The organism is Streptomyces sp. RPT161 (assembly GCF_027533845.1).
Lineage (GTDB): Bacteria > Actinomycetota > Actinomycetes > Streptomycetales > Streptomycetaceae > Streptantibioticus_A > Streptantibioticus_A silvisoli_A.
In genome coordinates this window covers 113,611-154,475 of the sequence record NZ_JAPZVN010000015.1, presented here as the reverse complement: position 1 = coordinate 154,475, position 40,865 = coordinate 113,611, and the positions used below count along the sequence as shown (strand labels likewise).

Sequence of the window (40,865 nt, the reverse complement as noted above, 5' to 3'; positions counted from 1 at the left end):
GGCCCAGATGACACACGTTCTGGACGCGCTGGAGGCCAAGTTCCCCAAAGCCGCAGCCCACTTGGACGCCGCCCAGCATGACCTGCTGGCATTCACCGCCTTCCCGCGCGAGATCTGGCGGCAGATCTGGTCGAACAATCCGCAGGAGCGACTGAACAAGGAGATCCGCCGCCGCACTGACGTGGTCGGCATCTTCCCCGACCGCACCGCCGTGATCCGGCTCGTTGGCGCGGTCCTAGCCGAGCAGAACGACGAGTGGACCGAGGCCCGCCGCTACATGGGCCGGGAACTCCTCGCCAAAGCCTGTCTCCACCCGATCGAGTCAGAAACCGACGACACCGTCCTGCCCACCGAACTCACCGCATAGCCTCAAAACGAGATCGCCGAGTGGCCGTCGATACACCACTCCAGCGGACGTGACCGCAGGTCAAGCCGTGATGCGTGAATCGAAGCCGGTGCTGAGACAGCCCACCTCGGCTGCGCTAGCACCCACAGTGCGGTCTGAGTAGCAGTGCCAGAACCATGTCAGATGGGACGGAAAACCACGGCCAACGATGAACCGGTTGGGATCCCCAGCAGCCCGGAGCCGCAGGCATCCGTGCAGGTCAGAAGGGGCTCTGGCAGACTGGGGAGCCCGTGATTTCCAAGCTCAGAGCGCGAGTTCGATTCTCGTTTCCCGCTACAGGTAACGCCCAAGACAAGTTGATGTAGACCGTCCCGGGGGCGGCGCATGGCCTCCGCGTGCCCTAACTCGGGCCAGGGCTTCGAAGCTATTGGGCGCTTGTTGCCCGCGTTGCCGGTGGCATGGGTCACCATGGACAACGCAACGAGACAATCCGTGGGGGACTGCATGACCACCGAAGAGCCGCGTTCCGGGCTTCCCATCGAATTCCTCCGTACGATCGCCGCAGAGGCGGGCCCGGACTCTCCACCGATTCGCATGGCAGTGGAGAGAACACGGGAGCTGCCGGAAGGACACGCCCGCGACGACCTCCTGCTGTCTCTCCTCCTTGGCGCACTCAGCGGCTCGGCACCGGATTGGATGCTCAAGAACGCAGTGGACAGCGATCTGGGCAAGGGGACCCAGCCGCACCCGGGATCGTCCATGACTCTGGCTGCCGCGGCACTCGCGCACCCCTCGTGCCCGGATGCCTTGCGCGAGGAAGCACTGCGGCGCTGCTCCGTGACACAGCTCGGTGTCCTCGGCCGCGAACGCTGCGGCGAACCCCTGGCCCAGGCGATCGTGGCAGAGCTGAAGCGCCGTGGACCGCACCGGCAGCCCATGACCCCGGAACTTCTGGAGCGGCCCAGCGCCGCGCTGTTGATCCTGCGCGAGCCCGACTTGCATGACGCCGTGTTCTCCGCTGCCCTCGACCTCCTTCCGGAGTTTCCTCGGCTGAACCGCGCTGATGAGTCCGGGGAAGAGGATGTTCTGGCGCGATACGACCGGCATAGGGCGGCGAGAAAAGCCTGGGAGACCATGTGGGAGCACGTCGTGACTCTGCACACCAGTCGCCACCGGCAACTGGTCGAGTGGGCGCAGGATGGCCACACAACGTCCGTCATCCGTAAGCATCTTCTCGGCACCATTCCCTGGGACGTGGAGCCGTCCTTGCTGGAAGAGATTGCCACCGATGACCTGGGCGCGTTCGCTGTCAGCGACTTGATCACACGTCTGTGCCGATTGCTGAGGGACGGAGTGTCCGAGGAGGAGGCACGCGACCGACTAGCTGACGAATTCGAGGTGCTGGAGCCAGGCGTCCGCCAACGCATCGAGGATTTCTTCGATGACTCCATCGACGTCCGGAAGTACGGTCTTCAGGCCGCGGTCTCCTGGGCGGAATCCGCAGCGGACGGCTCCTGGCGCTACATCCTCACCCCGGCCGAGGCGAAGACACGCTACGGCGAGCCGCATACATGGCGCGCCTCGGAAGAGCTTCTCGCCGCGCTCGGCCAACGCTTCGCGGCCACTGCGGTCAATGCCCTGCGCCTATGGGAGCCCGACCCGGACCCCGGCCGCCCAGGCCCCCGAGATCTGCGCTGGATACACGCCATGCTGCTGCACCTTCCGTACGTGACAGAAGAGGTGAAGGAGAAGGCACGCGCCGTGATCCGGCACGTCCATCCGCGCTCCCGCAGCCCATGGGAACACATCGGCTACACCGCGCAGCAGGACGACCGGCGGCTGGCTGAGCTTCGCACAGCCATCGAGGGAATCCTGGGCGATCCCGCCACGGCGTCCCGCGGCTCAGCGCTCGGAGAACCCAGGCAGGTCACTGTAGGAAAGTTGGCCGACGCCTCTGACGAGGTCCTGCACGACTACCTGGCTCGGCATACCGGCGACGACGACCTCATTGAGAAGCTGCTGCTCTCCTTCGCCTCGCGCTCGTACCGGTCGAAACTCTCCTTCACAGACGTCCTGGCACGCCATTCCGCCCCTGAATCGGCGCTGCTCCGAATCACCGCGGACCTTCGGAGGCGTCTGGGCGGCGGCCCCAACTTGAGGGAGGCATGGGCTCGGCAGGTGCTGGCGCTGTCGGATTGTGCGCCGGAACTCATCCTGGCCCTGCCAGCGTGGACAGCCCTCACCGTCGGCGGCGCCCGGTACGGTACCGCGCACAAGATTGTCACCTCAGTCGTGCTGAACGCACTCGGCAACGACGACGAGGCATGGTCCCGTTTTGCCACCAGCCCGGCCTCCTACGCCGGACCGACCGCCTGGTTGCGGCTCGGCGACATCCTCGATGCCGCATCAAAGGGCACAGCGTGGCCGAAACCTCCGAATGCCAAATGAGGTCGCACTCGCGTGAACTTGATCATGCAACATGGCGCCTGGCGAGAGCCCCCACCCCGCTGGTCCACCGCCTGGGAGAAGATCTTTTCCCAGAGTCTCTCCGGGCCCCAGAGCAACCGAGACCAACACTCCTTATCGAGCGCCCGCGTTCGCTCCATCGGCGTGCCGTTGTCCTCCACGGTTCGTTCCACCCTGCGTGGTGCCGAAGCATGTTGAAAATCGATGGCTGCGGGGCTGTGCGTGCAGTCAGAACTGGTCGGTAGTGACCGGATTCCGAGCCAACACGGTCAATCTCATTTCAAAACCGCATGCCGCAACCAGGTTGACGGTGACTGTCGGAGGATGACGTTGCCGTCCTGTGCGACGGAATTACCCACCAGCGGAAGGCTCCATGGCCAAACTTACCGAGGCGCAACGTCAGCAGCGCGCCGCCGCGCGAGCCCGGCGAGAGGCGCTCGAAGCTGAGGAGAGGGACCGGCGGGACACCGAGCGCCGAGAGATGTGGCAGCGCGAAGGGATGTATCTCAGTTGGGAGGAGTACCAAGCTGGGGAGCCGTGCCGGGGCTGCGGGGAGCCCATGCGCGATGATCTCGGGGACTGGCCGCCGCTTCTGCGGCTCACCGAGGAAGAGAAGCGAGAGTACGAGGTTGCAGAGGAACGCTTCCGGGAGCGCCACTCAGACTGCAAAAGCAGCCGTTGGAGCATCAGCGGATCGCGTGTGACGCATTGCTTCGGCTGTTGCCCACCACCTCCGATGGGTCCCCAGCAGATCAAGAAACTCAGCGAACTCTTCGCTTCCTGGCCCTCAGCGGAGGAGCGTAAGAAAGATCAGGATGCCTGGAAGCTGACGCTCACCTGCGACCATGTCGTCCGCTATACCCAGCACCGGGAGAACAGCTACGTTTCGACCTCTGTCGTCGACTGTCCGGAGTGCCCTGGTCGTCGTGGCGTCGTGCACAGTGAGCGCATCGGACCGGCGTACAGCGACGAGGCAATCCTCGCCGACCGTGGGGCGGCTGACCGAGAACGCCTCGCTAAGGAGCTGGCGGCAGCGAAGGCGAAGCTCCAGCGCCAGCAGAAGAACGCCGCTGCCACGCAACGCCGCATCGAGGAGATCGAGAAGCAGTTGAAGCCGGTCCCTGACGCCAGCGAGTAGAGCGGGTATGCGTGAGCACTGCGTGAGCGGACGCCGCAGCACACGCTGGACTGAACGTCACACGCGTGAGATCAACAAGCCTCTGACCAGGCAAGACGGGATTCGACGCCATCACGCGGCACCACCCGTCACGATCTTGCAGGCCCTCGTAATGCGTAGGTCAAGGGTTCGATTCCCTTAGGCGGCTCAGAGAGAAGCCCAGCTCAGACTCTGTCTGGGCTGGGCTCTTTTCCTTTCGTGACGTGCCCTGCCGGTGTCGCGCACCACCCGCGGGCGGTTCGCCGACGTCGCTGGTGGCCGCGCTCGCTGCGCGCGCCACGGCCCTGCGCACTGAGTGCGTCCGGGCTGGGAGCGACCGCTCAGCGGGCGTCCGCATGCGGGCCGCCTTACGCGGTGATCATCGACGCCAGAGGGTCGTCCGGGCCATAGGCGCTCAGGCGAAGGGTGCGGGCTTCGCCACCGGCCAGGGCAGTCGCGTTGGCCAGCAGCAGGTCGAGATCATCCGCGCCGACGTGGAGGAAGCGGCCGGCGAGCGGGTCGAGTTCGCCGGCCGCCAGTCGGACCAGCGCGGTGGTGATGAGGTCCATCGCCGTCCAGTCTGTTCGGCCAGCACACAGTGCCATGCCGAGCGTCATGTCGGTACGAACCATGCCGGGGCTGATGTCGAACACCAGGACCCCGTGCCTTCGCAAAGGTTCCGCGAGCATGCCGGACAGGCCGAGCAGCGCCATCTTCGAGGCGCTGTAAGCGGAGTAGTGCGGCTCGTGCCGCAGGGCGAGGATGGAGTTGATGTTGACCACTCGCCCGCTGGCTCTGGCGATCATTCCCGGCAGCACGGCACGGCAGAGGTTCACGGTGCCGCGCACGTTGGTCTCATAGGTACGCCACCACTGGTCGCCGTCGGCCTCCCAGAGCGGCACCTCGTGCCGGTCGACCGTACCCGCGTTGTTCACCAGCAGATCGACGGGGCCGGCCGTGTCCACCGCGGTGCGCACCTGGGCGGGATCGGTGACATCGGCGCGTAGTTCGACGACGGGCACGCCGAACCGGGCGCAGGCGTGGGCGGTTCTGGCCAGTGGCTCCGGGCGGCGACCCAACAGGGCGACCGACAGGCCGGCTTCGGCCAGCGCGACGGCGATCGCGCTGCCGATGCCGCCGCCCGCACCCGTGATCAGCGCAAGCCCACGCGTCATGCCGCACCAACCGGCTGGACGATGCCCGCGTCGCGGGATTCCCGGAGGATAGCCTCCCGGTCCCGCCAGTGCGCCCAGAACGCTCCGGTGTAGCCGAGCACGGTCAGGCTGGTCAGGAACGGGTTGTCCGCGTAGTTGTTGTCGTGCTCGCTCGATCCGGACACCGTCGGCAGCATCACCCGGTAGTGGTCGGCGGGATCGACGAGGCTCCACAGCAGATCGACTGAGCGGTACCACCGCCCGGTCGGATCGGTGACGGTACCGGCGTCCTCGGTGAGCTCCGGCGAGAAGTAACACACCAGCCTGAAGTCGCCTCGCTCGTCGAACATGAACTGCCGTTCGTACTCGACCGGGCCGTCACACATGGACAGTGGCTTGAGCACGATCGGACCGGTAGCCGTGTTCGACTGCAGGCCCGGCAGGGTCCGTATCCCGGCACACTCCTCAGCCATCGAAATCCCCATCGGTGTGTAGGGGAACAGCCGCAGGCCGAGAGAAAAGGCGGTGACCGTCGCGTCGAGGGCCATGAACGCGTCGACGCATTCGCGGAGGGTCTCCTCGTTTTCGCCGGGCATGCCGAGCAGCGATTCGACCATGGTCAGCATGCCGTTGGCGTGGCACAGCCGGACCAGGTTCTCGGTGTCGGCGAAGGTGTAGTAACTGGTGCCCTTCTCAGTGGTCTTCCAGCCCTGCAGCAGGTCCGAGCGGACGTGGTCGGTGCCGACGTTGACGCCGGCGCAGCCGGCTTCGGCGAGTAGGCCGGCGAGTTCGGCGTCGAACGGCGCCGGCTGGCAGTACACCCACAGCCGGAGTTGGTGCAGCGGGCTGAACCGGCTCGCGTGCTTGCGGCGCACTATCTCGCGCAGCACGTTCTTGCTGTGTCCGATCGCGAGGTTGAACTCGCTGTCGGTGGTGTGCTGGTCGAAGATGCCGTATGCGGCAAGTGACTGCATCTCGTCGACGACGGCGGCCGCGTCACGGCGGGCGAACCGTACGCCCTTGGCGTCTGGTTCGACGCAGTGCGAGCATCGGTAGGCACAGCCGTTCTTGGTGAGGATGCCGGCCATGCCACCCCGCCGGTAGTACTCCAGATTGTCCACCTTGAACGGTGTGCCGGTGCGCCGGATGTAGGTGCCTGCCCGGTCCACCTGCCAGACTCGGGCCTCGTTGTGGCCGGTGTCCGGCAGCGTCTGCGTGCGGGGCCGGGAGGTGAGCGCCAGGGGCGGAACGCGGGTGACACCGCTCGGGGTGCTGCGGATCAGCCCGGCGACCGTGTTCGTCGGACGGCCGGTGACGAGCGCGTCGGCGAGGTCACAGATGATCTCTTCGCCGGGGCCCTTGACGCCGTAGTCGATACCGAAGTAGTCGACAAGGGCGAAGGGCATGGTCGAGAACCCGATGCCGCCGCCGATGATCGGCGCGTCCGTCAACTGCCGTATCGCGGTGATGATCTCCTTGTGCTCGCCGATGAACGGGCGCTGTTCGAACGCGTAGACGGTGTCAGTGTTGCGGACGGTCACGCCGACGAGCGTCGGTGTCCTGGCCGAGAAGTAGCTGTTCAGGTAGGACTGCCAGTCGTCCCGGTGAAAGGTCAGGTCGAGCACCTCCACCGCGAAGCCGGCCCGCTCCAGTGCGGTGGTGAGCACGTCGAGCGCGTACGGCGCGATCGGTGGGTGCACCTTGTTCGGGTTGACCAGCGTGATCAGGCCTCTGCTCATCCGCGCTCCTCGCGCTGCTCGGTCGCGGCGCCCACGATCACCGCCGCGAGTGCCTGTTCCGGTACCCGGCCCGACCGCCCGAGCAACAGGAAGTACCTGCCCAGCTCGTGCAGTTGCCCGATACCCGTCAATCCCCGGTCCCAGCAGGCGGTCTCCAGGTCGGAGCACCGCCAGCGCTGCGTGAAGAACTCCTCCACCAGGTCGGTCCGCACGTGCTCCACCCGGAATTCCGGATGCCGCTGTCGGCGGGCCGCGTTCAACGCTCCCGCGGCGGCGGCGCAGCTTCGCGCCAGCCGTAGCAGCGGCTGGGCCGAAGAGACAAGCTCCGGCAGCGCGTGGCCGGTTCGTACGCCGGGCGCGGTGCGGAAGGACCGGACGAGAGCGGTGAGCGCCAGCTCCCCGCCCGTTCCGGTGGCCAGTTCGTCGTCGGTGAGCCATTCGCGCATACCTGGGCCGGGTTCGTTCCCGGCACCGAGAAGACCTGCCGCCCGCGCCGCGGCGAGTGCGCCCGCCGCGTCACCACCGATCTGCGTGATCGCCGTGTGCCGGTTGATCCGCGGATACGCCGGTAGGAACAGCTGGAGGAAGCCAAGGGCGTGGTAGTCGCTGACCTGCCAGTCGCCGCCCGGTGCGGGAGTGTTCTCCCAACGCCAGTCCGCCAGGTAGACCGTGTTCAGCGTGGCCGGGCGAGCGCCGTGCGACGGGAGGGCGTCCGCCGGCACGGGATTGTCGAGCATCCAGCGCAGGGCGAATTCGGCGTCGAGGAGTTTCACGTCCGCGTTCTGCGGGTGCTCGGCGAGATAGCCGCGGGCCCGGGCAGCGGCATCGGAGAGCGGGGTGGCTTCGGTGATCCGCCACAGTGTCCGCCAACTGCGGCGGGCGAAGGGCAGCTCCGCCGCTCGGGCGAACAACGCGTCGCGTTCCGCGGCGCTGATCGCGACGTCGACGGCGCACTCAAGGCCGTATCGCACCGAGACCAGCGGGTCGGACATCTGGCGGTAGCCGTCCTCGTCGCTCAGATGCGACACCGCGACCTCGTCGTCGGCGGTCACCGTGCCGTCGGCGTACCAGCGGAACACCTGGCCGATGCCGATCATGCCGAACCGGTGCAGCTCGGCCGCCCGCAACGCGCCCATGCTGCTCGTCCCGGCCACCCGGACCCCGGAATGGATCAGGTGAAGGATCTCCTTGTGCCGCACAGCGGGGGCCTGCTGGAAAAGCCCGTCGATGATCAGCACGCTGTCCCCGCCGGACACCGGCAACTGCAGCAGGTCACCGTGCTGTACCGGCGGATGCACCTCGGCCTGCGGCAACAGGTCGGTGATCCGTTCCGGAGTGATGGTCGGCCCGGCGAAAACGTGCACGGTCATGGGAGTTCATCTCCTGATCGGCTGGACCGGTCGGGGGCATTCGTCACCGGCGCCGAACCGGAGACCGGGGGCGACGACGCGTACGACGGCCAGCGGTTCATCCGAAGCGGACAGCCGAACAGCCATCACCGGTTGCCCGGTCCGGCCGCTGACCAACCGGGCGCACCGGGTCAGCTCCTCGTCCACCGTGGCGCACCCGACCGGTTCGACGCGCCGGACCGCCTGCGCCCAGCTGCTGATCCGGTCGGAGGGTGTGCTGGGCTGTTCGGTGTCCCAGCGGTGCGAGCGGTACAGCGCACCGCGTATGTCGTCGCGGGTGCCGTTGATGACCGTGAGTCTGCTCTGCGCAGCCTCGGTGATCGCCCGGGACAACGCGATGGCCGGGTCGGTGTGACAGCCGGAGCCGGAGTAGATGGACGGGTCCTCGGGGGACCACAGGTAGGCGACGTAACAGGGGAAGTGCGGGTCGCGGGTGTTGTCCACCAGCTCCAGCCACGCGCCGGCGCTCTCGATGCGTGCGATCAGCTCGGCGCAGCCAGGGTCGTCGACGGTGGCCGGTGCGATGTGGTCGCGGTGGTCGACCGGGCGGTGGAGCAGGTCGGCGGTGCTGTCCCGCTCGACGAGCTCGAACAAGGCGTGCAGTGCCGCTTCTTCGACGCAGTTGCCGCTGGCGAGACCGTTGCTGGAGACCCGAAGCAGCGGCGGCGACCAGGCCGTCGAGGCCAGCGAGGAGATCGAGACGCAGGATCGCGGCACCCAGGTGGTCAGCCGGTCGCCGACGATTTCGGCCCGTAGCCAGGACAACGGTGTGTGCTCGGTCAGCAGGCTGCGAGCGGCTCGTTGCAGGCCGGTGAATTCGTAGGGCAGCGCCAGTTCGGCCGCGGTGGCGACGATCGGCTCCTCGTCGACGGCGGGCAGGTTCTCCGCGTACCAGAGTTCGATCGCTTCCATGGACGCGGAGACCTTCGCCGCAGTATGGGTCGCGCCCTTGCCCTGGCTGACGCTCAGTGTGCTGGCCAGCGGTCGAACCGCGACCCAGGTCGGGATGCCCAGGATGTCGAGGCCGGTGACGTCGGCGACCCTGCTGATGCCGCACCGGTCGAACAGGCGGGTCGCCAGTCGCCAGGTCTCCTCCGGTTCGCGGGTGCGGTGGGTGCCGGTGAAGAACCGTTTGACGACCTCATGTTGTGCGGCCGTCATCGCGGCGACACCTTGTCGTCGGCCGCCTCCATGGCCTCCTTCTTTTCCCGCACGTTCCGCACATCGCCGGTGTCCTCCGCGCCGTGATCCGACACCTCGGACGAAAGGTCGGGCATGCCGACGGATTCGGCGAGTACCGGCTGGCCGTCGGCGTCGAAGGTGAACCGCTGCGAGCGGAACATGTCGTCCGAGCGCCAGTGCCGCACCACCTCCGCTCGTACCGCGCAGACGGTCATCCCGGACTGCCGTGCGGTGACGAGGTCGTAGGTGTTCGCCACACCCGAGGCGTACTTCATGTCGAACAGCGCGCCGATCTCGGCGAGTTCGGCAGGGTCGATGATCTCCGTCGCGGTTCCGTCCACGATCACCACCTCCTGCGCGCTGCCCAGATGCACGGTCGCCTTCGCGTTACCGCGCAGGTTCTTCGACTTCACGCTGGACCCGACGGTGGAGAACACCACGCCGTCGCGCCACCACACGCCCCAGACGGGAACGGTGTGGGGCCGCCCGTCCGAACGCACGGTGCAGACCCAGTAGTCGGCTGCTTCGGCCAACGCGGTCCGGATCGGCGTCCAGGCTGCTTCGGCGGTCATGAGGTCCTCCTACAGTGGAGCGGTTGATATGTCTCAATCACGTACTCGACGACGTAGTCGTCGGCGGTGGCCAGCGGGTCGGGCAGCGGTTCGGTGAAGGTCAGCGTCTCGCCGTGCACGGCCCCCTCGTGCGGTCTGCCCAGCGGCTGCGCGAGGTCGACGTAGGCCGGTTTGCGCACCGCGGCCCCGGTTCGGGAACGTGCCTGGTGCACGCGGTGGTCGGAGGCCCGGCCGCGCAACACGTCCCACGGGTCGGGCAGTGTGGTTTCGCGCAGGAACGACCGGCGTGGCACACCCGTGCGTTCGGACCAGCGCAGCCAGGTGAGCACGTCGGTCCCCGCAGGCAGCTCCCCGCCGGGCACCTTCCACGTTCGCCGGCACAGCACGAGGTCACCGAGGGTCAGCCGGGGATAGTGGCGTACGCCGCCCTGGTCGGCGGTGGAGTCGACGAGGTCCCACAGTGCGAGCGTGCTGCCCTGCGACGGCCCCAGCCTGCTCAACCAGCGGAACAGCGGCGGCGCGATGCTCGGCAGGGTCGCGTTGTGCGGTACCGGAAGCAGCGTCCGGCCGGGGAAGACGGTGCTTCCGGCGACCAGCCTGCCATGCTCGACGCGCACCGTGACGGTGGAGAGGTCGACCCGCGCGGCGGGTTCACATTCCAGGGCGCTGCCCGGGTAGGCCAGCGCGATCGGCAACAGCAGGGGGTGCTCGTTCGCGGTCGCACCGAACCGGGCCGCGATGTCCGCGGGCACGACGCCCGGCGGCACGGTCCTCGCGACTTCCGCGCGCAACCGGGCGAGGTCGGCTTCGGCGAGAGTGCCGGCGACCCTGGCCGGGAAGCGGCCGAAGCCGACGCTGACTCCGTTCAGCACGAGTTGGTCATCGGCCCACTGCACCGGCCATGCCGTGTTCGTCCACGGAGCCACCTCGGCGGGCAGGGCGTCGGCGAGTTCGCTCAGCCAACCGCCGTCACAGGCGACGGTGTGCAGACCGGGTGCTTCGGCGGCGAGCTTGGCCAGCCCGTCGGCCAGTTCGCCGCGCAGGCGGAGCACTTCGGCCAGCACCGGTTCGACGGACTCCGCGATCAGTTCGTCCGCCGCCTGCCGACCGGTCTCCACGAACCAGCGGAACGCCGTCAGCAACGGCACCGCGGCGTCACCGAACCGGGCTCGGAAGCAGACCGCGGCAGCGAGTTGGAAGGGCAGCTCGGCGCCGAGCAGTGGCGCGATCCGCTGAACCCGGCCGAGGTCGGCGAGCATCCGCGCGGTCGGCAACGGACCGTCGGCCGCCGCAACGGCAACGAGGTCCTCGGTGACCAGTAACCGGTCGTCGCCCTCGTCTCGCTGCCCGCAGGCCTCGGCGAGTCGGCGAATGCCGGCGCGGGCCAGGTCGGCCCGCTCTCGTGCGCGCGACGCGGACGACGGCTCGGACGGGGGCGAGGACTCGATCGTGTGCAGGGCGCGCAACGCGTCATGGACCGCCCGCGCACTCTCGTCGCCGGTGCCGACCGCCTCGGCGGCGACCGCGAGCGTGTTGCGGCCCCACCCGGGCAGGTACGGGCCGGCCTCGATCAGCCCGTTGCGGATCAACTGGCGCAGGGCCTGCGGAACGGCCCCGGAGGGGCACAGGTCGGCAAGTCGCGCCGGAGTACGTAGCCGGGCCAGCAGCGCGGCCAGCTGCTCGGTGCAACGCGCGCTGCGCAGACCTTCGCCCGCCAGCCAGCTCACCCGGCCATCGGCGACAGTCGCGCTGGGATTCGTGGTCAGCAGCACCCGCCCGGTCGGCACTACGGTCAGCCCCGATGTGCGAACCCAGTCACGCACCCAGTCCACCGCGCGCCGATCGACCCGTACGTGACTGCTCGGCGGACGATGCGTGGCTCCGGGCAGCAGCACGGTGGAGTCGGTGAACCGGGCGAAGGGGCTGGGCTTGGTCGCGGCTCGCTGTACCAACCGCAGCAGGGTCAGCGCACGTCGCCGGGCACGCGCCGACACGCTGCCCGGATCGTCGGCCCGCACGGCCGACACCAGGCCGGGTACCGACATCTCCACCGACGCGGCGAAACCGGGATCGGCCAGCGCCGCACGCAGGGTCTCCTGCGTCGACGCGGCCAGTTCGTCGGTGTACCGGCCAAGCGCCTCGGCGCATCGGTCGCGGTCGGCGATGGCCAACTGGTAGGCCCGGGCACCCTCGACCGGTGGTACGGCGGTGAGCGGGCGGACGTTGAACGCGTCACGCCTGGCGCGCAGCAGCTGCCGTCGCTGGTCCTGGTCCGCCAGCGGAACCAACGGGGCGATGCGGTCCGCTATCGCGCCGCCGATGAGCCGGCAGCGTTCTGTGACGTCCGCCAGTTCCTTCGCCGTGCGCCATACCTCGTCGCTGCCCAGGCCGCGCAGGACGTCGACGGCGACGCGGCAGCGCCGCCGGACCAGCACCGGACTGAGTTGGGTCTCCTCGGGCTCGGTCAATCGCGCCACGTCGCCTTCAGAGGCAGGCCGTCCAGCCCACGGTGCAGGAAGTGCGGGGTCCACTGCGGATCTCCCGCGAGGGCCAGCGCCGACCAGCGCCGCGCCGCGGCGGAGAGCACCGCGGTGCCCTCCAGCCTGGCCAGGTGCGCACCGAGGCAGACGTGCCGACCCTCGCCGAAGCTCACCCCGGCGAGCTGGCCGGGGGAGCGGCCGGTGGCCAGCAGTTCGTGGTTGGCCGCGCCGAGCATGATCTGGACCGGATCGCCTTTGGCGATCAACTCGCCCTCGACCAGCACGTCTTCCAGTGCCACGCGTGCGGTGAAGGTCAGCGGCGACTCGCCGAGCAGCACCTGGTCGACCACGTCCCCGGCGGCCGCGCGGTCCTCGGCGAGCCGAGCCAGCAGGCCGTCCTGGGTAGCCAGCTTCAGCAGTAGCGCACTGAGCATGTTTCGCGAGGTGTCATGGCCGGCGAGGTACAGGCTGAACACAGTGGCGACGGTCTCGACCCTGCTCAGCAGGCTGCCGTCGGCCGTTGCCGCCAGCACCGAGCCCGCCGACAGCCGCTCCGGCGCGGCCAGCCAGTCACCGACGAGTTCGGTGAGTTCATCGAGCGCGGTGATCGCGGTGTCCACCGCGGCCTGTTCGGCCGCACCGGTACTGAGCCCGCCGCCGGTGCTGATCGCCCGGCAGAGCCGCGAAACCCGCGGGCGGTCCTCGGGTGGTACGCCGACCAGGTCGCCGACCACCGCCACCGGCAGCCGGGAACTGACGGCGGCGACCCCGTCGAACTCCCTTGCCGGACCGATGTCGTCGAGCAGGCCGTGCACGGCCGACGTGATCCGGTTCTCGCGTGCCCGGATCGCCCGTGGTGTGAACGCCGGGGACAGGATCCTGCGCAACCGGTCGTGGTGGGCGCCCTCGGCTTCCAGGAGCAGGCTGCGCACGAACTCACCGTGCTTGCTGCCCTCACCCCAGTTGGCGTCGGCACCCGGGCCCGGCATCCGGAACCTGGTGTCACGCAGCACCATCCGGGCCGCGGCGTAGCCGACGACCAGCCACGTCCGTCCTGGCTCGCTCCACTGCACCGGCCCGCGTTTGCGCAACTTCTCATACAGCGCGGCCGGGTTGCGCAGCAGCGTCGCGGTCACCCTTTCCCGTGCCGCCGCGTCGGTGCTCACAGCAGCACCTTCCCGCGCTCGTTGTACGCGGCGGCCTCACCAGCCGTGATCACTACGCGTTGCGGTACAACGGGTTGCGGCAGTGCGCCGCAGGCCTCGCGGACGCGGTGCTCGGTGGTCTCACCGATGACCGTCACGACGATCCGGTCGACAGGGCCGCCGCGATCGACCGAGACAGCGGCGTCGAGTACCCCGGGCAGGGCGCGCACCGCCGCGGCGACCGCGGTGGGATACACGCTGACGCCGTCCACCTTGATCAGGTCGTCGCTGCGGCCGTCGAGGAAGTACCCGGTGCCCGCCGCGTCGAGGTGGGCGAGGTCGCCGGTACTGACTGCGCCGTCGGCGTCCCGCAGCAGACTGCCGTCACTGGCAGCGAACCGGGTGTCCGGGCCCTTCGTCCACAGGGTGCCCACGCCGTCCGCTCCGACATCGGCCAGCCACACCGGTTTGCCCGGTAGCGGACTGCCGATGTGCCCGTCCTCACGCACCTCGCGACCCACGGTCAGCAGGCCGGTCTCGGTGGAGCCGAGCATGGTCAGGAAGGAGCAGCCGGTGAACCCGGCGCTGATCCGTTCGGCTCGCGCCGCGGTCAGTCCGCCGCCCGCGGGCACGAGCGACAAACCGCGGTAGTCGCCACTGGAAGCGGCGCGTCCGCCGAGCGCGGCCAGCACCGGCGCGGCGAGGCAGACTCCCTTTCGGCCGTCGAGTTCGCGCACCGCCACGTCCCAGCGGTGGGGCGCGAACAGCACCAGATCGCGAGCGCGCAGGATGGCTGGGACGACGGTCATGTAGAAGGCGGCGGCGAAGTCGAGCGCCGAGCAGGCCGCGAAGACCTCGGCGTCGGCGTATTCGGGCATCCCGTCGGCGTACAGCCGTACCGCGTCGGGCAGCGCGGCCGGATCGCCGAACAGCAGCCTTGGCTGGCCCGTCGTACCGGAGGTCGCGGTGGCGTAACTGACGCCGGGTACGGAACCCGGTGGCGAGCAGGACGCCCCGGCCTGCCACAGCGCTTCACCGACCGCTTCGCCCGTGCTCCACCGTCCTGGATCGCCGAGCACCCAGCTAGGTGCCGGATCGGCGAGGCCGACCGCGAGCAGGCCGATCACCGAGCGCACCGAGCCGTCCGACGGAACCACCCAGCCGTACGGGGAGGTTGGCAGGTCAGCGGCCAACGCACCGGCCTGCGCCACCAGTTCCGCCCAGCTGTAGCGGCCGTGCTCGGTGACCAGTCCGGTTCGCGCGGTCGTCAGCGTGTCGACGGCGGCGCTCAGCCATGGTCGAGAATCGCCCATGTCACCCACTCCCGAATGGTTTGCGGTGGATCGGTCAGGTCGGGCCGCTGGTGACCTCGCTCTTGCAGCACCGTCGCGGCCACCACGCGCTCGACGGAACTCAGCGGCCGGTCGAGGTCGTGCTCGGCAAGGGCTTCGGTGAGCGCTTCGGTGAGTGCGTCGGTGGGCGAGGCGGCGGGTGCGGTCCAGCCCACCAGCAGTCTGCGCGGCATGTCGAAGCGGATGTGCCGCACCCGTTCGACCTCTGGATCGGCGAGCGCGCAGCCGGGCACGATCCGGTGCAGCGCACCGAACAGTTCCTGTGCCTGATGCCGCGCCAGCCGGGCGCCGAGACAGCGGTAGGCGCCCCAGCCGAAGGACAGCACCGCCCGCCCGGCGACGGCGATCTCCCCGTCCTCCGGCCGGGTGTCGAGCCGGTTGGCATCGGCGATCCGGACCGAGATCACCTGGCCCGCCTCGAACCGGAACCCGTCCAGGTCGATCGGCTCGCGGACCATCCGTTCCAGGGTCTTCAGAGGGGGCTCGGCGCGCAGCGCCTCGTCGATCAGAGCGTCGCGCAGCTCTCCACCGGCCAGGGCACCGGGCGTGGTGAGCAGCCGGGCGGCCGCGTTCCCGAGCATGCCGGCCACGGTCTCCAGGGAGGCCTGGATGAGCATGACCGTGTTGGCCTCGAAGTCCACATCGGCCAGATCGCCGATCTCCCCGCTGTTCCACACGCCGAGAACCGTCCCGTCGGGCGCGTCGGCCCGGGCTGTCGCGATCGCCTCGCGAATGGCCACGAGCGCCGCGTGCCCGTCCCTTACCGCCTGGGCCGGATCGGTCACCCTGGACGCGTAGGCGACAAGGGCGAGCCGCTGGCTGAGCTTGTGCAATCGGCTGAACTCGGCCGGTCGCAGTCCGAGCAGGTGAGCGCCGACGTCGATGGCGTAGCGGAAGGCGACCTCCGTCATGAACTCGCAGCCGCCCTTACCGGCCAGGCCGGTGATGATCCGCTCGGCGATCTGCCGCATCGTCGGCACCAGCGCGGCAACGGCGTCCGCTGTGAAGAAGCGACCGAAGGCCTTGCGCAGTGCGGCATGTCGCTGTGGCGCGGCCTGCAGCATGATCCGTTCGGCGAACTGGGCCAGTTCGGCGGCGAGCGGGCGCACCTCGACGGGCAGACGAGCGGTCAGGACCGCCATCACCGGCGCGGACTCCACGACGCCGAGCCGGTCGTCGCCCAGCAGCCGGACGGCGACGGACCGGTCGGTGACCGTCCAGCCGAGGCCGCCTGGCAGTGCGCTCACACCCGGCGGGGGCGCTTCAAGGAAATGGGTGGGGCTCATGGCAGACCTCCCTCATCGATGCCCGCGCCGGGTCGATCCCGTTGCGCAGCCGGAAAGCCCGGACCGTCGGGGCACTGGGCAATCTGCGGTGCAGATGGCCGAAGGTCATGGGTGCGGTGCCGGGCACGACCGCCTTGACGCAGCGCAAGCCGAGCCTGTGCAGCTCGACGGTGGTGTGGTCGGCGACGATCACCTCGCGGCCCGCGCGCTCACCGAACGTCAGCATGGCTGCCAGATCGGCCGCGATGTCCCCCTGCGGGGAGAGCAGGCCGGGAACAGGCGACTCGACTGTCGACATCGGCCCGTTCGGCTGCTCAAGTAGGAAGGCGAACCTCTCGCGGGCCCGTGGCAGCGCGGCGACCAGCGCGTGGTCGGTCATGTGACGGACCCGTTCCGGCTGCTCGAATGCTCTGATCAGCTCGTCCTGAGGGCGAGCCCGGTAGTTGACCGAGATGGCCGGTGCGGCGGCGGCCATCTCCTGTACCGCGCCCAGCAGCGCCGAGGAGACGGTGAGCGCGCAGCCTGCGGTGCTCAGCGTCGCGGGCTCGGCCGGATCGTCCGACGTGGACACCAAGATGACCACCGGCACGCCGAACTCACCGACCGCGCGGAAGGCCCGGATCTCCCGGCCGGTGTGATGACGCAGCATGCGCAGCGCGGCGGCCACCCGCTCGTCGACCGGATCGGTGAGATCGAGTTCGGGCAGCGGCGTGCGGGAGTACCACATGCAAAGGAACGCGTCCCGTTCGGCGATCTCCAGCAAGCTGGCGAGCAGTGCCTCCTCGACGCCCGAGCCGAGTGCGCAGCCGTTGGAGTTCTCGTACACGAAGGCGGGACCGGTGTCGGTGCGCTGGGTCGCGCCGTAGTAGGCGATGTGGAAGGGCAGGAGCGTTTCCCGCCCGGTGTGTACCGAGTACGCGCGTGCCCAGCCCGTTGGTATCTGCGGCGTGAACTCGGTGTACTCGAAACCGGCGGTGCGATAGGCATCGTCCTCGTGCAGGCCGAGGTCCCGGGGGTCGACGGCGTTGTCGAGATCGGCGAAGGCGGCCATCCGCACCGGGTCGCGGCCGCCGCAGTGCCAGCCGGCGTACCGTTCCAGCCCTTCCAGCACCGCGCTGGTGCGGGCGGTCGCGTAGTCGTCCGCCCGGCCGATGGCGATCTCGGCGAACCCCCACGCGGTCGGCACGTCCGCCTGTACCGAGGGCAGTGCGGCATTGCCGGCCAGCGCGGGTGCGGTTGCCAGCCCGGACCAGGGATCCAGGTACTCGTCCTCCAGCCGCTCGCTGAACCACGTCGCCTTGAACCGGCGCGTCTGCCCGACACCCAACGCGGGGATCGGCCGGTGCAGTTCCGGCAGCGGTGGTGGGATCGGGGTGCTCGCCGCCACGCAGTGCGCCGACCGGCACAGCGTGTGGGGAAGCACCGGATGCCAGTCACCGTCAGTCCCGCCGACATCCACCACGTAGGCTGCGCCGCTGCTGCGCGGCCGTTCGCCGGCGGCCAGCCGGTCGAGTTCGTCGGCCAGCACCGCGGCCAGCAGGTTCGGTGCGGCCGGTGGCCACCAGTACTCGCCTGCTCGCCCCGCCAGCGGGCGCAGTTCGGCGTCGGCCCGCGCCCCGGGCGGCCGGTCGATAGCGCGCACCCGCAACGCGAGGCAGCGGGGGCATCCCATGACGCCGGGCTCGGTGATCGGGCCGAGCACCAGCCTGCCCCGCACGCCGTGGATCGGCAGGATCGGGACGTCGGCCGCCGGGAGATCCGCGAGGTCGGCGTCCCAGCCCAGGTCGACCAGGACGCCGAGCCGGTCCGCAGGCAGGTGGTCCGCGTCGTCGGTCACCGTCGCGCCCGCACCGGCGGCGCGGCGCAGCAGGCGCAGCACGTAGGCGTCCGGCACCATCACCGCCGTCACAGCGACACTCCGACCAGGTGCCCTGACACCAGCGGCGGCAGGCCGACCGGTCGCACGGTGCGCCCGAGCGCCGAGCGGATCCGGTCCATGTCCGCCGCGGCCGGGCGTCGGGGCTTGGCAGCCGGGATCGGAGCATCTGTCTCGCCGGGCAGCTGCGCGGCACCGAGCGCGGCCAGCAGGGCTCGCTGCTGCGCGTGCTCGGCGTCGAGCCCCGTCAGCGGTCGCCGCCCGGCGACCGCCGCGCGCCACAGACCGCAGGTGTGCGTCTCCAGAACGACTGGCGGCAGGTCCCCGGCGAGGTCGGCCAACCGGGCTCTGTCCTGGGCACCCGAACCGGGCTCGGCCGGCGTCCAGCCGTCGTCGAGATGTGCGTCGGCCCACCGCAGCAACGCTCGCCCCAGTGCCTCGCCCTGGTCGGTGCCGACGTCGAGCTGCTCGCCGGTGCTCCCGGCGACGGCGTCCCGCACGGCCAACAGCACGGCTTCGTGGCGGGCGTCAGCCATCGTCTCGGCCACGATGAGCGGACCGTCACCGTGTGCCACCGGCGCGTCCCGGCCCGCCGGATTGGTCTCCAGCCGGACGACTGCCAAGGGCAGTTGCCGGTACTGCCCGGGCGAGCAGCTCACCAGTGGTCCGAAGCAACGCGCGCCGAACACCACATCCGGGTAGCGGCCCTCGCGGGCAACCGGAGCGGGGTCGTCGGCATGTACGTCCGCGGCCGGGCAACCCGGGTCCGGGTCGACCGCCGTCCGCCAGATACTCAGCCGCGTCAGGTCGACGACAACACCCTCGGCGAGCCGATCGACCTCGCGCGTCGCGACGTGCTGGAGCAGTTCCTGGCCGAGTACGGCGGCGGCGAGGGCGACCTGGGTGTGGCCGAGCCCGTCGGATGCCGGCAACGCGACGGAGGAGTGCACCAGCCTGCGCCACGCGCAGCGCAGGCAGGCGGTACCCGAGCCGGGCAACTGCCCCTTCAGCAGCATCGCCTGGCCTCGCACGACCCCGAGCCATGCGCCGACCCCGGCGCTGGCGGAACGATCGGCAAGGGCGAACGCCTCGTCGGTTTCGTCGGCGCCGAAGACGCCCACCACTATTCGGCCGTCCAGATCGGACGAGGCGCTCAGCCGCAGCGGCCTTCCACGCTCCGCGTACTCCTCGGCCAGTTCGCGCAGCTCCGCGTCAGGTTCCCCGTCGACGACGGCGATGTCGGCGAAGCCGGTCTCGGCCAGCGCGGCGGCGAGCACGGTGGCCCGTCGGGTGTCACCGACCACGGCGACGGGGGCGCTGCGGACCCGTCGCAGCGCGGCCTGCGCGTCCGGGGTCATGTGCCGCAGGAATTCCATCTGCTGGGGGAAAGCCTCAGCCAACCCCGGATCCTCGGTATCCGGCTCACGGCGGAGCACCTGCCGGGCCTCCAGCGCGCCGATCAACTTGCGGACGTAGCCGACCTGTTCGGGGCGCAGCGACGCGTAGAGCTGTTCGGGCCGCACGCCCGCGTCCAGGAGCGGAGCCAACTGCTGCACCCAGGTGGCGGCGTTCGGGCCGCGCAGGGTGAACGAGCCGGCGGTGGTGCGGATCCAGATGCCGTCCGGCACCGGCATGTAATACGCGTCGGCGCGAAGCCGCAGCAGTGTCTCGGTCATGTCCTGCCCCCAGTCACACCGGTCGCCGGGTTCATTCCGCTCTCCAGGTAGAGCCCGCGCCGGTACCGCCCGACCCCGATCACCAGCAGGGAGGTGAGGCCGCGCCGGGCGAGGCCGAGCGGCTCGTCGAGGTCCTTGCTGACGAATCCGAGTACCGGGTGCGCGGAGTAGCCGTCGCGGCTCGCGGCGACGGCCAGCCGTTGCGCCAGCAGCCCCGCGAGCAGGTGCTGCCCCCGGTAGGCGACCGGGCCGTTGACCCCGTGCTGCGGGTCGGCCGCACCGACCAGTACCGCGATCAGCGGTACCTGGCGGAAGTTCATGTAGGAGCCGAACAGGCTCGCCTGCACTACTTCGCTGAACGTACCGGTGGCCAGCTCGGCAAGCTCCCCGTGCGGTAGCGGTAGATAGGCGCCCGGTGCCGCGCCGGTGACCGCGCGTGCCAGCAGCAGACACCGCGGATGGGCGATGCCGCTGCCCGCGCCGGGGACGTCGCAGTCCAGCGGTGCGGCCACCTGCGCCATCCAGCGGGCGACCTCGTGGGGGCCGACCGGTTCGCCGCGGAACTGCTCGCCCAGCGCGGTACGCGCGAGCGCGTCGGCGACCGTGACCGGCTCGTCGACGACGCTCGGCAGCGTGGCCTGTGGGCTGACCGGCAGCTCGTCGACGGGGATCGCCGGAAGATCCAGCGGCGCACCCGGCCGACTGGCAAGCAGGCAGGCCGCGTGCATTCGGCGCGCACCCGCCGCCGGATCCACCTGCCTGCCTCCCCTCCAGCGCAGCACGCCGACCGCCTTCGACGCCCTTTCCACCGGTGCCGCGTCCGTGTCTTCCGCACCCGAGCCGATGTCCACCACCACGGGCGCGGCCTCGTCCGCGCAGTCGAGACCGAGCTGAGCGAGCACGAGTTGTTCGTCGACGCCGAACGACACCCGGCAGCCACGTCCCCACTGCCGCGCCACCAGCGCGAACTGGCCGACTACGGCGCCGGTGTCCATCGCGGCCAGCCGGTAGGAGAAGTCGCCGTACTTGAAGTGGTTCTTCCACAGCGGCACGGTCAGCACGATGCGTACCCCGCCGTCGGACCGCCCGATGCCCAGCGGTGGCCGGCCCGTCGCCAGTGGCACCAGCGCATGCCGGGTCGCGTCGTAGTGGTAAACGCCGGCCGCAAGCCCGGCGTCGCCGGTGCCGACGGTGACGTAGCACTCGGCGGGAAAGGTCACTCCTCCTGAGGGGACCGCGCGCCGCAACTGGTAGTGCGGGTCGCGATGCACCGGTGTCGGCTCTTCGGGACTGCTCTTGGCGATGCCCTCCGGGTACCAGCGCACCCCGGTCAGTCCGTACCCGGCGTGCAGCAGTGCTCCGAGCCAGGCCAGCAGGCCACGAGCGGCGACCGTGTCCGCCGCGGTCGCGTCACCGCGGACCAGCTGACGGGGCAGCGGGGGCAGGTCGATCCTGGGCAGGCCGTCGTACCAGCGGAACGGGCTCGGCACGTTCCGCCAGTCGATCTGCCAGTTCGCCGGATAGATCTCCGCGAAGGTGCCACGCAACCGGCGGACGAAAGCGTCGACACCGTCCGTGTCCAGTGGTGCGGGGCCGGACACCGCCGCGCTGGCGGGGTGTGTCGTGGTCATCCGGCGACCTCGGCCTCCGGCCGCACTGAGCGGATCAGCTCGGCCGCGTCGAGATCGAACTCCTCTTCGAAGGATCGCGCCACCAGGTAGAACAGCGTGTAACGGTCGGCCAGCTGGAAGCCGAGCCGGAACAGGTGCCAGTTGACGTAGGCCTGCGCCAGCCGGGAGGCCAGGAACCGGCGGTCCTCGCGGATCATGCCTTGGTAGTACTGGTTGTCGGCGATGGCCCGGTGGATGCCGGCGACCGGCGGCTCGGGCAGGTCGGCCAGCCACGGAACCTTCGGCCGGCGGTACAGCCCGTCCGGTGAGGCGGTGAGCTTGGCGACCTCGTTGCTCTTCGGCGTCGCGTAGAGGAAGAACCGGCCTTCGTCGAAGCCCTGTTGGATAGCAGGCAGGTAGCTGCGAAGCGTCGTGACCCACCGCGCGGCCAGCGGCGGCAGGTCGGCGAGGTCGCCGTCCGGGTCGTGCATGCCCTCGACCAGGCCGCGCAGCCGCGGCCGGAGCTTGTCCCGGTTCGCCTCGTAACGTTGCGCGTGCCGGGCCCTGGTGCCCTCCGGGTCCCGGATGAGCAGCATGTAGCCCTCGAAGGTGGCGAGGTAGGACAGGTAGCCGGCCTTGAAGCCGTGCTTGCCGATGCTGGGTGGCAGCCTGCTGGCGAGCAGTGCACCACTGCACACCAGGAGATCGAAGGTCAGCGCCATCCGCAGGGCCCGGTCGCCTCGCGTTGCGCGAAGTGCTTCCAGTGCGAGGGGAGTGGTCTCGGACCAGAACGACTCCGCGAGCCCGACCCCGGCCGGGCCGCCGAGCCAGTCGTGTTCCCGGTTGTAGGGCCGGTATTCGAACAGGTTCTCCCGCACGGCCGGACCGACACTCTCGCTGATCCGGGCGGACAGCCGCCGTGCCACGGACGGGCTGTCGGTGTCGAAGCGCAGCCGCAGGTACGGCCTGCCGTCGAAACTCTCCCGAAGGTAGAACCAGCTCCGGCTCTCGCCGATCTCGACCGAATGGTCGAGGGTCGGCGCCGCGACGTCGAGCAGGACCTCCTCCTGCACCGACCACGGCACGTTGACGGTGAGATCTCCATGGCTGCCGGTCGACATCGCGTCAGTCCTTCCTCGCCGCGTCCGCCAGGGCATGGGGACGGGACACGCTCTCGGTGACCGCACGGTGGGCGAGATAAGCGACGAAGCACTCGCCCTGCGGACGGACGTTCATCCTGTTGTTGGTGGTGTGCAGGTACTGGCAGAGCAGCGCGGCGATCGCGACGAACGGCGGCGCCGAACGGTCCACATCGGACGGCCAAACGCTGCCGTCGGCGACCAGCGGGCGCAGTTGTGCCACCGCTGCGTCCATCGTGTGTTCCCAGTGCTCGCCGAGTCCCTTGCCGATGGGCCTCCCCTCGACGAGGTCGGCGACCAGCGACTCGTACTGGGTTCGCTGGTGGTCGTACTGCCGTGCCCAGGCGGCGAACATCTTCGGCGCGTCCGGCAGGTAGCCCTGCCAGCGCTCCTGATAGGACCTCAGGAAGACGATCCTGGCGGCCTCGTCGAGACCCAGCGACCGGCTGGTGATCAACAGCAGCTGCAGGGCGATGCCCAGTCGGGCGTTGTCACTGCCGACCTGGCGCAGGACCTGTCCGGCGAGCATGCTGCTCACGTCGAACACGTCCTCGGCGATCGCGACGCCGGCCGGGCCACCGTACTTGGCCAGTTCGGGGACGTAGTCGATCCAGCGCAGGGTGTTCGCCGGCTCCGCGGTGTGCAGCTCGGGATCGGCATCGGAACCGTGCTCGAGCAGGCTCAGCTTGCGCAGTGAGGCCAGCAGCCGCTCGGGATCGACCTCGGCTGGGCCCGGGTGTTCGGTGAGGTAGCCGGTGATCCGGTCCTGCACCCACGAGCGCACCCACTCGGCGCGCTCGCCCTCGACCTGCAGCCGGACCCGCAAGTGCGGGCCGCGTTCCCAGTGGCGCAGGAAGAACCTCCTGCGCAGCAGGCCCTGCGACAGCAACTCGTCGAACATCGGTAGCACTGCTTCGGTGACCAGCTGATCGGCGTTGCCGTGGTAGAAGACGTGGGCGGAAAGCCAGGTCAGGTCGGTTCCGGTCATCGCGCAGGTCCTGAGGTCTCGATGGTGAACTCACGGGTGGGAGGCGGGTCGAGCTCTCCGGCGGCACCGCCGTCCGGCACCGCCACGTCGGCGCTCTCCTCGCCGGGTGCGGGCAGACATTCCTGCACGGTCAGCTCATCCCCGGCCCGCCGCATGGCGCGTTGCCAGGTGCGCACGCTGGTCACACTGGTGAAGTCGAGGAAGGCCGGCTTACGTTCGGCCGCGCTGGGGAAGCTCACCAGCGTCCGGGTCAGCCGCTCCCGTTCTTCTTCGGACACCGCGACCAGCGGGTCGGGGATGGTGAAGGACCGCCAGAAGACCTGCTCCGGCAGGCCGAGCGAGCGTCGCCAGGCCCGCACCGTGCGAAACGCCGCCGCATTGTCCACATGGGTCAGGTCGGGCAGTTCGGCCCGCGGGATCTTCCAGGTCCTGCGGGCCAGTACGACGTTGTCCAGGCACAGTCTCGGGTAGGCCCGTACCTCCGTGCCGCGCCCCGCGCGCTGGTCGACCCGGTCCCACCAGGCGAGGTTGCCCAGGCTGCCGATGCCGAAGAAGTTCAGGAACCGGTACAGCTGCGGCGCCAGATCGTTGAGCAGGAAGTTCAGCGTCACCAGCCGCAGCGGTGGACCCTGTTTCCCGTTGCGCAGCAGCAGCCGTCCGGTCGCTGGATCGACCTCGGCCCAGCAGTCCTCGAGCGAGATCCCGGCGCCGCCCCAGTCGTTCGGCGTGCCGCACGGGTAGCGCAGGTGCGTGCCCAGCAACGGCGGGTGAACGTTGGCGTTGATGCCCAGCACAGCGGAAAGGTCGGTGAGCGGGGCGGCCGGGTCGTCGTCGGCCGCGATGTCGGCGCGGACGGCCTCGGTGAAGCCGGTCGCGGGCCGCGACGCGATCGCGTAGGCCGTGCAGAACCGGGAGATCGCCCGCCCGTAGCCGGTGGCGCCGCCGTTGACGACCAGCCGCTCACCCCGCTCGGCCGAGTAGCGCTGTACCTGCCAGTGCACCCGGGGCCAGTGGGACATCCACTGTGGCTTGCGCTCCGCGATCTCGGCCAGTCGTGCACCGTCGAGTGCGGCCTCCACCCGGGATGGACCGGTCTCGGGTTGTTGCAGGATCTCGTCCTGGATACGGCGCAGCTCGGTGGGTACCGGTGCGGTCACGTCCACCAGCCGCGCGGTCAGCAGGCCGCGCAGTTTCGGTGTGGACATCGCCGAGTACAGCGTCAGCAGGCGATGCGGCCCCGGGCCGAAGGCCTCAAGAACCACCTGCCCGGCGATCGCCCGTACGTGGGCGTCATCGTCGAACAGGGGGATCAGTCGGTGCATCGTGGCCAGTGCGGGCAGGTGCCGCTCCCAGCGGTCGCGGGGTTCACGCTGCGCGGTGGTGACCACCGAGTCCTCGTAGATGAGGGTCCGCGCCGCGTCCAGCGGCGGCAGCGGTACCTCGCAGAGTCCGGCCAGCTCGGCGACGGCAGCACGGGCACTTTCGAGCAGTTCGCTGCGACCGTCGGTGTCCTCGACTCCGAAGCGTGCCTCCACCTCGGCCAACCTGCGGACGCAGGCACGAAGGCCTTCGTCGGCATCGCGCAGGCACTCCGCGATCCGCGACAGCGGATCAGGTTCCTGTTCGCCGATGTTCAGGTCCCGCGCCAGCACACCCTGGTTGATCAGGCCGTCCAGTTCGCCGTCCGCACCGGGCAGTTCGGCGCACTGCCTCCGCAACTCCTGTTCGAGGATCGGTTCGTCGGCCGGTAGCGCGAGCACGGCGTCGAGCACCGGCGACGGTTGGACCCGCACGACCCGTTCCACCGCGGCGGCGGTGTGTGTGCCGTCCCGGCCCCTGACGATGAACACGACACCCTTGGCCGACGCCGCCGCGTAGGGCGCCCGGCGGAGCACGACGGTGCCGGCGAGCGTGGGGTGTCCGGCCAGGCTGCGCTCCACCCAGCTCACCAGCTGACGCGGCAACCGGCAGACCGACTGCCGCTCATCGGCCCTGAGGGTCCGTGCGGCCGGCTCGTCGTCGATCAACAGTGGCCGGGTGTGCACGAGTTGCCCGAACGGTGACGGTTTCAGCGCGCTCCGACTGACCAGGTTCACCAGAGTCGCTTCGGTGGTGCGGGCTCGCTTGCCGCGCGAGTCGCCTCCCGTCACGTCCGCAGCGAACCTGTCGAGGTTGTGCAACATGCCGGCCGAGGTGAGCTGCGCGGTGGTGCGCAACTCACTCCGGGCGGCGACCTTGGCCAGTACTCCTTGCTCGGTCGTCCAGGCCTGGTCGTAGCCGGTCACGAGACGCTCGGCGAGTTCGGCGCGGGCCGCGGCGAGTGCGACGAGTTCGGTGAGCCCGGGTATCTGTGCCGCTTCGGGCAGCCCGGTGATCGGCCGAAGACCGGCTTCGGTCAGTTCGCCGGCCTTGTGCAGGATGCGGCGCAGGGACAGCACCTCGCTGCGCTGCCTGCGGTCGGCCAGCGTCGGTACCACATCGGTGAGCGCGTCGGCGACAGCGGGGGCGCGCATCCTCCAGGTCTGCTCCACCCGGTTCAGCTCGTCGGCGAGCTCGCTGACCTTCCCCGAGCTGAGCTCGCCGAGTACGGAGACCGGGATGCCGCACACGCGGACCACTCCGTGCGGCACGAGACGGGCGCCCTCCTCCGGTCGGCCGGTCACGCCGCATCTCCGTGCGCCGCGGCCACCGGCTCGTCCTGTCCGGCCGGTTCTGCCGGCGACTTGGCCTTGTGCCCGGCAGCACGGGCGGTGGCGCGCCTGCGCTCATGGAAGGTGGTGCGCTGCTCGGTGATCCGCGCGGAGAACTCCTCGACCGCGGCGACGAAGGTTCGCGGGCTGTCCGGTGGCACAAGGTGTCCCGCGCCGGCGACCACCGCGACGTCGGCGCCCGCCTTGGCAGCCGGCTGCACCGCGAGCCGCTCGTTCTCCAGCAGTGCGCCGTTGATCAGCAGTACGGGCAGGTTGAGCCGCTCGATGTCCTCGACCTGAGGCAGGACCAGGCACCCGTCGCTCAGCTCCGTCGTCGTGGCGGTGAGCAGTCGTTCCCATCCGGGCCCGTGCACTCGCGCGAAGTGCGCCCGGGTGCGCTGCTGGTCGGCGGCCATGTCGGTGAACGCGGTCAGCCAGCGACCGAGCGTGCCCGGCCCCACGATCAGCGAGTATCCGGAGAGGACGACACCGTGCACCGCGCCGCTGCCTTCGGCCTCCGAGGCGCGCAGCGCGACGGCGGCGCCGAGGTAGGAGAGCCCGACCACCAGCGGAGGCTGTGGCTGAGCCCTGACCGCGGCTCTGACCCGGTCGATGGCGACCGCGGCCGGATGGCTCGGCAACTCCGCGTCCGCCCCGTGGCCGGGCAGGTCGACCGTGACCACCGGATGGGTCCACAACTCCTGGCATGGTCCGTAGTGCGTGTTCACGGTGCCCATCAGGCCGTGCACGAGAATCACTGGTCGCAAGTGCCGAGTCCTCTCTGTGTCGCCGCACCCGAGTGCCGACGTCGTTGTGGACCGCCGGGGGCGAGGACCGCCCCCGCCCTGTGCCAGCGACGGGAGCGGTCCCCGATGGTGCGAGCTACCTGGCTCAGGAGCTGCAGCTGCAGGTGCAGATGCAGGTGGTGCACGAGGCCGAGCTGGCCATGGTCACGGTCAGGTCGTGCTCGTCGAGCAGCGTCTCGTCCAGGTAGTCGCTGATCTCAAGGGTGTCGGTGTCGAGCCCGGTCAGGCCCGTGACGCCGAGGTTCGTCTGGATTTCGGTGGGAGCGCTCATTTAATCGACCTCTCCATCACTGATCTTTACAGACGGCGAATAGCCGCTGTATTTGGGTGCCTCCAGGATCTCGGCGACGCACTCAAGAATTACTCGGCTATCGCACTGATCGCCAAGCTGAGGCTCATTCGATGAGAGCACGCAGCCATTGATCTGTCTACCGCCGATTCGAATTCGCAAGCGTCATTCCGTGTAGCCGTACCAATGGTGGACATATGTCGATTTGGGCAATCGTCGCTCATGCCCTTGACAGGCTCGCGGCCGTCGGTTTAGCTAGCCGTCAGTTGTACGGATCGTGGCTGTTGTTGAGCTGGCGGGCCGTCGTCACTGGCACCGGCGCCTTCGCGCGCCGACTGATTCGCCGTGATCGATCGGCTTTACGAGTTTGACTTGGGGGAACAGCTCTGTACTCGCATATTGCATTTCGGTGGCATACCGCGGTGGCGACTCGAGCCATCGCGGTGATCCTTCTCCTGTTCGGCTGCCTGGCCGCTACCTCGGCCGGGGCCTCCGCCAGCGCCGCCTCATGGCGGCCGTCGGTCCCCGCGGGCACTTCCTGCAGCCGAGTCCGTTTCCCCGTCACCCTGGCCGGTACAGCGTCGGCGCAGGTCAGCGGGCTTCTGTGTCTACCTGCAGGTGGCCTGGGCGGACGTCCTCTGCAGATCCTGCTGGCCGGTGCGACCTATGACAAGTGGTACTGGCTACTGCCCTCGGCGCCCGGTCGGCCGTCCTGGGTGAGCTGGATGGCCGCGCGGGGGCAGCCGACCTTGGCCATCGACCGTCCGGGTACCGGTGACAGCGGCCGGCCCCCCGCTGACCTGCTCACGATGGCCAGCGAAGCCGACGCCGTCCATCAGGTCGTCGACCAGCTGCGCTCCGGAGCCCACCATGGCATCCGCTTCCACCGAGTCGTGCTGGTCGGGCACTCCGTGGGCACCAGTGTCGCCTTGGTGGAGGCTGCCACCTATCACGATGTCAACGGCATCGTGGCCAGCGGTTTCCTGCACTCCTACGGCCCCAAGCTGGGTCCCTTGTTCTCCGACATGCACCCCGCGGCCCAGGATCCCCGATTCGCCGGACAGGCCGAGCCGGACGGCTACCTGACCACGCTGCCGGGCACCAGGGCGAGCTACTTCTACGACTCGGCTGATTCGTCGCACGCCATCGCCGCTCTGGACGAGCTGACCAAATCGACCATGACCACGGGCGAGGAGAACACCATCCCGTCCGCGGCTGATCCGGCAATCTCGCGAGCGGTTGACGTGCCCGTTTTCCTCGCGGTCGGTGAAAACGATCAGCTTTTCTGCGGTGGTGCGTTTTCATTTCCTTGCGCAAGTGCCTCGGCGATTATCGAGCATGAGCAGCCCTATTATTCGCCGAGTGCGAAGGTCGAAGCATACGTATTGCCCGGGTCCGGGCACGTGATGAATCTGCAGAACAACTCGACGCAGTGGTTCGCCGCGGCAACCGATTGGCTGTACCGGCAGTTTCCCGCCTGATCGACCGTCACCGTCAAATTCGCCCTGCCAGGGAGTGATCACATGCTGTTCCGAGAGTGCGCCGTGCCCGAAGGTACCCGGCTCGCCGCGTTCCGGGACGAGGCCTCGTACCTGAATGCGGCGGCTGTCGAGGTCGATCTGCCCGCTGGCCCAGTGACCGCGCCGGAGCTGGCCAGGGCCGCGCTCGCCCGGCCCAACTTCGTTCCGGAGCGGCTCCAGCCGGTCGCCGACGTGCTGACCCGTATTCAGGGGGCGCTGTTCAAGCCGTTCGGGCTTGAGCCGAACACCAACCACCGCAAGCGGGCCCAGCCCGAGCTCGCGGTCGGCAACCGGTTCGGCCCCTGGCAGGTCTACAGCATCCAGGACGAAGAGGTCCTGCTGGGTGACACCGACCCGCTGTGGGACTACCGGGTCTCGTTCCTGGTGGCCAGGCAGCTCGCGTGCCTGGGGGTGGTGCTGCGCGCGCGTAACAAGCCGGGCGAGATCTACTACAAGATGATGCGCCGGATGCAGCAGCGAATGCTGCGCGATTCCCTGCAACGTGGACTGGAGACACTGGCCGCTGGCGCGCCGCGCGTCGCGAACCACCTGCACGCCGCTGGCGCTGACGAGGCACGGTGACCGCCGGGGTCAGCAGTACTGCCGAGTGGATCGCGCACGCCCGGGCCGCGGAGACGGTCCGAGCGGACCGGTTGTTCGCCGATCCTCTCGCGGTCACCTTCACCGAGCTCACCAACGCGCCGTTGCTCGCTGAGTTTCGCGACGCGCCGACACCGCGGTTCGACGTCTTGGCAGTTCGCACCCGGTTCTTCGACGACTATCTGCTCGCCGCGGCCGGACCGGGCGCGCTGCGCCAGATTGTGTTGCTCGCCGCCGGCCTGGACAGCAGGGCCTACCGCCTGGACTGGCCTGCCGGAACCAGGATCTTCGAGCTCGACCTTCCGGAGCTGTTCGCGGCGAAGGAGGACCTGCTGCGGAAGGCCGGCCTGCCGGCCCCGTCGTGCGAGCGGCGGATCGTGCCGGCAGACCTCAGACAGGACTGGTCCGCCGAGCTGCGAGCGGCTGGCTTCGATCCCGGTACGCCGACGGTCTGGCTCGTCGAGGGGCTGTTGTACTACCTGACCGAGGCGCAGTCCGACGCGGTGGTGCGCGAGCTGAGTGCTCTGTCCGCGCCGTGCAGCGTCCTCGGCCTCGAGCAGGTCAACACGGACACCTACCGGGCCCCGTGGATGCAGGACTGGCTGGCCGAGATGCGTGCCGCGGGGCGGCCCTGGCAGTCCGGCGTCGCCGAGCCGGAACAGTGGCTGGCCGGGCACCGCTGGGACGCCACCGTCGTCGAACCGTCCGATGTGGACGGTGCGGTGGGCAGACGGGTACCGCGAACCCCGGCGCGGGACGTGCGGGGAGTGGCACGAACGTGGCTGATCACGGCAAAGCTCGTCAGTACATCCGAAAACCAAGGTAAGGCGAGGCGACGCGGATGAAGATCAACCTCGCGCTGCGCGGCAGCCGGTTCGTGGCGCTCGCCGAAGAGCTGGCCGACCGGTTCCGAGACCGGGCAGCCGGTTTCGACGAGCGCGGCGAGTTCCCCCACCGCAACATCGACGAACTGCGCGAGAGCGGCTACCTCGCTCTCACCGTGCCGGAGGAACTGGGCGGTCTCGGCGGCGACCTCACCGACATGGTCGTCACGCAGGAGCGGCTCGCGGCTGGCTGCGGTTCCACCGCACTCGTGGTCAACATGCACCTGTCCATGGCCGGGCAGCTCGCCAGGGCCTGGCGGGGCACTGGCAACGAACGCGCCGAGGAACTGCTGCGTGGCGCGGCCGACGGCACCGTCTTCCTCGCCGGCGCGACCGCCGAACCCGGCCACGCGCTCGTGCGGTCCACCGGCAGCAAGGCGGTGAGGGTCGACGGCGGTTACCTGGTGAGCGGAAAGAAGACCTTCGGTACCGGGACTGCAGTGGCGACCCATCTCACCTCGATGGCCGTGTACGAGGACCACCCCGACGGCCCGCAGGTGCTGGTCTTCCGGATACCCGCCGACGCTCCCGGCCTGACGGTCATGACGGGTACCTGGCACACCTCCGGTATGCGCGCGACGTGCAGCGACAACGTCGAACTGCACGACGTCGAGGTGCCCGACGACGCGGTGTCGCTCCAGTTTCCCGAAGGCCATCTCGACGGCACGCTGCTGCAGACGTTGTGGGGCTGGGCGATGCCTTCCTTCGGGGCCGTTTACCTGGGGATCGCGGTCGGCGCTTTGGAGGAGTGCGTTCGCGACGCACAGCGGCGCGGCTGGCAGCACCGGGCGTTCGCGCAGACCACGATCGCCGAGTGCGAGGTGCTGGTGGAGGCCGCGCGCGCGGTGATCGCGCGGACCGCCGAGGAGGTCATGGGCAACAGCCTGTGGACCGCTCTCGGTGTCCAGGAGGGCATGGCCCGGGTGATGACGGCCAAGCTGGTCGGCACCAACAACGCGGTGAGCATCGTCGACCGGGTGGTGCAGCTCGTCGGCTCCCCGGCGCTCAAGGCCGGTTCGCTGTACGACCGCGCGCAACGCGACGTACGGGCCGGCACGATGCACCCCTACAGCAACGCCGACGCACAGGAACTCATCTCCTCGACAGCGCTGGGCCTGCCGGTCGCGCCGATCAACCCGCCGATAACGACCGAACTGGCCACCGCTGCGGACATCGTGCCGCGTGCCGCGAACTGAGCGGGGCCCCGAGAACTCGAAGCGGACCGGAATCCTGGTCGGTCCGACAACCGAAAGTGGGAGAGCATGGACCGCGCGACTGCCCAGCGGCTCGTCGACGACTTCGTCAACGCCTACAACACCGGCAACGCCGACCTGCTCGACCGCTGCATGGCCGCCGACTACCGCCATCCCAATCCCGCCGTCCCGGACCGCGCCGCGTTCAAGGCCGTGGTCGGCCGGTGGTGTGACGCTGTCGACGACCTCGAACTCGTCGTGCGGGATCTGGTCGTGGAGGGCGACAAGATCGTGGCGCGGATGACCTTCAGCGGCCGGCAGGTGGGTGAGGTGCTGGGCATCGCACCCACCAACCGCACGTTCTCGGTTGGCCTGATCGACATCTTCCTGGTGGAGAACGGTCTGCTTGCGCAACATTGGGACGAGATGGACCTCCTCGGCCTGCACCGGCAACTGGGCGCACTGCCGGAAGCGGCCGCACCCTCGGCTCGGAGCTGACGCCATGTCATCCGCGACTCCATCGATCCGGCTCGACCGCAACGAGCTACCGTTCCTCCCTGATTCGCTCATGCTCGGACAACTCGGCGACATACTCAGGCAGGCGAACCGGTACCCCTCCGAGGCGTGGCAGACCCGGGCTGTCGAATTGATCGCCGCGGACAACGGCTGCCGACCTGACGAGGTCCTCCTCGGCGCGGGCAGTTCCCGGCTGCTGGACCTGATCTGGCGGGCGACGGTGACGCCTGGCGCCACCGTCGCCTACGCGTCGCCGGGTTTCGAGATGTACCCGGTCTACACCCGCCAGCAGCGCGGTGTGCCCATCGAGGCCCCCCTGACCGCGGGACTGGGGACAGACCTCGATCGACTGGCCGAGATCGGCAACTCCGAACGACCGGCACTGATCGCCGTCATCAATCCGCACAGCCCGAGCGGGGTCCGCGTCCACGCCGCCGACATCGCGGACTTCGTCGCCCGGGTGCCGCGCGAGGTCGTCGTCGTGCTCGATGAGGCGTACCGAGAGTTCGACGAGGACGCCGACCCGCGGGCTTCGGCCGACTTGGCCACCTCCGTCCCCAACGTGGTGGTGACCCGAACGTTCTCCAAGGCCTACGGCCTGGCTGGACTGCGGATCGGTTACGCCATCGCGAGCCCTCAACTGATTGCCAGGATCAACGACTTCTCGATGCCGTTCACTGTGTCCGACCTGGCCTGTGCGGCCGCGGTGGAGGTGCTCCGCCACCCCGCGCAGCACCTCGCGCGCATGGTCGAGCTGCGGGCCGAACGCGCACGCCTGACCGCCGAACTACGTGACTGCGGTTTCGACGCAGTCGACAGCGCCACGAACTTCGTGCTCGTCCCGGGCCGTCCCGGCTTCGCCGAGCACCTTCGTGCCCTGGGCATCGCGGTGAGCACCTCGGCCCTCGGCACTCGCCTGACGGTCGGCGACCGCCACGACCGCGCAACGGTGATCGCTGCCGCGCGGCAGTACGGCAGTCGGCTCGGATCCACCACGCTGCCGGCCTGACCTCCGCCGGACTGGCGCAGCCGTACGCGTCGTGGCGCGCGCCGGCCGAGACGTGGCCGCTCGTGAGCGGGTGCGTGGAGGGGGCCGGGCGGGTGACGCACGGTAAAATTCGGTCATGACCAGCCTTGACGTTATTACCGAGAGATCCGATCCCGCGGTTCAAAGGATCATCGACGTCACCAAGCACTCAAGGTCCGTTGTCCGGACGGCGTTGATCGAGGACACGGAGCCTCTCGTGCAGTGCGTTCGCGCGGGGCTGGACTTCATCGAGGTCTACGGGCTGGAGAGCCACCCCGTGCCGAGCCAGTTGCTCGCCGCCTGCCAGGAGCGGAACATTCCGGTCCGGCTGATGGGGCCCTCGATCGTCAATCAGGTGTTCAAGGGCGACAAGAAGCCCAAGACGTTCGGTATCGCCCGGGTACCCAAGCCGTGCCGTCTGGAGGACCTGGCCGGCACGACCGGCGACCTCATCGTCCTCGACGGGGTGAAGATCGTCGGCAACATCGGTGCCATCGTGCGGACGGCCTTCGCGCTCGGAGCCGGGGGCATCGTGCTGGTGGACAGCGATCTGGTGAGCATCGCGGACCGGCGCCTGGTCCGGGCGAGCCGAGGGTACGTGTTCTCGCTCCCGGTCGTCCTCGCGTCGCGGGAGGAGGCGATCGGCTACTTCCGGGACAGCGGTACGCGTCTGATGGCCTTCGGCGCCGACGGGGAACTCGGCGTCGGTGATCTGCGTGGCATCGATGAGCGGCTGGCGCTTCTGTTCGGCAGTGAGAAGACCGGTGCGTCGAGCGAGTTCGAGGGCCTCTCGGTCAACACGGTGTCCATTTCCATGAACCCCGCGGCCGAGTCGCTCAACGTCTCCGTCTCCGCCGGGATCGCGCTGCACGAGCGGGCCCGCTGGAACCTCTCCGGCCGCTGAGGAGCCGCACGGCGGCTGGGCGTGGTCGCCTCCCGCCGGGGGCGTGGACGGCCGGGGATGGTCACCGCGAGCCCGCTCGGCGGGGCGTCCGGCGCGTCGCGCCGTGACGACCTAGGGTGCGCGAGCCACGGTGGTCAGCGACGGTGAGGTGATCATGGCGCAGCGGGGTGGACGTCGAAAGGTGCGGCGTTCCAACGACCGGCACCAGCGGGAGAAGGACCGCGCACGCGCGTCCCGGGAGGAGCGGCGGGCCACCGGGTCCACCGAGTACGAGACCGGGCTGAGCGCCTGCGATCTCGTCTTCCATGCCGCGTACCGCGCGGTGGAGGCCGACGAGGAGCTTGCCGGTGTGTTCGGGGTGCCGGTCGGGGCCCGGCTGCTGGAGCGGAGCTACCGGACCCGCTACCGCGAGGAGGACGCGCCGTTCAACATCGTGCGTTCCTACCTCCCGCACGACCTCGTGGCGGCCAACCCGGACCTGCTGGACGAGACGAAGGAGCCCTGGCCGGGCGGTACGCAAAGCCAGCTGTACACCGTCGGCATCGAGATCGACCAGGTCGTGGAGCACGTCACCGCGCGCCCGGCGACCGCCGACGAGGCGGCGGAGCTCGGCCTTCCGGACGGTGGTCCGGTGATGGCGCTGCGAAAGGTGTCCACGGACGTAACCGGGCGGGTGGTGGACGTCTCCGAGGTCGTACTGCCCGGTGACCGCACAGAGTTGGTGTTCACCACCCGCCTGCCAAGGTGGTGACCGCGGCCAAGTTCGTCTCCTTCTTCACGGCGGTGCACGCCCCGGCGCGCACCATGGCGCTGTCCCGCGCCGGGGGCGGTACGCGAAGGTGTCGCCCGTACACCCCGGCGCGCTGTTCGTCCGGCGTGAGCTGCTGTCGCCCAGGACGGCTGGCGGTACGGCGCATAAACGCCTCCAGAAGCTGACGTAGCGTCAGAGCACTCTTTCGTTCCGACGGCCCGTCAGGTAAAGGATGTTGGTGACGTCCCCGGCCCCGTGCGGAGGAGAGCGCTCATGGAATCGGCAGTGCGGATGGCGTCCGTGCCTCCCGGAGAGCCGCGGTATGTCGCGGCGTTCCACCAGCCGGACTCGGGCTGGCGGATCGCCGCGGAATCGCCCGCCCGGGGGCCGGTGGACTACGCGGTCGCCGCGATGATCCAGACCGTACGGGCGCGCGGCCAGGCGCCCGTTGTGGAGATCTGGGGTCCGGCCGAGGACGGTCGGAACTGGCGGCGCCTGGACACCGTTCGCGTACGCTCCGGGACGGCGGGCGCCCAAGTGGCGCCCGCCGCACCGCAGTCGCAGCGCACGCGAGGAGCGGCTACGTGACCGGCGGCACCAGGTGCTGATGGCCGCCCTCGGCGCGGCCGGTCTGACGGACCTGGGGCCGGAGGACTCCTCCGCGATGGCCCAGATCGTCGACGCCCTGGACGAGGGCGCCGTGCGCGCGATCGCGCACCGGCTGGCGACGGCCAACGGGCAGGCGTGAAAAGGAAAAGGCCCGAGCGCTGGCGACGGGGGATGCACCAACGTTCGGGCTCTACGTGACGGTAACAAGGGTTGGGCCCGTGCGGGAGGCCGCCTGCCAGTCAGAACGGCCAGGTGTGATGGAAATCACGAACTGTCATTCAGTTCCCGCACGGTGGCTCGTACGGCAGACCTGGCAGGTACTTCTGCCAGGTCTCCCTCGTCAGCAGACCCCGGGTGATCGAACAGACGCGACGTGCGGCCTGGTCGACGTCCAGGCTCCACAGTCGCACGGTGTCGGAGCCGCTCGACACTCCGAGCAGACCGCCCTTGGGGCTGAACGACAGGAAGTGACCGGTCTTGGCGTTGGGACTGATCGATTCGCCGATGGCGGTGGCCGCGGCCGGACGCGACACGTTCCAGAACCGGACCTCGTTGTCGTCACCGCCGCTGGCCAACGTGTGGCCGTCCGGGCTGAACGACAGCGACGCGACCGATTCGGTGTGACCGGTGAGCGGCCTGCCCAGCTGGGTCACCCGGAGCAGATTGGTGACGTTCCACAGCCGGACCGTGCTGTCGTCGCTGGCGCTGGCCAGTGTGCGCCCGTCCGGACTGAACGCGAGCGCGTTGATCGGGCCCAGGTGGCCGGTGAGCGGCGCGCCGAGCGGCGTCGGGTGCCGTGGGCCGGTCACGTTCCACAGCCGTACGTCGTCGTCCGCGCTGCCGCAGGCGAGAGTATGGCCGTCCGGGCTGAAGGCCAGTGCGTTGACGTACCCCGCGGGACCGGTGAGCGGCGCGCCGAGCGGTATGGGGTGGGCCGGGTCGGCGATGTCCCACAGCTGCACGCTGTCGTCGTCGTACGCGGTCGCCAGAACACGGCCGTTCGGGCTGAAGGCCATCGCGTTCGCGCCCGCGTAGCGGGTCCGCAGTTCCAGTGGCGGGCCGTAGGGGACCGGACGGGTGGGGTCGGCGACGTTCCACAGCCGGACCGTGTCGCTTCCTGACCGGAACACGAGCGTTCGGCCGTCGGGGGTGAATATCGCCGGCCATTCCCGCTCCCAAATGAGCCCCGGCGTGAACGGTTTGCTGAGCGGTACGGGCCGGGTCGGCTTGGTCACGTCCCACAGCCGGGCGGTGTTGTCGGCCGCCGCGGTTACCAGGATGCGGCCGTCCGGGCTGAACGCGCCGGTCTGGCCGAGCAGATCCGATGTCGGGATCGACCACAACCGGACCTTGCTGTCCCCCGTCCCGGTGGCCAGCGTGCGCCCGTCCGGACTGAAGCCGACGGTGTACATCCCGCTGCTGCTGCCCGCCAGGGGCTCTCCGACCTGGGACGGGTACGCCGGGTCGCTGACGTTCCACAGGCTGGCTGTGCTGTCCGAGCTGCCCGCGGCCAGCATGGTGCCGTCCGGGCTGAACGCCACCGACCACACGGGTCCGGTGTGACCGGTGAGCGGTGCGCCGAGGGGTGCCGCGTGGGCCGGGTCGGCCACGTTCCACAGCCGGATGGTGTCATCGGTGCTGCCGCTGGCCAGCGTGCGCCCGTCCGGGGCGAAGGCCACCGAGTGCACCCCCGCGGTGTGCCCGGTCAACGGCTCGCCCAGTGGCTGCGGGTGGGCCGGATCCGCCACGTCCCACAGCCGGACCGTGTTGTCGTCGCCGCCGCTGGCCAGCGTCCGGCCGTCCGGGCTGAACGCCACCGAGCGCACCGCCCCGGTGTGCCCGGTCAACGGCGGTCCCAGCGGCCGTGGTTGCCGCGGATCGCGCACGTCCCACAGCCGGACGGTGTGGTCCTCGTCGGCGGACGCCAGTGTGTGCCCGTCCGGGCTGAACGCGACGAGGTAGATGGTGCCGTCGTGCCCGGCCAGCGGCGGCGCCAGCGGCCGAGGTTGGCGCGGATCACGCACGTCCCACAACCGGATCGTTCCGTCGTCCGAGGAGCTCGCAAGGGTGCGGCCGTCCGGGCTGAAGACCGCGGCGCTCACCCAACTGGTGTGCCCGCCGAGGGGCTTGCCCAGCGGCTTGGGCCGGGTGGTGTCGGCCACGTCCCACAGCCGGATGGTGCGGTCGTAGCTGGCGGTGGCCAGGATGCGCCCGTCCGGGCTGAACGAGGTGAGGTACACCGCGCCGGTGTGGCCGAGCAGCGGTGTGGCCAGCGGCGCGTTCTCGGTGGAGATCAACCGGCCCGCGACGCCGTGGTCGCCCGGCCGCAAGTGGTGTGCCACCAGGTCGAGTTGGGCGGAAAGCGACGGATCCACGTTCTGGGCGCGGTCGGCCTCGGCGACCACCTGCTCGAAGACGGCGTCGTCCCGCTGCTGTCGGGCGACCACCGCTGAGACCACCGCCAGCACCGCCAGGACCACCAGCGCCGACACCGCGGCGCGGGCGAGCCAGACGGTGCGCCGCCGCAGCCGGGCGGACGCGGCCAGGAACTCGGCGACGCCACGGGTCAGGAAGGTGTTCCCCGCCGACTGGGCCCAGGCGCGGGCCACCTCCAGGCGGCTGCCCCGGTACAGCAGCGCGGTGTCCTTGTCGGAAGCCTCCCAGGCCCTGCTGTCCTCCTCCAGCCTCTGCCGCAGCAGGTTGTCATGGCGGTCCTCGTCCAGCCAGTCGCGCAGTCGCGGCCAGGCGTGCAGCAGCGCCTCATGGGTGATCTCCACCGACTCCGCGTCCAGCGTCACCAGTCGGGCGCGTACCAGGGCCTCCAGCGACTCCTCGGTCTTGTCCGGATCGGTGGACTCGTCCGCCAACTGGCGTCGGGTGCCGCGCCGTCGGGTGGCCTGGGTGTCCTCGCCCAGCCGGACCAGCCGGAGCAGCAGCAGTCTGGCCGCGGCGCGCCCGGCCGGGTCGAGGCCGGACCAGGCCCGCTCGGCGGTCGCCGCCACCGCGCCCCGGATGCCGCCCGCGGCCCGGTAGCCGGAGAGCGTCAGCCTGCCCCCCTTGCGCCGCTGCCAGGTGGCGAGCAGTGCGTGTGAGAGCAGCGGCAGTGCCCCGGCTTCATGCGCGTGGCGCGGTCCGTCGGGGCCGGCCTGCCCGTCACCGGCGCTCACTTCCCTGATGATCAGTTCGGCCAGGCCGGGTTCCAGTTCCAGGCCGACCGCCTTGGCCGGGCCGATCACCGCCTCGCGCAGTTCCGTGGTGGTGAGCGGGCCGAGCACCATGTGCCGGTGCTGCAACGCGTCGGCCAGTTCCGGATGCACCAGGCACTGGCCGTAGAAGTCGGCTCGTACACCGAGCACGATCAATACCGGCGCGTTGCCGCCGGGTTGTGCGGGTGAAGCCGCGGCATGGAGCAGTTGGATGAATGCGCGCCTGCTCGATTCATCACGGCAGAGGGTGAAGGACTCCTCGAACTGGTCGACTATGAGGACCGGTCGGGCGGTGGACGGTGCCACCCGCCGAGCCCAGGCTGTAACCGATTCCCGTATCTGTTCGGCGAATTGCGGAATATTTGGTTCCGTCGCCTCTGGTGTGCCTGCATCCGGTATGGCGTCGGCCAGTTCGGGTATTCGCCGGGTCAACTCGGCGAGCGGATCGGTGCCCGGCACCATCACCAGTGCGGGACCCGCGACGAAATCCCCTTCGTCCAGTGCCCCGTTGAGCAGCGCCGGTACCAGCCCGGCCCTCAGCAGGGAGGACTTTCCAGCCCCGGATGCGCCCACCAGCATCACCAGGCCGGCGGAATTCCGGGCCGCGCGCAACTGTGCCACCAGGGCGTCCGTCGCCCTTTCCCGGCCGAAGAACCACCGCGCGTCCTCCTGGCGGAACGAGGCCAGTCCGCGGTACGGGCAAACGCCCACCTCGGGTGGGGACTGCGGAGGATCGCCGGCTTCCTCCTCGGTGGTCGTCCGGACGCCCACCGCCTGTTCCCACAGGTTCTGCCACTGGGACAGGTCGTACAGGCCCGTGCTCACCGGCGTCGGCGCCAGCCGCCGGGCCTGCGGGATGAGGACGTGCAGCACGGCCGCCAGCGCGGCGTACTGCGCGGGTACGTTGCGGGCTCGCCGCCAGTCGCTGATCCGCTGGGCGGACACCTGCACCGGACGCCCTCGTTCGTCGACCCGTTGAAGGCGGCGGACCGCTTCCGCCACGGTCCTCAGGGGCGGGTTTCCAGCCTCCCTGTACAGCAGCGCGAGTTGTTCCGCGAAGGCCGCGCGCGCCTCCGAACCGGAGCTCAAGGTCTCCTCCGTCGAGTCTCCTGCCGTCCCCCGCCGCCCGTACCGTCCGGACCGGAAAACTGACTCTAGCGCAGTGACCTGCGGCGACGCCGTCCGGCCGGAACCGGAACCGCGGTGCGGAGGCGCTTTGCTGGCAGGATGCGGAAACGCGCGACGATCTCGTTCGGCACCGGTCTCCACGAGGGGAGGGACCGGCGCCGAACGAGCGTCCTGGACGCGAAGCCTCCGCTACTTCCGGCCAATGGCCCGAGCGCCCGAAACCGGGTCGCCCCCGCCCGCGCCTCGCGACCGCGTCCACGCCCGCACACGGCCCCCGGCCCACTCGCTGCCCGGCGCCGACGCGTCCGCGCCCGGCGCCGCCGCGCGGTCACCGCGCCCCAACCGCCGTGCCACCAAAGCGAATTCCCGGCACAAAGGCCGAAAACAGCCGCCTCCTTTTTGTCGCCGTGACATACCGGCAGGTATTTGTCAGGTTACCGGGGTGAATCGTGGCCGGAACCTGATGGATTACCGCTCACCTGACGGATTTTTCAGACGCGCATTGGTCGCGGCTCCCGCTCCGGCACACGATCTAAAACCCGCAAGTTGTTCGGCGGCCCGGCTGTGCGAGGCCGGTGCGGCCCGGTACGTGTCGTACTTTCGCTCGTTGAGGGAGCACTGTGGCCATGAGCAATGCCGCCGTAGAATTCCAAGCCCGTCGTGTCCTGCAAATTACCGCTGTCATGGCCGGCGCCGCCGCGATAGCCCGCGGACTGGATGGTTCCTGAGATGGCGAAACCGTATGTGCTGACCGAGCTGACACATTCGGACTCCGCGTCCCCCGCCCACCCCTGTGACGTCGTGGTTCGCACCACGGAAGGACTTGTCGCCGGAACGCGGCATCCCGAATTCGCCGTGTTCCGCGGAGTTCCCTACGCCCGGCCCCCGTTGGGGGCGCTGCGGTTCTCCTCGCCGCTGCCACCGGTCGCCTGGGACGGAGTGCGCGACGCCAGACGGTTCGTGCCGCCTTTCCTCCAGCCCGGCGTGCCGGAGAGCCGTGAGGACGCCCTGTACGCCAATGTCTGGACGCCGGATGTGCGCGGATCCCGGCCGGTGCTGGTCTACGTCCACGGCGGCGGCTGGCAGATAGGCGGCGGTGAACTGGCGACGTACGACGGAGCCCGTCCCGCGGTGCGCGGTGATCTGGTGGTGGTGACGTTCAACTA

At 69.8% G+C, this 40,865-nt stretch carries 31 protein-coding genes and 1 pseudogene (1 of these 32 running past the window's edge); 14 read left to right on the top strand and 18 right to left on the bottom strand.

Translation table 11 applies throughout. The features are described 5' to 3' along the window. From O5O46_RS25595 to O5O46_RS25585, 3 genes are all read left to right on the top strand, one after another. A partial coding sequence (locus tag O5O46_RS25595) for a transposase (RefSeq protein ID WP_269857922.1) occupies positions 1-367 on the top strand: 367 nt, incomplete at its 5' end. Positions 368-850: 483 nt separating this feature from the next. Next, entirely contained in the window at positions 851-2,794 is a 1,944-nt protein-coding gene (locus tag O5O46_RS25590; protein WP_269857921.1) for a hypothetical protein, read from the top strand. Positions 2,795-3,185: 391 nt separating this feature from the next. Further along, positions 3,186-3,950 (top strand): hypothetical protein, encoded by a 765-nt coding sequence (locus O5O46_RS25585; protein ID WP_269857920.1) that lies wholly within the window; start codon positions 3,186-3,188, stop codon positions 3,948-3,950. A 386-nt stretch (positions 3,951-4,336) separates the two neighbouring features. On the opposite strand, the gene O5O46_RS25580 is transcribed toward O5O46_RS25585, so the two are convergent. The 17 genes from O5O46_RS25580 to O5O46_RS25500 all read right to left on the bottom strand — a co-directional run bounded on the left by O5O46_RS25580 (position 4,337) and on the right by O5O46_RS25500 (position 27,343). Further along, complete coding sequence (locus tag O5O46_RS25580; protein ID WP_269857919.1) at positions 4,337-5,143, bottom strand: SDR family oxidoreductase; 807 nt, start codon at positions 5,141-5,143, stop codon at positions 4,337-4,339. Further along, the gene (tsrT, locus tag O5O46_RS25575; protein WP_269857918.1) at positions 5,140-6,861 is read right to left on the bottom strand and encodes a tryptophan 2-C-methyltransferase; all 1,722 of its coding nucleotides are present in this window, start codon (positions 6,859-6,861) and stop codon (positions 5,140-5,142) included. Before tsrT ends, O5O46_RS25580 begins: the two co-directional genes overlap by 4 nt. Next, positions 6,858-8,231 carry a TfuA-like protein gene (locus O5O46_RS25570; RefSeq protein WP_269857917.1) on the bottom strand — a complete coding sequence of 458 codons (1,374 nt, stop codon included), beginning with the start codon at positions 8,229-8,231 and terminating at the stop codon, positions 6,858-6,860. The genes tsrT and O5O46_RS25570 overlap by 4 nt, the downstream gene beginning before the upstream one ends. Before the next feature lie 6 nt (positions 8,232-8,237). Beyond that, complete coding sequence (locus O5O46_RS25565; RefSeq protein ID WP_269857916.1) at positions 8,238-9,431, bottom strand: YcaO-like family protein; 1,194 nt, start codon at positions 9,429-9,431, stop codon at positions 8,238-8,240. Then, a complete protein-coding gene (locus O5O46_RS25560; protein ID WP_269857915.1) occupies positions 9,428-10,024 on the bottom strand; it encodes a pyridoxamine 5'-phosphate oxidase family protein in 597 nt (198 codons plus the stop codon). The genes O5O46_RS25565 and O5O46_RS25560 overlap by 4 nt, the downstream gene beginning before the upstream one ends. Further along, on the bottom strand, positions 10,021-12,501 hold the full coding sequence (locus O5O46_RS25555) for a lantibiotic dehydratase (RefSeq protein WP_269857914.1): 2,481 nt from the start codon (positions 12,499-12,501) through the stop codon (positions 10,021-10,023). Before O5O46_RS25555 ends, O5O46_RS25560 begins: the two co-directional genes overlap by 4 nt. Beyond that, the gene (locus tag O5O46_RS25550; protein ID WP_269857913.1) at positions 12,489-13,670 is read right to left on the bottom strand and encodes a hypothetical protein; all 1,182 of its coding nucleotides are present in this window, start codon (positions 13,668-13,670) and stop codon (positions 12,489-12,491) included. The genes O5O46_RS25555 and O5O46_RS25550 overlap by 13 nt, the downstream gene beginning before the upstream one ends. Continuing rightward, entirely contained in the window at positions 13,667-14,962 is a 1,296-nt protein-coding gene (locus tag O5O46_RS25545; protein WP_269857912.1) for an AMP-binding protein, read from the bottom strand. Before O5O46_RS25545 ends, O5O46_RS25550 begins: the two co-directional genes overlap by 4 nt. Beyond that, positions 14,938-16,287, bottom strand: a complete 1,350-nt coding sequence (locus O5O46_RS25540; protein ID WP_269857911.1) for a cytochrome P450 — start codon at positions 16,285-16,287, stop codon at positions 14,938-14,940. Before O5O46_RS25540 ends, O5O46_RS25545 begins: the two co-directional genes overlap by 25 nt. After that, complete coding sequence (locus O5O46_RS25535) at positions 16,265-18,196, bottom strand: TOMM precursor leader peptide-binding protein (protein ID WP_269857910.1); 1,932 nt, start codon at positions 18,194-18,196, stop codon at positions 16,265-16,267. Before O5O46_RS25535 ends, O5O46_RS25540 begins: the two co-directional genes overlap by 23 nt. Continuing rightward, entirely contained in the window at positions 18,193-19,839 is a 1,647-nt protein-coding gene (locus O5O46_RS25530) for a hypothetical protein (RefSeq protein ID WP_269857909.1), read from the bottom strand. Before O5O46_RS25530 ends, O5O46_RS25535 begins: the two co-directional genes overlap by 4 nt. Beyond that, positions 19,836-21,470, bottom strand: coding sequence for a hypothetical protein (locus tag O5O46_RS25525; protein WP_269857908.1), 1,635 nt, complete (start codon positions 21,468-21,470; stop codon positions 19,836-19,838). Before O5O46_RS25525 ends, O5O46_RS25530 begins: the two co-directional genes overlap by 4 nt. After that, entirely contained in the window at positions 21,467-22,570 is a 1,104-nt protein-coding gene (locus O5O46_RS25520) for a lantibiotic dehydratase C-terminal domain-containing protein (RefSeq protein ID WP_269857907.1), read from the bottom strand. Before O5O46_RS25520 ends, O5O46_RS25525 begins: the two co-directional genes overlap by 4 nt. A gap of 4 nt (positions 22,571-22,574) precedes the next feature. Beyond that, positions 22,575-23,576 carry a lantibiotic dehydratase C-terminal domain-containing protein gene (locus O5O46_RS25515; protein WP_269857906.1) on the bottom strand — a complete coding sequence of 334 codons (1,002 nt, stop codon included), beginning with the start codon at positions 23,574-23,576 and terminating at the stop codon, positions 22,575-22,577. Then, positions 23,573-26,239, bottom strand: a complete 2,667-nt coding sequence (locus tag O5O46_RS25510; protein WP_269857905.1) for a lantibiotic dehydratase — start codon at positions 26,237-26,239, stop codon at positions 23,573-23,575. The genes O5O46_RS25515 and O5O46_RS25510 overlap by 4 nt, the downstream gene beginning before the upstream one ends. Then, on the bottom strand, positions 26,236-27,024 hold the full coding sequence (locus tag O5O46_RS25505; protein ID WP_269857929.1) for an alpha/beta fold hydrolase: 789 nt from the start codon (positions 27,022-27,024) through the stop codon (positions 26,236-26,238). The genes O5O46_RS25510 and O5O46_RS25505 overlap by 4 nt, the downstream gene beginning before the upstream one ends. Positions 27,025-27,157: 133 nt before the next feature. After that, the gene (locus tag O5O46_RS25500) at positions 27,158-27,343 is read right to left on the bottom strand and encodes a thiocillin/thiostrepton family thiazolyl peptide (protein WP_269857904.1); all 186 of its coding nucleotides are present in this window, start codon (positions 27,341-27,343) and stop codon (positions 27,158-27,160) included. A 440-nt stretch (positions 27,344-27,783) separates the two neighbouring features. Here O5O46_RS25500 and O5O46_RS25495 point away from each other — a divergent pair, with 440 nt between their 5' ends. From O5O46_RS25495 to O5O46_RS25450, 10 genes and pseudogenes are all read left to right on the top strand, one after another. Further along, positions 27,784-28,842 (top strand): alpha/beta hydrolase, encoded by a 1,059-nt coding sequence (locus tag O5O46_RS25495; RefSeq protein ID WP_269857903.1) that lies wholly within the window; start codon positions 27,784-27,786, stop codon positions 28,840-28,842. A 42-nt stretch (positions 28,843-28,884) separates the two neighbouring features. Next, on the top strand, positions 28,885-29,463 hold the full coding sequence (locus tag O5O46_RS25490) for a DUF2867 domain-containing protein (protein ID WP_269857902.1): 579 nt from the start codon (positions 28,885-28,887) through the stop codon (positions 29,461-29,463). Further along, positions 29,460-30,326 (top strand): SAM-dependent methyltransferase, encoded by an 867-nt coding sequence (locus O5O46_RS25485; RefSeq protein ID WP_269857901.1) that lies wholly within the window; start codon positions 29,460-29,462, stop codon positions 30,324-30,326. Before O5O46_RS25490 ends, O5O46_RS25485 begins: the two co-directional genes overlap by 4 nt. Beyond that, positions 30,323-31,561 (top strand): acyl-CoA dehydrogenase family protein, encoded by a 1,239-nt coding sequence (locus tag O5O46_RS25480; RefSeq protein WP_269857900.1) that lies wholly within the window; start codon positions 30,323-30,325, stop codon positions 31,559-31,561. The genes O5O46_RS25485 and O5O46_RS25480 overlap by 4 nt, the downstream gene beginning before the upstream one ends. A 66-nt stretch (positions 31,562-31,627) precedes the next feature. Next, positions 31,628-32,056 carry an ester cyclase gene (locus tag O5O46_RS25475; protein ID WP_269857899.1) on the top strand — a complete coding sequence of 143 codons (429 nt, stop codon included), beginning with the start codon at positions 31,628-31,630 and terminating at the stop codon, positions 32,054-32,056. A 4-nt stretch (positions 32,057-32,060) separates the two neighbouring features. Beyond that, the gene (locus O5O46_RS25470) at positions 32,061-33,083 is read left to right on the top strand and encodes a pyridoxal phosphate-dependent aminotransferase (RefSeq protein ID WP_269857898.1); all 1,023 of its coding nucleotides are present in this window, start codon (positions 32,061-32,063) and stop codon (positions 33,081-33,083) included. Positions 33,084-33,198: 115 nt separating this feature from the next. After that, positions 33,199-34,005, top strand: a complete 807-nt coding sequence (nshR, locus tag O5O46_RS25465) for an NshR/TsnR family 23S rRNA methyltransferase (RefSeq protein ID WP_269857897.1) — start codon at positions 33,199-33,201, stop codon at positions 34,003-34,005. 187 nt (positions 34,006-34,192) lie between these two features. After that, a pseudogene (locus O5O46_RS25460) lies at positions 34,193-34,756 on the top strand (UTRA domain-containing protein); the annotation flags it as partial. A 273-nt stretch (positions 34,757-35,029) separates the two neighbouring features. Further along, a complete protein-coding gene (locus tag O5O46_RS25455) occupies positions 35,030-35,344 on the top strand; it encodes a hypothetical protein (protein WP_269857896.1) in 315 nt (104 codons plus the stop codon). 19 nt (positions 35,345-35,363) lie between these two features. Beyond that, a complete protein-coding gene (locus tag O5O46_RS25450; protein ID WP_269857895.1) occupies positions 35,364-35,504 on the top strand; it encodes a hypothetical protein in 141 nt (46 codons plus the stop codon). Positions 35,505-35,643: 139 nt separating this feature from the next. Here the strand turns inward: O5O46_RS25450 and O5O46_RS25445 are convergent, their stop codons facing one another. Continuing rightward, a complete protein-coding gene (locus O5O46_RS25445; protein WP_269857894.1) occupies positions 35,644-39,660 on the bottom strand; it encodes an nSTAND1 domain-containing NTPase in 4,017 nt (1,338 codons plus the stop codon). 768 nt (positions 39,661-40,428) lie between these two features. Here O5O46_RS25445 and O5O46_RS25440 point away from each other — a divergent pair. Further along, on the top strand, positions 40,429-40,865 hold the 5' portion of the coding sequence (locus tag O5O46_RS25440; RefSeq protein ID WP_269857893.1) for a carboxylesterase family protein. The gene runs 1,195 nt beyond the window's last position; 437 of the gene's 1,632 nt are visible here — the first part of the coding sequence; the start codon lies at positions 40,429-40,431; the stop codon falls past the right edge of the window.

Bases quoted from the DNA above. Each gene is read 5' to 3' on its own strand.
- O5O46_RS25450 (WP_269857895.1), top strand. From the start codon at position 35,364: ATGGCCGCCCTCGGCGCGGCCGGTCTGACGGACCTGGGGCCGGAGGAC.
- O5O46_RS25500 (WP_269857904.1), bottom strand. From the start codon at position 27,343: ATGAGCGCTCCCACCGAAATCCAGACGAACCTCGGCGTCACGGGCCTG.
- O5O46_RS25475 (WP_269857899.1), top strand. From the start codon at position 31,628: ATGGACCGCGCGACTGCCCAGCGGCTCGTCGACGACTTCGTCAACGCC.
- O5O46_RS25490 (WP_269857902.1), top strand. From the start codon at position 28,885: ATGCTGTTCCGAGAGTGCGCCGTGCCCGAAGGTACCCGGCTCGCCGCG.
- O5O46_RS25520 (WP_269857907.1), bottom strand. From the start codon at position 22,570: ATGTCGACCGGCAGCCATGGAGATCTCACCGTCAACGTGCCGTGGTCG.
- O5O46_RS25560 (WP_269857915.1), bottom strand. From the start codon at position 10,024: ATGACCGCCGAAGCAGCCTGGACGCCGATCCGGACCGCGTTGGCCGAA.
- O5O46_RS25530 (WP_269857909.1), bottom strand. From the start codon at position 19,839: ATGACCGAGACACTGCTGCGGCTTCGCGCCGACGCGTATTACATGCCG.
- O5O46_RS25570 (WP_269857917.1), bottom strand. From the start codon at position 8,231: ATGACCGTGCACGTTTTCGCCGGGCCGACCATCACTCCGGAACGGATC.
- O5O46_RS25545 (WP_269857912.1), bottom strand. From the start codon at position 14,962: ATGGGCGATTCTCGACCATGGCTGAGCGCCGCCGTCGACACGCTGACG.
- O5O46_RS25590 (WP_269857921.1), top strand. From the start codon at position 851: ATGACCACCGAAGAGCCGCGTTCCGGGCTTCCCATCGAATTCCTCCGT.
- O5O46_RS25585 (WP_269857920.1), top strand. From the start codon at position 3,186: ATGGCCAAACTTACCGAGGCGCAACGTCAGCAGCGCGCCGCCGCGCGA.
- O5O46_RS25580 (WP_269857919.1), bottom strand. From the start codon at position 5,143: ATGACGCGTGGGCTTGCGCTGATCACGGGTGCGGGCGGCGGCATCGGC.
- O5O46_RS25455 (WP_269857896.1), top strand. From the start codon at position 35,030: ATGGAATCGGCAGTGCGGATGGCGTCCGTGCCTCCCGGAGAGCCGCGG.
- tsrT (WP_269857918.1), bottom strand. From the start codon at position 6,861: ATGAGCAGAGGCCTGATCACGCTGGTCAACCCGAACAAGGTGCACCCA.
- O5O46_RS25540 (WP_269857911.1), bottom strand. From the start codon at position 16,287: ATGAGCCCCACCCATTTCCTTGAAGCGCCCCCGCCGGGTGTGAGCGCA.
- O5O46_RS25470 (WP_269857898.1), top strand. From the start codon at position 32,061: ATGTCATCCGCGACTCCATCGATCCGGCTCGACCGCAACGAGCTACCG.
- O5O46_RS25565 (WP_269857916.1), bottom strand. From the start codon at position 9,431: ATGACGGCCGCACAACATGAGGTCGTCAAACGGTTCTTCACCGGCACC.
- O5O46_RS25525 (WP_269857908.1), bottom strand. From the start codon at position 21,470: ATGACCACGACACACCCCGCCAGCGCGGCGGTGTCCGGCCCCGCACCA.
- nshR (WP_269857897.1), top strand. From the start codon at position 33,199: ATGACCAGCCTTGACGTTATTACCGAGAGATCCGATCCCGCGGTTCAA.
- O5O46_RS25480 (WP_269857900.1), top strand. From the start codon at position 30,323: ATGAAGATCAACCTCGCGCTGCGCGGCAGCCGGTTCGTGGCGCTCGCC.
- O5O46_RS25515 (WP_269857906.1), bottom strand. From the start codon at position 23,576: ATGACCGGAACCGACCTGACCTGGCTTTCCGCCCACGTCTTCTACCAC.